Consider the following 57671-nt stretch of genomic DNA (forward strand, 5'->3'; position numbering starts at 1 on the left):
GACACCAGCCCCATCCAGCCGATTTCTTCGGCCAGACTCGGCAGCATCATGTCGGTATGGGCAGCCGGCATGGCGTTGGCGAAGCCTTTGCCTAACCCCTGCCCGGCCCAGCCGCCCGTAGCGAGTGTCCAGTAACTATGCGCCAGATGGTCGCCCCCATATACGTCATTATTCCAGGGGTCGAGCCACATCGCCTTGCGGCCCGCCAGCCGGTCGCCTACCAGCGGCAGCAGGTCTCCAAAGGCAAACGCAGCCATGACCAGCACCAGCAGAATAGGCCCTTCGGCCACCAGCGCCAGCCAGCCCAGCGAGGTTGTAGCACGGGCCTGTCCGCGCCAGATCAACAGACCAATGCCTGCCGCCAGGGCAACCAGCGTAGCGCCCCAGCCGGGTAACAGCCACAAGGCTATGCCATAAATCAGCCCCGTTGCCAACGTAATGCCGAGCGTATTGCGGGCGATGGTATAAAACAGCAGGAACGTAAAACCGATAACCAGGGCGGGCCCCATGTCGCCCAGCAGCAGGTAGAGTCCCATCAGCAGGCCTGTTCCGACGAAGACACCCGCGCTGATTCGCCAGCGCCAGCGCAGGTCGGGCAGCGTACGGATCTGTTCTTCGTGGGCCGCAAAAAAACCCGCCAGAAACAGGAGTACCAGATATTTGGTCAACTCACTCGGCTGAAACAGCAGGCCGCCAATGCGCAGGTTAACCTGAACGCCACTCCCCTCCGGCCCCGTTCCAAACGCTAATGTCAGTAAAGCCAGACCAACAGCCAGAATTAGCCACGTCCAGCCCGTCAACCGGAAGGTGCTGCGGCTGCGCAGATTCACCAGCGGATCGAACCACCAGCGCGTGTAGAAACGGCCGATGTTCAGCTGTGACAGCACCGTAAGCCCCAGCAAGCCCAGCCCGACACCCTGCACCGCCTGTATGCCGTACAACGTATCCTGCAAGGGATCCTGAATGGCCAGCAGTGTCAGCACCGACAGACCGGTGAGCAGCATCAGGACAGGCAACAGCAGGGCGTCGGGGTGAAAGTGCCGAAACGACCAGAAGATATGTACGGCCCAGAATGCCAGCAGAAACGCCCCCACCACCAGCCAGAACGAATACCGGAATTCGGCGGGTGTGCGCACGGTAAACGCATGATCGTCTTTTAACTGGCCATAGACTGTCGAGCCAATGAGCCGCAGCGTATGCGGTCGGGCGGTAAATTCATAGTCGGCCGGGCGGTTTAGCTGGGCCACACCCCGTCGACTCCCGAACTCATAGCCGGGTTTAAGCGGTAAGACGCTGTATCCGGCCCCGGGTTGCAGCCCCGCGAACGTAAACCGGCCATCAGCATCCGTGCGGGCATACGTAAGCTCGTCGGGAATGGAAATATCCTCGTCCGTAGTGGGTCGGTGGCGTTTAAGCTGTACCAGCACATCGGCCATAGGCCGGGGCTCGTCCCCGCCCCGCTGAACCCGACCGGACAAGGTAAGCCCGCCCTGACCGGCATTGGCGGGATACGACCGGGGGCGCTGCAGTTCTCTGATATAAAGAACAGAGTCGTACCCCATCTGCTGCCGCGACAGGCGCAGGCGGCTCTGGAACTCGGGGCCGCCAATCGGGCTTTGCCAGGCCGTCGGGACGGTAATCGCAAACGCCCGTTTATTGATCGTGCCCACATTGTCCGGGGGGCCTCCTCCGGATGGACTGCGTTCAGCCTGTTTTAGTTTGGCCGTCAGGGAGTCGGCCACCAGCGATACATCGTGCGGGTCGGTGAGGTAATTGCCCCGGCTGAGCAGCTGGCGAAGCGTGGCCGGCTTCAGACCGGCCCGCAGGTTAACCGCTGCCCCGGTCGTGTAGGCTCGTTCGACGCGATCAAGAGTGGGCTGAAGGTTACTATACAGTCGGGTAAACAGCACCAGTAATAAGCTCGTAGCGCCAAGCAGATACAGGCGTTCGTGGTGCAGCGAATTCGTTTTCATTCTCCAATAAAGTCAAAAAAAGACTGCAAGATAATCCAAGCCGAAAAAGTCATTGAAGGGCCGTATTGATCACTGGCTGGACGAGGTGGTTTAGGTCCTCAATGATGCCCGTAACCCGAACCATATACGCACAAATAGTTTGGGGATTCCATTGATACAGCCCACCGTCCAGGCAGAGGCTGTGGACGTTCGGTTTTATAGCCGGAAATCAGACTGGGGAACCCGGCTAATCGCTCAAATAAATTCATCCTGACAGCTAAAAATATGAGTAAATTGATAGACTAAACTGACTTTTCCGACCACATGTCAATACTGGATATACCGGCTAAAAGATTTTTTGTTTATGCATCCTTTAAACCGGCATATTCGTGTTGCGCCTTTCCGCAATAATTCATCATCCAATCTCACTTATTAATCAATCTTTCCATGCGCGTCTATCGCAACCTCTTTTTGGGTTCTGCCCTGGTGTCCGGAGCCCTGTTCCTAAACGGCTGTCAGCCTCAGGATCCATCAGCAACTAAACCCGCCACCGATGCCCTTCCGGCAGCTGCTCAGGCCCGCGTAGCGGCTCTGGATGGCCGGTACATCGTTGTGCTGAAAGAAGGTGTTTTATCTAATCTTCAACTGGAAAACCTCGATCAGGTAGCGGCTCAACTGAGCATTAATCCGGTCGAGATTTATCAGCGTTACCGGGAGGTTATTCAGGGATTTGCAGCCAAACTGACGCCTGAGCAGGTACAGTTGCTGGCCAAGAGCCCGCTGGTTGATTATATCGAAGCCGATCAGATCGTTCAGTTGGCCGAGCCCCAGAAAGAAGGTTTCCAGACAGCCGTCAGTACGCAGGAAGTTCCCTGGGGCATTACGGCGGTGGGCGGCTTCGTGAACTACACGGGTACGGCCAAAGCCTACATTATTGACACCGGTATTGATCTGGACAACCCTGAACTGAACGTTGACGCCAGCGCGGGTTTCAACGCCTTCACGACCGGACCGGATGCGGCTTCGCTCGACGATCTGAACAGCCACGGAACCCACGTTTCGGGCACGATTGCGGCCAGAAACAATGACTTTGGCGTTGTGGGTGTTGCCGCCGGGGCAAAGGTTGTTCCCGTGAAAGTACTGGGTGGCGACGGGGGCGGTACAACTTCGGGCGTAATTGCCGGGGTTGATTTCGTGGGCCGGACAGGTAAGCGTGGCGACGTAGCCAACATGAGTCTGGGTGGCGGAGCATCGACCGCTCTGGACAATGCCGTGAAGAATGCCGCCGGCAAAGGCATTTATTTCTCGGTGGCGGCTGGTAACGACGGTCTGCCCGCGAACTGGTTCTCGCCCGCCCGCGCCAACGCAACCAACATCCGGACCGTTTCAGCCCACGACGTAAACGGCGTGTTTGCTTATTTCTCGAACTACGGCAATCCACCGATTGAAGTAGCAGCTCCCGGCGTAGCCGTCAAATCGACGGTTCCGGATGGTTATGCAACCTATAGCGGTACGTCGATGGCGGCTCCGCACTTGGCGGGTATCATGCTGGCCAATGGCAGCGGTAAGTACTACACCAAAGGCACCGTAACCGGCGACTACGACAATACCCCCGATAAGAAAGCCTCACGTGTTCGTTAATCAGGTAGTCTATCCTTTAGAAGCCCCTGGCCGCGAGGTCGGGGGCTTTTTGCGTATAATTCTTCACTCCGGCTTATCTATTCTAAAATCTGTTCGGCAAAAACAATCTGTAAACGACCCGGTTAATTTTCAAAAAAGCTCTTGTCTTATGTTGTTAGACAAACGGATATCCTTTGCCTATATCTTCAATAAGGTTAAGTCTGAATTATTAATCGTCCTGATTGTCGGGTTACTGACGAACCTGATCACCCTTTATTCCCATGCTCACCTGCCCGAAATGCCGCTTACCATTCCTACTTTTCTGGGGACGGCTATTTCAATCCTGCTCTCGTTCAAAATGAACCAGTCGTACGACCGCTGGTGGGAGGCTCGGAAAGTGTGGGGCGCTATTGTTAACGATTCGCGGAGTTTCGTCATTCAGCTGCAAACCTTTCTGGATACTGACGACACCGCCATTATCCGGAAGCTGGCTTACCGTCAGATTGCCTGGTGCTATTGCCTGGGCCAGTCGCTGCGGGGGCTTAACCCGATTGAAGGAATTGAGGGATTAATTCCAGCCAATGATCTGATCGAAATTCAGAAGCATACCAACAAACCGCTGGCTCTCCTGCAACTTCACGCCCAAGACATAAAGGCATTGCGGTTAACCGATACGATCGACGTGTTCAGGCAGGTGCAGCTGGATAATACGCTCGTTCGTTTCTGCGATTCAATGGGCAAAGCGGAGCGCATCAACAGCACCATCTTTCCGTCAACCTATCGGCATTTTCTGTACTTCATTATCTATCTGTTCGTCGTTACGCTTTCTATTTCGCTCAGAAATGTGCAGATGATTTTTGAAATTCCTCTCCTGCTCGTAATTTCAGCCGCCTTTTTTCTGATCGAAAAGAGTGCTTATCATTTGCAGGACCCCTTCCGGAACCGCCCCAGCGACGTATCGGTAACGGCCATTGCCCGCACCATCGACATCAACCTGCGGCAACTCGTGGGTGATCAGGATGTACCGGAACCGGTTAAACCCAACGAGTTTTATCTGTTATAAGCAACCAATTACGACTAACCCCATACGCTATGAACCGACACTCCAACGAGTTCCTGAACAACCTGAAACCTGCCGAAGCGCTCCAGATGCTGCAGGAAGGCAATCAGCGATTTGTCAACAAAGCGGGAACGACTCCAGACCTGCTGCAGCAGGTCAAAGAAACCAGCGGAGGGCAGTATCCGTTCGCCACCATACTGAGCTGCATGGACTCGCGCACGTCGGTCGAGCTTACTTTTAACCTCGGAATCGGGGACGTATTCAGCATCCGGGTGGCCGGTAATGTTCTGAATGAGGATATACTGGGCAGTATGGAATACGCGACCAAAGTCGTTGGCACTAAAATCATCATGGTTCTGGGTCACACCAGCTGCGGAGCGATTAAAGGAGCCTGCGATCATGCTGAACTGGGCCATCTGACCCAACTGGTGAACAAAGTGATTCCTGCCATTGACCAGGAAACCACCACCCAGACCGAACGGAATGGGCATAACCTCACCTTCGTGAATCACGTAGCCGAGCTAAACGTCCGCCTGGTGATGGAACAGATTACCGCCCAAAGCCCTGTGATTGCCGAACTGGTGGAAGCCGGAAGCGTGCAGGTAGTGGGAGGAATATATGATATCGCCACCGGCCAGGTTACCTTCCTGGAAGCGCCGGTACAGGCTTAGCGGCCTGTTTGGCTTACGCTTACAAACAGCCCGGGCTAGCTGGTCCGGGCTGTTTGTATTCTCATCAGTAGCAGCCGTAATCCACAGGTCCGATGTCCGGGTACGGTGGCATTCGCGCGAAAAGCCGCCCTTTCGGCTTAGGGCATACTATCCAAAGGTACTGTCGCGGTTGAATCCGGGGTAATCTCCAGGTTCGCAGCAGAATCGGCAGGCACCTGCTCCAATGGCTCGATGTTCGTAGAAGGCGCAATTTCCTCTTTCGGGATCGTGTCAGTCTCTACCGATGTTTTCTCCTCCGAAAAAGCGGTATCGGGCGCGGCCTGGGCAGTTGTATCGGCGGCAGCGGCTGGCATACGGGCGGGCTGCGCGGGGTTGCGGTTCAGCAGATAGTACGTCAGCAGCCCGCCTACCAGCAGAAGGGCCACCCACCACCACGGACTTACCCGCGCAGATTCTTCTGACGGCTCATAATCAAATTCTTCCGTATTGGCTCGTCTGGGTGAGGGCGCTGAGGACAGATCGAACGGTTGGGTAATGGTCGCCGGTAGGCCAACTGGCCCCACGTGGGTTTGCGGCTGTTGTGCTGACCGGTTGGCTTTCAGCTGCTCGACGTTAGCCTGGCCCAGCAATAATTCAACTTCATCCACATTCTGCATTCGATCGGCAACGCGCTTGACCAGCATGCCCCGAAGCAACTCACCCAGGCTGGGGGGCAAATAAAGCCCCGGCGCCAGCATTGGCTCGGGTGGAGCAGCCGTCAGCACCTGACTCATAAAAGCAGCCAGGCCGGTATCGTCACGTAGCGTAAATGGAACCCGCCCAGTTAGACACTCAAACAGCACAACACCCAGCGAATAATAGTCCGTAGCCGCGCTTACCTGCCGGGGGTTGTCGAACTGCTCGGGTGACGCGTACTCATACGTCATCAATGACTGGCCCGTTCGGGTACGGGTGCTTTCGTCCGCCCGGATCTTCGCGATGCCGAAGTCCGTCAGCAAAAAGTGCAGCTCGCCACTGGCCAGCCGACGATAGAGAATATTCTCCGGCTTGATGTCGCGGTGGATGATGTGGAGCGGGTGAATGGCCCGGAAAGCCTCGGCCATCTGCAGGCCCAGTCGGATGGTTGCCGTTACGTCCAGTTGTCCCTGCGTGCGCAGCAGACTTCTGAGATCGCCACCTTCCACAAACTCCATAACCAGATACGGCAGGGCCGCATCGAGATGAATTTCGCGCACCTTCACGACGTTCGGGTGGGCGATGCGGGTCATGATTTCCGATTCACGCTGAAACCGATGCAGCGTGTCGGGGTCAGCGCTGAAGGCAAACTGCTTGATGGCCACCAGATCGCCCGTTGCCAGATGCCGGGCCTTGACGACGCGGGCGTTGCCGCGTCCCAGTTCGCTCAGGAGTTCGTAGCCTGGAAAATGTGTACTGGCGCTGACAGTTGGCATGAAGCGTTACGGTTGGGGTTGTTCGGCCGGGGCCGGAATGTCGGGCGACTCATAGCTGACAACTTTAGCGCTGACCTGCGTCCCTCGCTGGCTATCCGGCGCCGACCTGACCTCGGTCGAGTAAGGCCCAATGTTCCTGAAATAAACGTTTGCCGACTTAAAGATCTTGCCGTTGTCTTTAATATAGCTCACTTTAACCAGCACGTACCGAAAATTTAGCTCAGTCGGGTTACGTAACCGAAGTTTCAGTTCTTTTATCCCGCCGAAAAGCCCCGTCCGGAAACCTGCCGATTCTACTTTAACCAGTTTAGCCGCTTTCAGCATCTGCTGCCGTCGCTCTTCCAGCAAACGAGCCTCTTCGGCCTTTCTTTTAGCCTCTTCAGCCTGAATCTGCTCCGGGCTTACCTGAGCAGTTTTGGGCCCGGCATTCGGCGCAACCGACACCAGTGGCTTATCGCCGGAATTCCGGGTTACAGCATAATATACGCCCGTGCCCACCAGCAGCACCAGCAAACCAATTAGCACCAGTTTACGCTGCCCCGTTCGGGGACGACTGATTTCAGCCGACTGTTTTGCGGGCCGTCGCGGCTGCGTTTCTTCGACCGGACTTCGATGAGCCTGCGTTGGTTTGGTCTGGCTCCCCGCTCCTAAAACCGACGCTTCTGTGGTAACCGCGCCGGTCAGGGCACTCCCCTGTTCCATCTGCAGTTGTTCCAGTTCAGCCTGTTTCAGGGCCAGCTTGACCACCGTTGGATCGTGGATTCGTTCGGCCGCCTGTTTCATCAGTAATCCGTGCAGCAGATCGGCCAGACTGGGCGGAAGCGGTCGGTCGGGGGTAGGCACAAGCCGGGGCGGTGGCGTCGTCAGCACGGTGTTCATAAACGTAACGATGCCAATGCCCTCCCCCATCGAGAAGGGTACCTGCCCGGTCAGACACTCAAACAGCACAACACCCAGCGAATAATAGTCCGTAGCCGCGCTCACCTGCCGGGGATTGTCGAACTGCTCGGGTGACGCGTATTCATACGTCATTAATGACTGACCCGTCACCGTTACAGCCTGCTCGTTCAGGCGGGCGATGCCGAAATCGGTGAGCAGAAAGTGCAGCTCGCCACTGGCCAGCCGCCGAAACAGAATGTTTTCCGGCTTGATGTCGCGGTGAACAATTCCCTGCGGATGGATTACGCTCAGGGCATCAATGATTTGCAGGCCCAGCCGAATGGTTGTATTGACTGATAAATTCCGGGTTTCGCCACCCTCTCCGGTCAGCAACTGGCGAACGCTGCCCCCTTCCACCAGATCCATGACAATGAACGGCAGTTCGGCATCAAGCCGGACTTCGCGCACATTGACAATATTAGGGTGGTTAATACGAGCCATGATCTCCGACTCGCGGCCGAATCGCCGGAGGGTTTCGGCATCGGTATTGAACGTAAAGTGCTTGATCGCTACCAGATCGCCGGTATCCAGATGCCGGGCCTTGAGCACGCGGGCGTTGCTGCGGCTGATTTCGCCCAAAATCTCATACCCAGGAAACTGCGTATTAAAGCTGACAGTTTGCATCGACATTAGCGTTTCCGGGATGAATCAGGTTTGTGAATGACATTTAGTTGTATCGACGCATTGCGGAAGGTATCCTGCCGGATAACGACCTGAATAGGGGCCTCTACATCCGTAAAGAATACGTTACGCAACTCCAGCTGTTCGCTCGCTCCTGTTTCTATACCCGTTTCAAAACCAGTAATCTGCACGTTTTCCAGCCGCATGGTCTGGGTTCCGGCCACCCGAAACGCAGCATCGGGCTGCGTTGTATCAGCGGCCACGATGACGACCGGTTTCTGGTCGTTACTGCCGACCAGGGCCCGTAAGGAATCGTGCATTACCAGCGACCGGGTCAGCCGGAGGGTATCGGTTGGCCAGGTCAACTCATGGCCGGCACTTTCATAAGCCTGGCGCAGCAACGAATCCAGCAACTGCTCCTGCCCATTGTCGGGCACAGGCACCGCAGCCGCCGGCTGCGGTGCCGCCAGCGAATCCGGTTGAATAACCGAACGCTCTGGCTCCTGATTCTGGTACCAAAGCAAGGCAGCTATCACAATTACCAGTGACAGCACACCGGCCCAGATTCCGGCCCTACCCTTTGGTGCAGGTACACTGGGTTTCGACGCCAGAAGGGCTGTGCCTGGATCATTCGAAGCCACCGGGGTCGGCGGTGTTGCTTTCGCTGGTTTGCTGGCTGCTTTTGTGGATATAACCGGATCGGATTCAGTATTGTTGCGGGCCAGCACCACCGTAATATTATCGTGTCCGCCCTGCTCATTAGCCTGGCGAATCAGCTCCGTTATCTGTTCCTCAACCGGGATGGATTGCGTCAGTACCGCCAGTAACTGCGCCCGCGTCAGCATGTCGGTCAGCCCGTCACTGCACAGCAGCAGCGTATCGCCGGGCAGGAAATCGGTTTCGCCCGACTCCAGAAATTCCGGGTCGTCTATCCGTCGGATGGCCGACCCTACTTCGCGCAGAATCTCGTTCCGGCGCGGGTGCCGCATGGCTTCGGCTTCGGTCAACTGATTGGCATCTTCCCGAACGCCCACCAGCGAGTGGTCGCGGGTGAGTTTTTTGAGCGGGTCGCCCTGAGTCTCGTCCGGCCGAAAGCGGTATAACCGGGTGTCGCCGACGTGAACGAACAGCACCCGACGCGTTTCGGTATCGGCCACGGCAGCCGTGAGCACGCAGCACATCTGGGCCAGTTTCGGGTCCTGCTGCCGCTGCTCGGCAATCTGATTGTTGGCATGCACAACGGCTTCGCGGAGCATCGTCAGCGTATCGCCGGTGGGCGTGGTCATGTAGCGCTCGATAGACGACCGGGCGATGGCGGCTGCCTGCTCACCTCCGGCATAGCCACCGACGCCGTCGATCACGACCAGCAGCGCGCTATGTTCCGTCCAGAGCGATTTGCTGATAAACGTATCCTGGTTGTCGCGTCGGCGCTGACCGACGTCGGTTTGGCCCGCGATAAGCATTGAGGTCATGAACAAACGATAAATTGCGGTTCGTTGATACGCCTACCGGGGCAGGTTCTGAAAATGCCGGACCAGCAGCAATAGAACAAACGCGCCGACCAGCCCGGCAAACAGAAAATCGAACATAACCGGTTACAGATTACTTTGAAATGAAAGGGTAACGATACCATTGAGCAGAATCTGCGCCTGCCGGGGCAGTTCGGTCCACTGCGGACTGGCGGGTTCGCTGCGGGTCATGACCTGCTCATTAACGCGGGTCTCATTCCGACTGAAGGACGCAATCTCAAACCGCTGGGCCGCTTCGTTGTACCGAATGCGGGCGTGCGGATTTGAGACGTAGGGCGAGTCCAGCCGCAGATAATTGGAAAATGCCTGATTGTCGGCTTCCATCCGCGCAACCACTACCTCCCGATCCTGCATCCAGTACGTTTCCTCTTTGTCTTTATCGGCCAGGTAACAGTCGATCCGCGCCAGCGCTGATGGATGCGCAGTTTTATGCGCGATCGTACCCGTTGGCGCTGCAGGAGCAGCCGACTGCGGTTTTTCGGCATTCAGCAGCCGGGTATCCATTTTGATGGCAAAGGCCCCGGCCTCCCGAAAATCAATGTGCTGAAAGGCCCCCACGCTGAGGTCCATTTTATCGTACAGGTTCGTGTTTTTGACCTTACGCGTGGCTTTTACGTTACCCAGTGAGGCATTCTCGGACGCGCGCGGACTATCAAACCCGGCGCCGGAGAGCGAACCAATTACGTCGATATCACCGGGGCCAATCGTTCGGCCGGCGAATTCGGTGCCCGGTCCGAACTTGAAATACCAGTGTGTTGAAACCGGTGGGACTTCATCTTCCGGACGTTTACGCTCCTTCAGCCGTTCCGTAAACGCCTTCACCGCTTCGTTCACAATGACGGGTAGTGCCGCCAGCCGTTCCTTATACGTATCGGGGTGCAGAATAATGATGTAATGTGCGTTGAACAGCAGGCTCGTGCCGAAGCTCTCGCGCTCCAGCGACGTCTCGAAACAGGCAATCAGCTCCTTCAGGATACGTTCGTTAGTGACCGTCTCCGGCTGTTTTGTCCGTTCTTTCGGCACAAGCAGATTGCTTAGCTGATCCAGAAAACGGTTGGGTTGCTTCTCCATTGGAACGAAAACACGTAAGGCTCTATACAAAACAGCCAAGTATACCGCATTTCCGGAACTTTCCGGCGAAATCGGGAAAGAAGCGAGTTTCCGGCCCTAAAACTGACTAACCGTTTCCAGGACCGGAAGCGATACGGTCAGCTATGTAACGCCGAAGCCCGCCTTTGTCGTACGACAAAGGCGGGCTTCTTTGGGGATCACCCGCATGTTTCGCTACTTTTTAAACTGCAGCCAGTCCAGAATCATCAGGTTTTTGTCGTTTACCTGCTCGTTCCGAAAAACCAGAAACAGGTCGCCGGGCGCACTCGTATTGGTAATGGGCGCCGTAACGGTCTGCCACTGCGGCCCCCGCCGACCAGTACCGCCACCGGTACCTGCTTCAGTGGGCGTTCCTACGTTGACACTGCCCAGGAGTTTTCCGGTGGGCGAACCCGCGCGAACCTCGATCCGGCCACCCCGCGACGGCATGGCCGCTACGTTAAACTCCAGGCTGGTAATGCCCGTCAGGTCAATGTCGGGGAAGCCGATATAGGAGCCATCTTTGATGTCACCCACCCACGACTGGTTGCTGCCGTCCTGATGCTTGCGATCAACATTGGCCGACAGCGTATAGGCTTCTGCCTGCACTTTTGGGTTACGCAGAATGATCAGCTTACGGCCCGTCAGCGGCCCCGTAACCGGATTCCCTTTGTCGGTATAGCTGGCTGAAATGACGTAACTGCCTTCTTCGCTGGCACCCGATGGCTGAGTTGGTGTGTACGTGCCGGACAGGGGCAGGCGCTGCGAACCTTCGGCCGCCAGCGAAAGAATATACCGAACCATCTCGCTCGTTTCGGCTTCCGTGTGCTGCGGGTGCGCCGACATCACATTCTTGCCCCAGTTGCCGTTACCGCCCGTAATAACTTTCGTCGCCAGCATCGGCACGGCGCTCTCACCCGCCGGGCTGTAGCGTTTCGATACCTCCATCCAGGTTGGTCCGATTGACTTTGCATTCATGGCATGGCAGGCTTTGCAATCGCTATTGGCCACCAGATTTCTTCCCTGCACGAACCTGGCTCCTACGTCGCCGAGGCTCTGGCTATTGGACGTGAGCAAAGCCAGGTCTTTGCCTTCGGCGAGGTAGTCCACGGCGAATTTGACCTGCCGGGGCAATATGCCTTTGTTCAGGCTGCCGTCCTCTTTGTCGCGCACACTCACGGTATAAACCAGCGGAGTTTTGTCGAAGTAAAATGAGCGGTTGCCTTTCAGCGCAATGTCTATCTGGGGCGTCTCATTGCCCACTTTGATTTCGACCTCAGTGGTGGCGCGTTGGCCTTCGGCGTCGATGACCGTCAGCTTGGGTCGGTAAATACCGGGTTTCGTATACGTAAAGGCTGGATTCACGGCGCTCGACTTCTGCCCGTTACCGGACTCCCACTGGTAAGTAAGTTTATCGCCCCGGTCGTAATCGAACGATTCATTCGCCGAGAGTCTGGCAGTCAGCGGTACTGCACCTACGGTTTTAGACGCGGTAATTTTCGCCACCGGCCGACGGTTGCCTTCCGAATACTCGATGCGCAGGAGCTGCGAATCCGGGTTGCGGGCGAAGTAGTTTGCACCATAGGCCAGCACATACATGGCCCCGTCGCGCCCAAACTTCATGTCGATCGGTTTGGAAATGAAGGTCGTGGGCATGAACGGTTCAATCTGCCGCAAATCCCCGGCCTCGTTAAAGGTCAGGACCTTGATCCAGTTCCGCGCCCATTCGTAGATGAACATTTTCTTGTCATAGTATGTCGGAAAGCGAACATCTGATTTTTTGTAATCATCGAGGTAATAAAACGGTCCGGCCATGGCGCTGCGGGAGCCGGTGCCCAGCATCGGAAACTCCGCCGATTTGTCGTACGGGTACCAGATCATGGCTTTCTGCGCCGGCGGCAGCACCTTCGAACCATTGTTATTCGGCGACTCATTCACCGGGCGGGCCGGGTCGAACAGAGGTCCAACCTTGTTGGTGGCGAAGTCGAAATCAGCGTAAGGCTTGTTGTCGCCCACGAAATACGGCCATCCATAGTTCCCCGGTTTGCGGGCCTGGTTCCACTCATCCTGGCTTTTAGGGCCCCGTTCGTTGGCCACCCCGCCATCGGGTCCTACGTCGCCCCAGTACAGAAACCCGCGCTTATCAACCCAGATCCGGTAGGGATTGCGGGCACCCATGACGTAAATTTCGGGACGCCCCTGCGAACCGTCTTTCGGAAACAGATTCCCATTGGGAATAGTGTAGCTCCCGTCGTTCTCAACCTGAATCCGCAGGATTTTACCGCGCAGATCGTGGGTATTCCCGGACGATTTCTGCGAGTCGAACGGTCCGCGGCCGGGACGCTCGTCGAGGGGCGAAAATCCGTCCGATTCTTTGGAACTGGTGTTGTCGCCTGTAGACAGGTACAGGTAACCATCCGGCCCGAAGTAAACGTTACCGGCCGAGTGACAGCAGGTTTCGCGCTGCACGGGCACCTGCATCACTATTTTCTCGGAGGCCATCTGCAGGCTATCGCCCGTAAACGTAAACCGGGACAGATTCTGCACCGGCTTGCTGCCCACGGGCGAGTAGTACAGATACACAAAATGATTCTTCTCGAATTTGGGGTCCAGTTCTAGCCCCAGCAGGCCGTCTTCGTAGTTGCCAGTCAGGTGAACGGGCAGCTTGTTAATAATCTTCGTTGCCTTGGCGGCCGGGTCATAGAGCTTGATATTCCCCCGGCGCTCAATGAACAGCACGCGCCCATCGTCCATGACCTCCATCTCGATCGGCTCCTCCATGTACGAATCCAGCACCGTAGCCGTAAAGCGGTTCTCTTCCGGCGTCCGGGCGGTGTGGGCTCCCCGGTAATCCAGCGCCTGCCCTTCGAGCGACTGTTTGACACCGTCCAGAATCTGTTTTGCCAGGGCCGCGTCAGCCATGTTACCGGCCGATGCATAGAATACGCGTCCACCGTCGTAGGGTTTTGACCAGAACAGCGATGACCTGTTATCGGCCGGGCGGCTCGGGTCATTGGCCAGCATATCGTTGTACCAGGGCCACTGGTAGGCGGTAAAACCACCGGCGTTGATGATGCCCAGGCCCCCGCCCGCCTGTACAAACCGCTCAACGTCGTTCTGCTGCCAGGCATCCAGCACGTCCGGCGAGGTTTGCAGGAACACAACGGCGCGGTAATTCTTCAGCGAGTCCTCGGCGATATAAGCGCTGCTGGAGGTCGTATCGGCATTGATTCCATTCTGATTCACCAGATTGAGCAGTGCTCCGGCGGCTACGCTGGCGGCCTGCTGGCTGGTGCTGTTCTTCAGGAAGATGAGCAGCTTGTCTTCTTTACGGGTGTGCCAGCCCATCAGGACCAGCAACAGAAGAGAGCTCCCGACGGGACTTAAAAACGAACGTATTCGCCTGTTCATAATCGTTGAGTCAAGTTTGTTCTATATAGGTTAACTACCAATAAGTTAATAGTCGAGTCTGGCCATGTAATCGAAGTCATACTTAGCGCTTTCTATGGCGGTTTTAGGGTATTCCTCCTGCTCCACGAAGAAGTATTTTACGCCCGACTTCTCCATGTTCTGCAGCATCTGCTTTACATTGATGTCTCCCTTGCCAAATTCAGTGCTTTCCTTTTTGGCCTTGTCCATGTCCTTCAGGTGCCAGAGCGGAAACCGGCCGGGGTATTTTTTGAAATAAGCCAGCGGGTCGTTGCCCGTGATGATGGCCCAGCCCAGGTCCATTTCCATTTTCACCAGATTGGGGTCGGTCCGTTCCAGCAGGATGTCGTAGAGTACCTTGCCGTCGGCTTTGTCGAATTCGTACTCATGATTATGATAGGCAAAGACCAGGTTGGCTTTCTGACACTGCTCAGCCGCTTTGTTGAACGTATCGGCGCAGCGCTGGTAGTTGGCAACGGTTTGCCCCTCCGAAGGCAGCGAGGAGCAGACCAGATAGGACTGTCCGGCCTCAACCGCCATGTCAATTGACTTTTGCCAGTCCTTGTCAATGTGGACGTGACCGCTGCGTACCGTCATGCCCAGATCATTGGCGATCGTTTTGATCTCTTTGGGCTGCAGGCCGTAAAAATTACCCTTAGCGCTGCGGGCCGATTCCAGCTCTTTATAGCCAATTTTCGCCAGTTGCTTCAACGTGCCGACAGCATCGTCGAGCATTTCCTTACGCACCGTATAAAGCTGTATACCTACGTTTTTCACTTTAGCGGCTTTTGCCAGATTAGGTGCCAGGATCGCACCGGCTGCCAGACAGCCCGATGCCTTTAAAAATTCACGTCTTGTTTTCATAAACCAGAGAAGTCGTGTTGGTTGTAACGCCTTTTGCCCGTTCTGCACCGGCAAACTTATTTCTTTGAGATTTCGACCGGGCTGATGGTGCTTACGTCGGTATTACTGACAAAGGCAATGCGCTTGCTGTCGGGCGACCACGAGGGGGTGTTGATCGACCCCTGACCACCGTAGAGATAGGCAATCACCTTGGGTTTCCCGCCCGTTGCGGGCATGAGCCGCAGGTACACGTGCTTGTAGGGTGGATGATCGCCGGGGGCCACCTCTTCTTTCAGGAACGACAGGAACACAATCCACTTGCCGTCGGGCGAGATGTGCGCGAACCAGTCGTGAAACTCGCCATCCGTTACGGCTTCCTGCCCGGAGCCATCGGGCTTCATCCGCCAGATCTGCATGGTGCCCGTCCGGTTCGAATTGAAATAAACGTGTTTGCCATCCGGCGAATACTCCGGGCCGTCGTCGAGTCCTTTGGCATCGGTCAGCCGGATTTCGGGGCCGCCCGCAGCCGGAACTTTATAAACGTCATACTCATTGTCGCGCGATCCGCAGAATACCAGGTCTTTCCCGTCGGGCGACCAGCCGTGCAGATACGACGGTCCTTTGGGGGTAATCTGTCTGGGCGTGCCGCCCGTAACGGGAACGGTATAGATAATTGAGCCGCCCAGTTCGCGCACCCCGCTGCTGAGGCCCAGCGTCTTACCGTCGAAGGACAGAACGTGGTCGTTGTTGTTGTTCTTTACATCGCCCGTGTTGAGCACTTTCGGCTGGCGGCTGGCCAGATCAAGGGTATAGATCAGTCCCTCGCTATTGTAGATGAGCGTTTTCCCGTTGGGCGTCCAGTTAGGTGCCTGAATAGAGTTCGGTGCCGTGAAGATGACCTCGCGCCTGCCGCTGGCGATATCCATCAGTTCCAGCCGACTCCCCAGATCCATCCTACCGGACGGAGCGTTCAGCTTTGCCGGTACGGTAATCCGCGCATCCTGAAAGACGCCTTTCTCAACGGCGTCTTTGTTATGCGCACTAACGAACAGCCCCACGTAGACTTCGTCGCCCAGATTCACGTCGGTTACCTCACGAACCTGAAACGGCTCGCCGAACTTAGCGACCCGCAGCGTATAGGTATTGCCCCGCCGTTCGAGCTGAATAATGTCGGCTCCGTTGATTGTCGACTGGTTTTCTTCGGTGTTCCCCCCGGCTGTCCGGCGGAATTGCAGCGAGGTCAGGCCGTCGCCATGCACGGCCGCGCTAACCTGCGGAGCGTTCGCTTCCAGGCTGGCGCGGGCCATCCAGCCGATTTTACGGTGGGGGTCGATGCCTTTCCCGATTAGCTGGCCGCGGGTATAGACAATGAAATCGCCCTTGATGCGCTTCCACAAAAAGTGGAACTCGTCCTCGGTTCCCCAGATGTTCGTGCCGGAACCGCTGAGCTGGTAATCCTGCGTTTTGGGGGTATAAGTCGCTGTGCCAGGGTGCAGCACCCTGCCAATATCGGCCTGTCCGTCGAAAACACCGACTGGTGTTGATTGAGCCAGAGCGAGCTGACTCGCGGTTGCCAGCAAACCCAGCAGAAAGCCTGCCTGTTGTATTCGTTTATACATAAATACCTTGATTATACGTAGATCCTGATTGGAGTATAAGTAAAAGAGATTACCGGATGCGCTCTACTTGATAAACCCGATTTTGCAATCCGGTAAGCCCCAAAACGAACGCGCCAGCCATCTTAAAGACGGCTGGCGCGTAACGCACGATTCAGAAGGGTTAATTAAGCTTGGGTAATTCGTCTATAAACCATCATTCACGGCCGGGGTCAGCGTCGTGTACTTCAGGCTGGATACAGAAATGCCCGAAGCCGATTTGATTGCCAGCCGGGTCATATCCTTTTCCGGAAAAAAGATGTCGGTCATGACCGTCAGGCCATTGTCGGCAAACAACTCGACCGAGGCTACGTCGACCAGCAGCGTCAGCGAAATCTTGTTGTCTGTCGCTAGTCGGGGCGCGGTATGGCGTTTGCCAAACTCTTTCTTGAAATCGGTTTTGCCCGCTTTACTCCGGTCAATGTAATACTCGTTAGCGGCTTTGTCGTAGCCGATAACCAGTTCGTTGCCCTGTTCATTGGCGAGCACGATGGCGAAGTCATTCGCCGGAGCCGCCAGCGTAAGTTTGAACAGCTCGCTCTTGCTGCCGGTTTTAGCCGTCAGGTCGTATTCGCCTTTCACGGCTACGTTGTTGAGCGAGGTCGTTTTGTCGTTCAGAGCGTCCAGTTCCTTTACAGGGGTGGAAGTCAGATAAAGTTCCCTGTTTACTTCTTTCAACCCAAGCTCGCGCGGTACGGTGTTGGCGCTGCGCCAGGGGTCGGTAGGTACAGCTTCTGCGTATTGCCAGTTGCTCATCCAGCCCATCAGAATCGTCCGGTCGCCGGTGTTGGCGAAGGTTACGCCGGCATAATTGTCGGTGCCGTAATCCATCCATTTCGTTTTCGTAGAAAAGGGGGTAAAACTTTTCCCGTCGAAATCGCCCACGAAATACTGGGTAGCCGAACCGCCATTGGGTCCGCCAGGGTTGATGCTGACCAGCAGCACCCAGGCTTTTTTGCCGTTATGTTCCAGCGGAAACAGGTCCGGACATTCCCAGACGCCCCCGTGTGCGCCAACCTCTTTGCCGAACTCGCTTTCTTTCGTCCAGTTTTTCAGATTGGGCGACGAGAAAAACGTAATACGGTCTTTGGTCGCCAGGGTCATGATCCATTTTTTCTGGGGTTCATACCACCGCACCTTCGGGTCCCGAAAATCGGTAATGCCAGGGTTAGGCAGCACCGGGTTACCCGCGTATTTGGTCCAGGTTTTACCTTCGTCGAGGCTGTAAGCAATGCTCTGGTACTGGTACTTATTCGACTGTTTCGTTTTTTCCAGTTGCGCGTTATGGTGCGTAAAAATGGCCACCAACGGCGTCTGTCCGTTTTTGCCGAAGCCGCTGGTATTGTTTACGTCAACGACGGCACTGCCCGAGAAAATTGTTCCCAGGCTATCCGGATACAGCGCAATGGGCTGCTCCTGCCAGTGCACCATGTCCTTGCTGGTTGTATGTCCCCAGTGCATCGGTCCCCAGGTCGTGCCATTGGGGTGATACTGAAAAAACAGGTGGTACGTCCCCTTAAAATACACCATGCCATTGGGGTCGTTCATCCAGTGCGCCTTCGGTGAAAAATGAAACTGGGGCCGGTGCTGGTCCAACTTGGGGCTCGCCGGGTTCGATTGACCAAACGAACTCTGCCCCATAGCGACCAGGGCGGCAAGGGTTATGATGAGTTTATACATGATGAGTTGTTAATTGATTTACCCGAGGCTTACCTACATAACCAATTTGATAAGATAGTGTGAGGAGTCACTCATCGGCTGACCGCTCCCCACACTAAATTGAATTACCAACCTACTTATCGCTGCGTTCAAACGCAGCGAACTCTATTGACACTACGTAAAATCGTTGCTTCTGCCTCTTAGAAGCCGGGGTTCTGCTTGTAAAGTCCCTTCGTAAAATTGATCTCGCGCTGCGGAATGGGCAGGTACTCATCCCGGCCCGCCGTGAACTTAGCCCCGCTCAGGTATGACCGTCTGGTTTTTTCTTTGGCCAGGTACGCGTTCAGCGTAGGTTCGGCAATACCCCAGCGAACGAGATCGAAGAAACGCGGACTCTCGGTGGCGAATTCCAGGCGACGCTCCCACTGCAACGCCCGGCGGGCATAGGCCTGCGTCCAGTTGGCGGCTTCATAGGGTTTGATCAGGTATTTAGATGGGTCCGTGCCGTCGGCTTTTTTCGTGCGGCCGGTGCTGGCGGCTGCCCGCGCCCGAATCTTGTTGATGAGCGGCAGCGCCATTGCCGGCTGGCCTAACTCAATATAGGCTTCGGCCTGGAAGAGCAGCACATCGGCATAGCGGATAATATCGATGTTCTTCGACACGCCCATGAACGGCCCCTGCTTTTTGTAGGACGAGCTGGTCGCGAGCTGCTGCGATTTCATCGACTGGAAGAAACCATACACCCCCGGATCGCGCACCCAGCTGTTGCTGAACGGCAGGGCCGGATTGTACTTGTACGGGTGTCCGTCGATACCGATGGTGTGATCCACCCGCGGGTCGACGGTGGCGGTTTTGAAGTCGATGGTGCCGTCGTTGAACGTATCAAATTTGGGCAGTCCGTTGGCATCCGTACCGAAGGCATTGGCCAGGTTCTGGCTGGGCTGGTGGAAACCGCAGCAACCGTACTGCGGAGCGCCGTGGGGATAGTTCAGACCGTCCTCAAAGTTGAGCCGCCCCAGGGTCGTGCCGTCGTTAATCGAGTACTGAACGGCGAAAACCGATTCAACCCCGTTGTCGTACTCGGGCAGAAAATTCTCGGCAAAATCGGGCTGCAGGTTATACTTGCCCGAGCTGATTACCATCTCGGTCAGCTTGACGACTTCCTGCAGCTTGGACTTGTTGATATTCGTGACCTTGTTATTGTCGTCCTGTTCATAGGCCTGATACAGCCGCAGCTTCGCTAGATAGGCCGCTGCCGACAGCTTGTTGGCCCGTCCTACCTGCGTCTGCGAAACGGGCAGGTTATCAACAGCATACTGAAAATCCTCGCCGATCTTATCCCAGAGCTGGTCGTTGGTGTACTGCCGGTTCGAGGTCGCCAGAATCTGATCGTTCGACAGCGTCTCGTCAACGTAAGGAATATACTTGAACAGCATTTTCAGCATGAAGTGGGCGTGCCCACGCAGGAAGCGCAGCTCGGCCAGCCGGGTCTTCTTCAGCGGAAACTCGGTCTCCGACAAACCGCCGATCGAGCGGATGGCGACGTTGGCCCGCGAGATGGCTTTGTAATAATTCTCCCAGGTATAGGGGTGATAAAAGCCGCCACCCTGCTGAGGCTGCGTCAGGTTGTGCTGCTCGTAGAAGTTGATATCTTCCAGGTCGGCAACGCCCCCCCCGCCCTTGTAGGCATCGTCGGAGCGAACGCTGCCGTACACCCACATGCTGGCCACGGGGCCGATCATCTCGCCGTTGCCGACAGCCGCATAGGCCGCCGTAACCAGCGCATCGGCGTTACCGGCACTCTTGATGTTATCGGACGACAGGGTTCCCTGTGGCTGGTAGTCCAGAAACTCCCTGCAGGACGAAAATAAACTGCCACCCACCAGCAGGAAACATGAAACCAGAACTTTATTTTTCATAGTAGTAAGGTCTTGGGTCGTTAGAAGGAGACGTTTAAGCCGAACGTAAGCGTGCGGGGCACCGGAACCGTATTGACGTCAATCCGCTCGGGATCGGGTCCGAGGAAGCTCTTGCTCTTGAACCAGAACACGTTCTCGGCCATTCCGTACAGACGCAGGCTCGTCAGGCCCAGTTTGCCCATGACAGCTTTGGGGAAGGTGTAGCCAAGCTGGATGTTCCGAATTTTAAAGTAGGACGTGTTTACGTTGAAATAATCCGACGAGCGCGTTTCGTTGTTGCCATCAGCCAGCGTGAGCGCCGGAATCCGCGACGACGTGTTCTGGGGTGTCCAGGCATCGAAGACGCCGGGGCCTACGTTGTCGCGTCCCCGGATAAAGTTGTTGTAAAACGTATAGGGGTCAAATCCTGTCCGACCGGCAACGCCCGAACCAAAGATGGAGAAGTCGAACTGTCGGTACCCCATCTCCACGCGGGCACCGTACTCCAGACCGGGCAGGGTGGTTCCGAAAAACTCCTGATCCAGCGCATCGATTTTATTGTCATTGTTCAGGTCGCGGTAGCGAATCCGGCCCGGTGCGGCCCCTACCTGCGCAGCATGATTCTTTACCTCTTCCTGATTCTGGAAAATGCCGTCGGTGCGGTAGCCGAACAGATCAAACTGCGAATGGCCCAGAATCGTTGTTACGGCGTTGCCGGCAAAGGCCGAGCGGACTTCTTCCGGCAGGACCGTTATTTTATCCCGGAAGCGGGCAAAATTGGCCGATACGTTATAGGTGAAATCGCCCTTGGGCTTGCCAAAATAGGTCAGCAGCAACTCGAAGCCTTTGTTGATCTTGGTTGCGCCGTTTACAAACTTCAGCTGACCTTCGCCCACAGCCGCAGCAACCGGCGGCTTGATGAGAATGTCCTTGGTCTGACGGGTGAAGTAATCGAACGAACCCACCAGACTTCCGTTCAGAAAGCCAAAGTCAAGACCCATGTTCAGTTCGTTGGTGGTTTCCCAGCGGAGGGCCGTGTTCTCGCCCTGCGTCTGCACGAAACCCGAGGGCAGCGTACCGCCGTTCGTGCCGTTCAGGTCATAGGCCGTACCGACGTTCCAGTACTGGTCGAAAAAGCTGTTGTGACCGTTAGGCACCTGCGACGCCAGCGTACCGTAGCGCGGCTCAAACAAACCGAACCGGGCGAGGTCGCCAATGTCCTGATTACCGATCCGGCCCACGCCCGCCCGCAGTTTCAGGTTGGAAATAGCCTTTACGCCACTCATGAAGGCTTCCTTGTCGATACGCCAGCCCACCGATGCGGCCGGGAAGAAACCATACCGGCTGTCCTGCCCAAAGCGCGACGAGCCATCCCGACGTAAGGTCAGGGCCGCCAGGTAGCGGTCCGAGAACCCGTAATCAACCCGGGCAAACTGCGACATCAGCCGGCTGCCGGTCGAGGTTCCATTGCTGCTGGCGTTGCCCGAAGCCGCGCTCAGCACAAAGAAATCTTCGGTCTGCACCGCGAAATTCTCCCGGTACGAGATCACATCATCCAGGTTATCCCGAATAGCTTCAACGCCGGCCAGCAGCTTGAAGTTATGATCGCCGAAGCCGAAGTTATACCGTAACGTATTAGTCCATGCCAGGCTCAGAAACTTGTTCGTATTGAGCGTCAAACTGTTGAGCGTCCGGGAAATAAAGCCGTTCTGGAACGACTGCTCGATGTTCTTATTGGCATAGCTCGCATTGTCCATGCCCAGCGACGAGCGGAAGATCAGCCCCCGGATTGGTTCGATTTCGGTATAGACGTTGCCGAACGCAAAACTCCGGTTGATCTTATCCCAGCGGTTGATATACTGCATGAATACCGGGTTGTTCCGGTCCGAATAGCCCGACCCGATTGGCCCAGCGAAATCGCCCGTTGCGGTGTAGACTGGAATCGTCGGGGCCAGCGTAACGGCCAGACCCGGCGTTGGAGCGCCCCCCAGGTCGGTTGTTACGGGCGTTTCTTTCGAGGTAGTCAGCTGAAGGTTGACGCCGAACTTCACCCGGCCCTCGGCCAGACTGGTTTGTCCGTTGATACGGCCCGTGAGCCGCTGGTAGCCCGTATAGCGCACCATGCCCGTGTTGTTCAGGTAGCTGAGATTGACCAGCAGCGAGGAGGCTTTGGTGCCGCCTGAAATGGTCAGGTCGTTGTTGGTAACGTAACCTGTTTTATAGAGTTCGTTCTGCCAGTCGGTATTGCCGGCCGGTACGCTCTGGTTCCCGCCGACGTAAGGCTGTACCGTTACGTTGTTGAGCACCGGGTTTTTGAAATCCTTGTTCCAGTCAAACTTATAGATTTCGCCATAGGCCGAGGCCGGATCGGCTCCGTCATTGACGGAAGCCCGCCAGAGCGCCCGACCCCGATCCACGGCGTTCAGCATCTTGAACCGCTCGGGTTTCTCCGACTGCGCCGACAGGCTGGTGTTGAACTGAACGTTCAGTTTGCCATCGGTATTCGCACCGTTCTTCGTCGTTACGATGATGACCCCGTTTGATGCCCGCGAGCCGTAAATCGACGCCGACGAAGCATCTTTCAGCACCTGAATCGACTGAATCGCCGTGGGGTTCAGACTCTGAAACACCTGCGACCGCTTGGTGGGCATGCCGTCGATGATATAGAGCGGGTCGTTGTTGCCCAGCGTATTGGCACCCCGGATCAGGATGCGGCTGGCCTCACCTGATGGCGTGCCCGACTTTTCGACGTAAAGCCCCGGCACCCGTCCCTGCAGGGCCTGCATGGGGTTGCCCGAGCTGGTATTCTTGGTGGCTGCCACCTCTACCACGGCAACGGCTCCGGTCAAATCTTCCCGGCGGGCCGTGGTATAGCCCAGCACGACGACTTCGGCCAGTTGCCCGCCTTCGGACAGCAGCACCGTAACGTTGTTCGTGTTCTGCACCGACACTTCCTGGGTAGCGTAGCCAATGAATGACACCGCTACGGCTGTGGCGCTCGGTGGCACCGTAAGGCTGAATTTGCCCGCAGCATCGGCTACGGTGCCCGTCGTTGTGCCCGGAACGATAATGCTGGCGCCGGGGAGCGACTCTCTGGTTTTGGCATCGAGTACGCTTCCCGTAATCAGACGCTGCTGCGCCAGCGCTACTGTCGTCAGGAGCAGCAGGCCGGCCAGGGTTAACAGGTAATTCTTCATGTGCATGGGTTAATGGAGTTTGAGGGTTAACGGGGCAATCAGATCACTTCGGTCCCCAGGACTTTATCCGCGATGGTCTCCGCCGTGAACACGGGCGTAGCGCCCTGCTGGGTAGCAACGTAAGCGCCGGTGGCGCAGGCGAACTCCAGCGTTTTCTTCGCCGATTCGCCCTGTAGGGTTTTATAAAGAAAAGCGGCCAGAAAGGCGTCGCCACTGCCGATGGTATCGGCTACCTCAACCGGAAAACCGACCTGGCTGTAGAGACCGGTTTCGTCCAGCAGCACGGCGCCATCCGCGCCCAGCGTAACAATCAGCGTTTCGAGCCGGAAGCGTTCGCGCAGTTGCTGCATGGCCCGGTGCAGGTCGTTTTCTTCGCCGTGCCAGGCTGCCAGTTCAACCAGTTCGTGCTCGTTCAGCTTGGCGATGTCGGCGAGATAAAGCAGTTCCTCCACCGTTGCCCGGTCGTAATGCGGAGCGCGCAGGTTTACGTCGAATACCTTCCGGGGGGCCACGGCCAGCAGCGCCCGCAGGGTTTCGTAAGTCTGCGGACTGCGCGCGGCCAGACTGCCATACACAAACAAATCGCTCTGGCGAACCACGTCGAGCAGCCCCGGCACCAGTTGGATGTAATCCCAGGCAACGGGCTGGACAATCTTGTAGGTGACTTCGTTGCAGTCGGAGATATTGGCTTTGGCAACGCCCGTCAGGTGCGACTGGCCGACCTGAACCAGCTCGACCGGAATGCCTTTACCGGCCAGAAAATCCAGCAGTTCGCGGCCCAGATCGTCGCTGCCGACGCGGCTGATCAACTGGGCGTTCAGCCCGAAGTTGCGGAGGTCGGCGGCTACGTTCATGGGCGCGCCACCGGGTTGTTTGCTCGTCGGCAGCACATCCCACAGGATTTCGCCGAAACAGGTGATGGTTGGTGTCATTTGCTTCTGGGTAGTCATTAGGCTTGTCAGTCAATGCACGAAAACGGTCTGTTCGATCTTCTCCAGGCTGGTGCCCTTGGTTTCGGGCATGATGCGCAGCACGAACAGGAGCTGTAGCACCATCATAGCGGTGAAAAAGAGGAAGGTGGCGCCCCCGCCGAACTGCTCGGCCAGGTAGGGGAACGTAAAGGTGATGATGGCGGCCATCAGCCAGTGGGTGAAGCTGCCCAGCGCCTGACCACTGGCGCGGACTTCGTTGGGAAAAATCTCGGAGATGAACACCCAGATGACCGCACCCTGCGAGAAGCCGAAGAAGGCGATATAAACAAACAGCAGCAGCGGTACGGTCATGCCGCTGAAGTCCTCGACGAAGAAGGCGCGGGCTACCAGTCCCAGCGTAATGATCAGGCCCACCGAACCGATTTTCATGAGCGTCCGCCGACCGTAGCGGTCAATCAGGTTCATGGAAATCAGGGTGAAGACGAGGTTGATAAGGCCAATGCCCGCCGACGACAGCAGCGACGAGCTTTTGCCCAGACCCGTCATTTCGAAAATGCGGGGGGCGTAATAGATGATGGCGTTGATCCCCGATACCTGGTTGAAGACGGCAAACAGTACCGCCAGCATGATAGGCGTTTTGTGGATGGCCGAGAACAGCCGGGTCGAAGCCGCCGTGTGGTGATTACTCTGCTGAATGGCGACCAGCGTTTCTTCGGCGGTGGCCGGGTCGATCATGTTCAGTACCTCGCGGGCTTCGGCCACCAGCCCTTTCCGAAGCAGCAGCCAGCGCGGACTTTCGGGAATGTTCAGAACGGCGATCAGGAAAATAAGCGAGGGCAGCGCCTGCACGCCCAGCATCCACCGCCACGACTCCTCACCCAGACCCGACAGCAGGAAATTGGACAGGTAGGCGATCAGGATGCCCAGCACGACATTGAACTGAAACATGCCCACCAGCTTGCCGCGCGATTTAGCGGGCGAAATTTCGGTGATATACATCGGAGCCGCCACGGACGATGCGCCGACGCCCAGACCACCCAGAAACCGGAAGACGAGAAAGATGGACCAGGTAGGGGCCAGCGCCGTGCCGAGCGACGCCAGCAGGTACAGAACGGCAATCCAGAACAGCGTTCGCTTACGTCCGAGCGACTCGGCGGGGATGCCGCCCGTCATTGACCCGATGACGGTGCCGATGAGCGCGATGGAAACCGTAAGGCCGTGCTCCCACACGTTGAGCGTCCATAAGGATTGCAGCGACTGCTCGACGCCGGAGATAACGGCCGTGTCGAAGCCGAAGAGAAAACCGCCCAGTGCCGCCGTAATGGACCAAAAGAAAATGCGCTGTTTCTGACTCATGATTGACTGGAATGAACCGGGTTAGCCGTCAGTTCATGGGTCAAACTTAGCAGGTCAGGCAGGGAAGGGCTTTTTATTATTGTTCAAATACTTCCTAAATAAGATCAATAGATAATTAACTGATAATCAGACAATTAACCAAAATACTCATCTCCTCAATTACAATTTCGTTACGTCGATTTTCAGTTTTGATACATGGTCTTTCGACGCAGATACGGCTTCCTGGCTTCGCGTTCCGCCCGACTCGAATAAGCCTGACCGACGTTATTACGAGTGGATTCTGCTGTGAGTCAAATTCACGGTGATTAGTCGATTGCTTCGACGACCAAGAACAGACGGAAGAGACAAGTCATATAAACGCTATATGCGCAACGGCCAACAATGGGTATCTATAAAGTGCTGAATTCATCATAGACATGTACCGAATACTCAAAAGACGGTTCAATGTTGGTCTTGTTGAGCCCCTATATTCCAATAGCCACTAATTTATGTCTCAGCTTCTTAAACCAAACTCTTTCAGAACTATGAAATCTTACCTTAAACATTTCTATGTTATCGGCTTTTGCCTATTTTTTTCCTGTCAGAACGATATTACTGAGCAGGACCGCATGTTTCTTAACATAGCCGGCAGCGCTGGTATTATGGAAGTAGAAATGGGTAAGTTGGCGCAACAGAAAGGCGTCCGTACTGATGTAAAGCGCTATGGCGATCAGATGGTGGATGAGCACACCAATGTTAACAGTGAATTTAGGGAGTTAATAAAACGGCTGAAAGTAGAAGTACCAGAAACGATGAACGAACGCAACCAGCAGATGGTGCAGGAAATGGCGACTTTAGAAGGCCCCCGTTTTGATGAGAAGTATATAGAAACTATGATTAGTGATCATAAGCTGGCGGTCGAGAAGTTTCAGGAAGCGCACGACATTGCCCAAAATAAAGAGTATAAAGATTGGCTGTCCCGAATGATTCCGGTGGTAGATCATCATTTGAAAATGGCACAGGAACTTAAGAATAAAAAGAACCGTAGCGCCCTGCACCTTCCTTAATAGAAAATGGGTGAGGTATACCCTTCATAGGTACCACCTCACCCACTATAAGCTTACTATTAGGTGATAACTTACACCTTCGGCTCCCAGCCTTTTTCGTACTCACGGCTCCAGAGCTTCTGAGCCTCTTTGTCGCCGATGATGTGGCCGTTTTTCGGGTCGATCTGGAGGGTACGTCCCATCCGCCAGGCAATGTTGCCCAACTGCATGGCGACCACGCTCTTGAAGCCCAGTTCTACGTCGCAGTTCGGCCGGCGATTGTTCCGGATGGCGTCGAGGAAGTCCGCGACGTGGAGGTTATCCATGCCCAGGCTGGGACTGGCTGTGTTCCGGCCCTGTACGTCGTCATCGCCCTCGGCCACGGATTTTACCTCCTTCACCAGCTTGCCGTCGAGGTCATAGACTTTGTAGCTGTCGCCACCGGTATCCAGGCTGCCGTTTTCGCCGTAGAAAATAATCCCCCGGTCCTGGCCCTCAATTTTCCGGCCGTTCGAGCTGCGGGATTCCCACATCAGCGACACCCGTCCCGGATAATCCATGATCACCACCTGCGTATCGGGCGTTTCCCAGTCGTCTTTGAACTCATACCGCCCACCCACGGAGCTAACCCGAATCGGGTAATCGACACCCAGACCCCAGCGCGCTACGTCGACCTCGTGGGTGCCGTTGTTGAGGGCTTCGCCGGTGCCCCAGTGCCAGAACCAGTGCCAGTCGTAGTGAATCAGGCCCTCTTTGTACGGTCGCCGGGGAGCCGGACCCTGCCAGAGTTCATAATCGAGCCAGGACGGCACCGTACCGGGTTTCAGGTTGGTGGCCTTCCGTTTGTTGGTGTACCAGGTTTTGGCCATGTACACGCGACCAATGATGCCTTTGTGCAGCTGATCGATACCCTGCGTCAGCACAGGCGCCGACCGACGCTGCGCGCCCATCTGCACCACGCGGTTGTATTTGCGGGCGGCTTCAATGGCCATCTCGCCCTCGCGGGGGTTATGGCTCAGCGGCTTCTCGACGTACACATGCTTACCGGCCTGACAGCCCATGATGGTTAGGGGCGCGTGCCAGTGGTCGGGCGTGGCGGTATAGATGGCGTCGATGGATTTGTCTTCCAGCACCCGGCGCAGGTCGCGCTCCGACTTGGGCGTCTGGGTTTGTTTGGTTTTCAGGATCGTTTTGATTGCCTTCGGAATCGCCCGCTCGTCCACGTCGCAGACTGTTCCAACCTCCGCATTTTTCTGACCGGCAAACGTCCCGCTCATGCTGTTGCCCCGGCTGTTGACCCCAATGGTGGCCACCCGGATCAGCTCATTCGCGCCGATGATCCGGTTGTAGCTCTTGGGACTGAAGCCAAAGGCGGTGCCGCCAATGGCCAGACCGGCTGACCCGGCCGCTACTTTCTTTATAAACTCACGTCTGTTTTCCATGCTCTTGACTTAGAGTTGTTTGACTTTAATATTCCGGAATGAAATTTCACTGCCATGTTCCTGAAGCAGGAAACGGCCCTGCTCAACGGTCCCGAAGGCCGGTACCGCTTTGCTGAATTTACTCTGGGCCACAGCCTCTGTAAACGGCTGGCTCCCCCGGCTGAACGCCAGAATTTTGATGCCGTTCAGCCAGTGTTCAACCTTGTTACCTTTGGCCACAATCCGCAGCGTATTCCACTGCCCCGGCTCATTGACTTTTTTCACGGCGGCATTCGGCGGGATTACGTCGTAGAATGAGCCCGTCAGGTGGTTTTCTTTCTTGTTGTCCTCGGCCAGTTTGTCGTCCAGAATCTGGTACTCCATGCCCAGCTTCCCGCCTTTCTCGTAGTTCGTATAGAAATACTTGACGCCACTGTTGCCGCCAGGTTCGATATTAAAATCGAGCATCAGGTCGAAGTCGCCATACTGGTTTACGCTCACAATATCCCCGCCTTTCGCGCCCTTCCTGGCGGTCAGCGTACCGTTTTTCACCTCCCAGCCAGCCGGAACCGGATTGCCCGATGGGGTTGTCCAGCCGTTGGCGCTGACCCCGTCGAATAAAAGCGTCCACCCCTCCTTTTTCTCCTTAGGCGTCAGCACATTTGCGGTCTGGGCAAGGGCGGCCGGCAGTAGCATACAGCCCAGCAGGCCGCCTACAAGCAGTCGTTTCGCCTGGTTTTTCATCTGTCTTAATAGCCGGGGTTCTGTTTGATTTTTTCGGGGTTCGCCTGGATAGCCTGCAGCGGAATCGGGAACAGCAGCATGTTATCGCTCCAGGCCGACGGGTTAAAGCCGTTCTGTTCTTTCTGTTCCTGCGTCATCACGGCCTTGGCCCGCTCGGTCCGGACCAGATCGAACCAGCGGTGGTTCTCGAACGCCAGTTCCACGCGTCGCTCATTTTCAATGGCCAGCAGCAGGGCCGCATCCGAGCTGAACGGTTTATAGTCGGGCAGCACGTTGGCTCCTCCGCCGGTGCTGTTGCGGGCGCGGGTCCGAATCTTGTTGAGGTACTGAAGCGCTACGTCCTGCTGTTTCTCCTGCCGAACCAGAGCCTCGGCATAGAGCAGATAGATATCGGCCAGCCGCAGTTCAATCCAGTTGTTATCGTTATCCGAGCCGCTGAACGAGACGTCGTAATATTTCTTTACGTATTTCTCGTTGATGGTCTGCCCGCCGGGCACCGTTACGTAGCCATCGCTCATGGAAATGGCCTTGCGCGGATCGCCTTTCTCGTAGGCACTCGACATAGAGGGCGTAGGCGCGTTAAAGCCGCCCTTGTCGCCGATCAGTACGACCTCTTTGTTGGAGAATCGGGGCGCAAAATCATTGTTCCAGGGGCTGCCTGTGCCCGTACCGCCTTTTTTATACTGAATTTCGAACAGCGACTCCGTGCTGTTTTCCTTCGTTACGTCGAACAGCGCCTTATAATCCGGCACCAGCGAATACTGGGGCATATTGATCAATTCGAGCGCTTTGGCTTCGGCCAGGGCGTAGTAGGGCGCACCTTTTTTCAGCGGATAGCCTGCCATGGTCATATACACCTTCGCCAGCAACCCTTTGGCTCCGCCAACAGTTACGCGCCCTTTGTCGACGGCCGAGTAGGAAGCGGGCAGATTCGCTTCGGCAAACTTCAGATCTTCCACAATGAAGTTATAGATTTCCTGCGTAGAAGTCCGGCCGAGCGCATAGGCGTCTTCAACGGATAGCTGACGGTCTACCTTCGGCACGTCGCCGAAGATGCGAACCAGGTAAAAGTAAGATAACGCCCGGATGAAGCGGGCTTCGGCTTTGTACTGCTCCTTCAGTTTGGCATCGGTAAACGGAACAGCGTCGATCTTATCCAGCACGATATTGCACCGCAGGATGGTGTTATAGCTGTTATTCCACATCCCCAGCACGAAGGTGTTCTCCGACAACAGGACGTCCCCGAAGTTATCAATCGAGGTCATATCTTTCGAGTTGCCCGGCACCCACGAAAACGTAGTGTTGTCCGACCGGATTTCACCCGCGTAGATATACAGCTGGTTGTAGAGATTGCGGAGGGATGCGTACGGCGACATCACCGCCTGGTTCATATCCTTCTCGGTCTTGTAGAATATCCCGGCGTTCATGTCCGAGATCGGCTGGAGATCAATAAAGTCCTTTCTACAGGAGAAAGAGCCCGTCATGAGTACGGCCAGTATGAGGAATCGTTTCATTTTCCGGATGATTAAAAAAATTGATCGAGTAGTTGGTTAAAAAGAGACGTTCAGACCCAGAATGATGGTACGCGCCGAGGGGTAACCCAGGTAATCGCCACCCCGCGACAGGCCGTCGCCCTGGCTGCTCGTTTCGGGATCGAAGCCCGGGTATTTCGTGAAGGTGTACAGGTTCTGGCCCGTCAGGTAGGCACGTAATCCTTTCACGTGGATCTTCTGAATCAGGGCGCTGTTGAACGTGTAGCCGAGCGACAGGTTCCGGATGCGCACAAACGAGCCATCTTCCACCCAGTAGCTCGACGGTTCTTTCTGCAGACCTTTCGGGTCGCGGTTGGCCCGCAGGATCATGCCCGAACCCGGATTTTCTTCCGAGCGCCAGCGGTCGTTCAGTTTGGTCAGTCCGTTCCGGTCGCCATGGTAAATACCCACCATCCGGTTAAAGAAGCTGAACAGCTTGGCCCCCTGCGAACCGGTAAGCTGTACGTTCAGGTCAAAGCCTTTATAGGCAAAATCGTTACTGAAGCCAAAGATGAACCGGGGCTGGTTGTTGCCCAGATACGTTTTATCGCTGGCATTGATGACGCCGTCCTTGTTAACATCGATATACCGGGGGTCGCCGGGGCGGTCGTTGGCCAGGTGCGGAGCCGCATCCAGCTCGGCCTGGTTTTTAAAGACGCCGTCGTACAGGTAGCCGTAAAAGGTGGCTACGGGCAGACCGATGGTTGTCACAAAGGTGTTGTTGGCGTTCGGCGCACCCGCATAAATAGGCCGCTGATCGGGGCCCAGAGCCAGCACTTTATTCCGGTTGAACGACATATTGAAATCGGTCGACCATTTCAGTTTGCCCGTCAGGTTACGGGTTCTGAGCAGGTACTCCATGCCCTTGTTTTCTACCTGTCCGATGTTTTGCAGCTGCGAGGCATAGCCCGTCAGCGTTGGCACGGGCACGTTCAGCAGCAGATCGACCGAGCGGCTGTTGTAGAAGTCGGCTTCCAGCCGGATGCGTTCGTTGAGCAGGCCCAGATCAAAGCCCAAATTCCACTGCCGGGTTTTCTCCCAGCCCAGATCCGGGTTCGGATAGTTGATCGGGTCCACCGAATTCACCAGGTTACCATTCAGCACGTAATAGCTGGTGCCGGTGCGGGCAATGGCGTCGTAATTACCAATCCGGTTGTTCCCCACCAGACCCCAGCTCGCCCGCAGTTTCAGATCACTGACGGAGCGAACGTCGCTCATGAATGACTCGCTGTTGACCCGCCAGCCAACCGACACCGAGGGGAACGTTCCCCACTTGTTGTTGGCCCCGAAGCGCGACGAACCGTCGGCCCGGATGCTGGCCGTCAGCAGGTACTTGTCTTCGTAGGAGTAGTTGACCCGGCTCAGGTACGAGATCAGCGAGTTCTCGTATTCGGTATTGGTGCCGCTCACAATCTGACCGGCGCTCAACGTGCGAACGACGTCATTGGGAAAATTCTGTGCGTTGACGCGGGCATACTCGCCGGACGATTTCTGGGCCGTGTAGCCCGCCAGCAGGTTGATCGAGTGCTTGGTGAACAGGGTTTTGCTGTAGTTCAGCGTATGCTCGATCAGCCAGTCCTTATCCATCCAGGTTTCGTTCCGCGCGTCGGCTGTTTTGGGTGCCCGCGACCCGTCGGTATCCACGAACGAAGGCCGGTAATACTTGAGCCGCCGGTTGCCCAGCGTCCCGTTCAGGCTCAGCTTGTAGCGTAATCCAGGAATGATTTCGTACTGCAGGTACGACGAGGCAATCAGCCCGTTGCGGTTGGTGAAGTTGGTAATGTTTTCGGCGATACCCACTGGATTCGCTACGTCGCCCGCCCAAATTTCGGGGTTACGTACCTGCGACCCATAGGTTCCATCGGGGTTGCGGAGCGGATAGATTGGCGGCAGATAGACCGCATACGCCAGCGGGCTGTCCTTTCCGTTATCCACGCTGTTGTTTTCCGAGAAGTACCCGCTGACCGATATCCCCATCTCTACTTTTTTGCTGATGTTGGACGTAATGTTGGTGCGCAGGTTATACCGTTTGTAATCACTGTTGATCTGAATCCCCTGCTGGTCGGTATAGCTTCCCGAAATGGCGTAGCGGGCTTTCTCGACACCCCCGGTCAGCGACAGCTCGTGCCGCTGCGTTGGAGCGACCCTGAAAATCTCGTCCTGCCAGTTGATCTCCCCGAAATTCTTCGGGTCGTTGAAGCTCTCGGGAATGATATAGAAATTGGAGTTGGTGTATTTCTGCCGGATGGCGTTGCCGTCCGTAATGGAGTGCGGAGGATCGCCGGGCATTGGGGTCCGGTCGAGCCACGCCTGGTTATGACCATCCTTGAAGAACTCCAGGTATTCCTGGCTGTTCATCATGTCCATTTTCCGGGCCACCTGCTGAAATCCGTAGAAAGCGTTATAGGCAATAGTCGGCGGACCTACTTTGCCTTTTTTAGTCGTTACGATCACCACCCCGTTGGCCCCACGCGACCCGTAAATGGCCGTCGACGACGCGTCTTTCAGGACCTGAATACTTTCGATATCCGACGGGTTGACCAGCGAGAATGCGCTGCCTTCCATTGGGTAGCCGTCAATGACATAGAGTGGAGAACTACCGGCCGTAATGGAGCCCGTGCCCCGCACCCGGATGCTCAGCCCTTCGCCACCCGGTGCGCCGTCGATCTGCTGCACCTGCACACCGGCCAGCTGACCGACCAGTGCCTCACCGTATGAAACGGCGGCTTTGTTCTTTAGCTTTTCGGCCGATACGGTAGCCACCGCACCCGTCAGGTCGGCTTTCTTCTGCGTACCGTAACCCACAACGACCACTTCATTCAGGGTCTTACTGTCGGTCTTCAGCGTGACCCTGAAATCGGTTCGGTTTTCAACGGCAATTTCCTGGGGTTCGTAGCCCAGGAACGAGAAAACCAGCACCGACTTCGGGTCGGGCACCGCCAGCCTGAACTTGCCATCGACATCCGTCGATGTGCCGCGGCTGGTGCCTTTCACCACCACGTTTACGCCCGGCAGCGACTGACCGGCATCGTCCACCACCGTTCCGGTGACGATCTGTTCAGCCAGCTGCGACGCGGCTTTTCCCGACGGGGCAGCCGCGGCCTTTTCAGTCGGTGCCACCGAACTCAGGACGATCTGCCGCCCTACCACCTCATAACGCAGCCGGAGCGGCCGGACCATTTTGTTGAGCACGTCGCCCAGCGATTCGTTCGACGCAATCAGGGTCAGTTTCTGATCGAAGGGAATTTCACGCGGCCGGAACGCAAACCGAACGTCGGCCTGGCTCTCGATTTCTTTCAGGATCTGGCGCAGGCTCTGATTTTCGAGCCGGAAGCTGACCCGCCTGTTCAGCAGCTCCTGAGCCGACAGATCAAAGGCCAGCGCTACACTCGTAAACAGCACGGCCAGCAGAGTATGGGCCAGCGAGCAGCGCATGAAGTAAGGCAGGGACCAGGTTCGTCTAGTTTTTTTCATCAGCATTACATGGTTAGGGGTTAGGAATGGGCTCCAGCCATTGGCGGAAGACCCGGGATGTTATGAGATTGAGTAGTTTCAGCGCCAACTGCATCGTACCGGATACGTTGGCACGTTTTGTTAGTAGAGGAAGGTTACTTTCTGATTAAGGGTGCGCCCCGCTATTTCGGACACCCTTTACTATAGATGACTACCTGGGCGTCGATGAGCTTGTAGTGCGCGCCCAGCACCTTGCAGATGACATCCAGCTTCTGGAAGAAATCTTCTTCGTTGATGTTCATCGTCACCGAGCAGTGCTGCATGAGTTCTTCATCGAAAATCATCTCCACGCCATAGGCCCGCCCAATGGTACTGAAAACCCGGGGGGCCCTCGCATCGTCGAATTCGAACCGCTGGTTGGGTATTAGCAGACTGGGGATATCGGTCAGGGTTTTCGTAAGCGTACCCTTATCGCGCTCAAAAACGGCTTTCTGGTTAGGGGTCAGCACCATCCCTTTCGATTCGGGATCGCTGGTCGAGTTTTCCTGATTTGGGTACACGGAAACCCGCCCGGTTCGGACATCTACCGTTACGGTCGAGGCTTCAACGGGGGCGTTAATGCGAAAGCTCGTACCCAGGACTTTGGTCACCAGCCCATTGGCATACACCACAAATGGCTTTCCGGGGTTCTTTCTGACGTTGAAAAAGGCGTCGCCCGTCAGGTAAACTTCGCGTTGCGCGCCAATGAGTTCTTCGCGGTATCGGAGCCGCCCCTTTTTCTGCAGCTCCACCCGGCTGCCGTCGGCCAGCTGAACGTGCATAACCTGGCTGGCATCATTGACAACCTCAATCCACTTGCCTTCGGTCTGGCCCAGCCCACCCGCCGGAAACTGAATGATACCCAGTTGCTGAAGGCTGAACCAGCTGGCTCCCAGCACCAGAATTACGGTTGCGGCCACTTTCCAGACCTGCCGTCCCGTCAGCCAGCGCACCACGGGCAGAGGGCGAGCCTCTTCGAGGCTATCCTCAATCCGGCCCCAGAGGGCATCTTCCCGCCCGGCCAGAACGGGCCGCTGCTGAATCTTCTGCAGCCCCATCACCAGCAGCCGGGCTTCCTCAACCTGATAATACCGTTCGGGAAACTCGGATAAGAATGTTCTCCAGAACGCTTCCGTCCCGGCCGTAGGCGAACACACCCACTCTTTAAAGTAGTCGTCGGCCGCCAGGTCCTCGGCCGTAAATTGATAGTAATTCATGGTATTATTCCGGTTGGCCCCCTACGAAATCCTGACGGTTTCGCGGAGCGTTTTAAGACCTGCGTAGATGAACCGACAGGCCGACTGGTAGTTGACGCCCATGATCTGGGCAATCTCCTCGTTGCTGAAGTGCTGGTAAAATCGCAGGTTCAAAGCCTCCTGCTGGCGCGGGGTTAGCAAGGCAAAACTCTTCTGAAGCTGCTGATACACGTCCTGCGTTTCCTCACCCTCGATCAGCTTGTTCTCAATCACCGCGTCGTCAACGGGTGTCTGCACCTGATCGATGTCGGATGCCTGGAAGAAAACGTCACGATTGCGGGTCCGGGTTATCTTGTTACGCAGCGAACGAAACAGATAGAACTTGATCGAATCGGTATCGCTCAGGTTATGACGGCTCTGCCAGAGTTCAATGAACAGATCATGAATGCTGTCTTCGATGAGGGGCAGATCATTCGTTACCTTATAGCCGTAATTCAGCAGATCCCGGACATACAGCCGATAAATCTGCTGAAAAGCGGCCTTATCACCCTGGCGAAAGGAGTACCACAAATCGGTATAGGAACAGTTGTATGGCACAGTGTACACGGATTAGATAACTTGAGCACTCTGTTGCACAATGACCTGAACCGATTGGCTAAAACAGAGGCTGCTATATACTAATGCCGGCGGAAGGCGTTTTTAATCCTTTTTTTTATAAAAATTTTTAAAAAAGCCTCTCACAGGCTCTACGTCATGATAATTATCAGATTAGGCTGCCCATTCCGATTACAGGGACTCGTTTACGCGGATCTGATCCAGTTTAATGGCCGGACCGAACAAGTCATTTATATCGGATATAAACCAGGACGTTAAACAGACCGTTATTCGGGTATCTCTCTCAGGGCTTTATCGTGAAAAAAATCATTTCCGTTGTTCCCGTAGTTACCCGGGCGTTCAGCCATTTGAAATCCAATGATCCGCTACGAATGGCATCCGCGACGGCCTTCTTCTCGTTCTTTGCTCTGCCTCCCATTGTTATTCTGCTGAGTCAACTGTATGGTGGCCTGCTCAATGAACAGCACCAGCAGGTTAGCGGTCAGCTCTTTAAACAACTGGCTCTTCTATTTGGCGATCAGAGCGCACGTCAGCTACAGGACATATCCCAGCACCTCCAGCAACGGCGTTCGAACAGTTTACTCCCTGTGCTGAGCGTACTGATTTTACTGCTGGCGTCCACGACCCTGTTCACCATCATCAAAAATTCGCTGAATCAGCTTTGGCATGTAAAATCCGCGGCCAACCGGCGTTTCTGGCACGTGCTGACCGATAAACTGATTGCGCTGAGCCTGATTATCCTTGCCGGTTTTTTATTCATAATTTCCCTGACTCTCCAGCGCACGATAACCGGAATTCTGCCGACGGAGCCTATCCTATACAATAGCCTGGGGTATGCAGTGCACCACGGACTGTCGATCATCCTGCTGGCGGTGTGGTTCGCCTTCGTATTCAAGTTTCTGCCCGACATCCGCATCCACTGGCAGGCGGTTTGGGTGGGCGCTCTGGTTACGGGCGGGCTGGTAGAAATAGGCGAACAGGTCCTGGATCTTCTGTTGATAAACAACTCGATACGAAGCCTGTACGGCTCCGCCGGGGATATAATTCTGGTGCTGCTGTTCGTCTTTTACTCCGCGCTGATTTTCTATTACGGAGCCAGCTTCACCCGTCAATACGCCCGGTGGATTCATCTGGAGGCCGAACCGGGCGCCCATTCGGTGGCCTATCAGGTTAAGGAAGTAACCGACAGCCCGGAATAGTGGGCTGCGTCAGGCCCCTACCGGCGATTTTCGGTATTCGGAGGGGGTTTTCTGCGTATGTTGCTTGAAGAACGTAGTGAAGTAAGCCGCCGAGTTGAAACCCGTTTCATCGGCAATCTGGGCCATGGGCTTGGTAGTTTCCCGAAGCAGGTATTTGGCTTTTTTGAGCCGAATTTCGGTCAGGTAGTCCATTACGTTCATGTCCAGCAGGGCCTGCACTTTGCGGTACAGCTGCACCCGCGAAAGCCCCATTTCCCGGCTCAGCATTTCGACGCCAAATGCCGGATCACTCAGATGCTGTTCAATCAGGGCCGTCAGTTCGTTGAGGAATTTCTTCTCCTGCCGATTGCCCGACTGCGGCAGCAGATCCGAAGCGAACCGCTGCTGCAGTTTCTGCCGGTTGGCGAGGGTCGTCCGGAGGGTTTCGAGCAGAAAGGTTGTATTGAACGGTTTTGTAATGTAGGCATCAGCCCCGGCGCGGGTTCCTTCAATGCGCTGCTCCATCTGCCCCTTGGCTGTCAGCAGAATCACGGGAATGTGCGACGTACGCAGATCGGCTTTGATCCGCTGGGTCAGTTGCAGGCCGTCCATACCCGGCAGCATGATATCGCTGATGATCAGGTCCGGAATCGTTTCCAGCGCCCGCTCCCAGCCTGCTTCGCCGTTATTTTCAGCCACTATCTCAAACTCGCTGCCTAAACGGGCAGCCAGAAAAGTACGCAGTTCGTCGTTGTCTTCAATAATCAGCAGCGTACCTGTCTGCTTGCCAGGGAGCGTAATGGGGGGAGCAGGCATCTCTTCGTCCCCGGCGTCAACGATCATACGCTGCTGGCTTGGCGTATCGACCATTTCGGTGCTGTCCAGGTGCTGATTACCCAGCGGCAACAGAATCGTGAACGTTGTGCCCTGCCCTTTCTCAGACTGTACACTGATGTCGCCCCGGTGCAGTTGAATAAACTCCAGCGACAGGGCCAGCCCCAGTCCTTTGGCCAGATCAAAGGGGCGGCTCCCGCTAAAGAACAGATCGAAGGCGTGGTCTTTTTCTTCGGGCGTCATCCCTGCGCCATTGTCCTCTACCTGAATCCGGACCTGCTCGCCAACGCGATTCAGCCGTACGTGGATCAGCCCGCCTTTCGGCGTGTATTTAAAGGCGTTCGATAGCAGATTAAACAGAACCTTATCCAGCTTCTCGGCGTCGAACCAGAGCGGCTGCGCGGGCAGATCGGTCAGCAACTGCAGATCAATCCGCTGCTTTTCGGCTTTGCGCCGGAAGTCGTGTACAATGTCCCGTACAAACGCAACCAGGTCCTGTTCGGCCGTCCGCAACCGCAGCTTGCCCGCATCCGTTTTGCGCAAATCCAGCATCTGATCCACCAGGCGCAGCAGCCGATAGGCATTTTTTTGCACCAGACTCAGACTACTTCTCAGGTCGTGCGGGCTTACGTTCTTTTTGCTCAAGAGATCCTCCGTCGGGGTCAGAATCAGGCTCAGGGGTGTGTTGAACTCGTGGGAGATATACGAATAGAACCGCAGTTTCTCTTCTGTCGCCAGCCGGGCCTGCTGCGATACGGTTTCGATCTGGTTTTTCTGGTTCAGAATCTCCTCGTTCTGCTTTTCCAGCGTCTGGTAGGCGGCCTGCTTGGCCCGAATCAGATAGAGCGCCCAGATACCCAGCAGCATGACCACCATCAGACTCGCGAAGGTGATATAGAGCGTGTTCTTCTGCGATGCGTAGGTCTGGGTTAGATAGCTGATTCGCTGGCTTTGTTTAACAATATCGGCCTGCTGTTCAATGACTTTCTCGTTCTGAAACTTCATAATCCGCACGTTCGAGGAGTCGATCAGCGTAATGGGCAGGCGATTCTCGCGTCGGAAGGGTTGCTTCTGCAGGATGGCAACGGCCGTCCGGATAGCCTCTTTGCCGCCCGTCGGGTAAAGCACCGTAGCGCTCAGTATGCCCCGGTCTACCAGGTCGATGCCTTCGTTTTTGCCCGGCAACCCATCCACACCAATAATTTTCACCCGCTGCTCAAGCCCCAGTTTCTGGCATACGGCATGGGCTTTCAGGGCCGTGCGGTCGTTCTGCGCAAAAATGAGCTGAATGGTTGGCTGGTCGCTCAGCAGCCGGGTTAGCTTTTCGGCAAACGAACGCTTATCCCAGTCACCTTCCAGTTTGGCCACCAGCCGGATGCCGGGATGCTGGTGAATAGCTTCGACAAACCCCCGATGCCGGTCGATGTCGGCCGACGACCCCGGCGACTCGCCGATTTCCACCACGTTGCCCCTACCCTTCAGGAGTGCGTTGGCGTAGAGCCCGGCCGTGCGACCTACCTCTACGTTATCGGCGCCGACGTAAGCGGTATACTGGTCGGAAGCTGTGCGTCGGTCGACAACAATGACCGGAATACCCTGCTGGTAGGCTTTTTCAACGATAGGCGTAATGGGCCGGGCCGCATTCGGCGAGACAATCAGCAGGTCGACCTGCTGATTGATCAGCTCCTGAATCTGCTGCACCTGCCGGCTGCTTTGCCCACCGGCATCCTTGACAATGAAATCAATTTCGGGATTAAAGGAAAGTTCCTGGTTCATGCTCTCCAGCATGGTTTTCCGCCAGGTGTCGGCACCGGTGCGCTGCGAAAAACCGATGCGAAAAGATTTATTTTCAGTCGCTGACTGACAGCTGGTTATCAGCAGCCAGCAAACCGCCAGCCATGCGAAGTTGGCTTTCTTTCCCCGACCAGCGCTGCTGTGCAACAAAGAAGAACCAAACGTGATGAACTGGTTGATAAGCGTAGACATGAGGACAATGCAGCAAATCTGCATTGTCCAAAGATAATGTATAAGATATTGAATGCAAAATCAGCCCGGTGACCCTCACTCACTGTGCAGAACCGGGGGTATCGGCCCTGGTACGTTTATTTTACCGAGAATTTATAAACGGTCGTGCTCTGATAGGCCTCACCGGGCCGCAGGGTGGTTGTGGGGAAATTAGGATGATTGGGCGAATCGGGGAAATGCTCCGTTTCCAGGCAAAGGCCAAACCGGCGGGTGAACAGCACACCTTCTTTACCCTGCAATTTTCCATTCAGATGATTGGCCGTATAGAGCTGTACCGCCGGTTCGGTGGTAAACATTTCCATAAACCGACCGCTTTCGGGTTCATAAACGGTAGCGCCTAATTTCAGCTTCTTCGATTGATCGGTGAACACCCAGCAGTGATCGTAGCCGGAACCATACCGGATCTGGGTTTCGGTGGTGTCGTTGATGCGTTTGCCAACTTCGGTGGGGGTTCGGAAATCGAAAACCGTACCCGCCACCGGCCGGATTTCGCCCGTTGGAATCTGAGCCTTGCTGGTCGGCAGGAATTTATCGGCTTTAATCATGACCACATTATTCAGAACATCGCGCTTCATGCCACTCAGGTTGAAGTAAGCATGATTGGTCAGATTCAGAACGGTCGGTTTATCGGTCGTGGCTTTGTAGTCAATCCGCAGCGCGTTGTCTTTCTGCAGTGTGTACACCACATCGACCGACAACGTACCGGGGTAGCCTTCTTCGCCATCTGGTGAGGTATAGTGTAGTTTGAGCGCCGGCTCGGGGCCATTCACGGGGGTAGCGTCCCACAGCTTTTTGTCGAAACCGACCCGGCCGCCGTGAATATGATTCCCATTGCTGTTGGCCGCCAGCGTGTATTCCTTGCCGTCGAGGAGAAATTTGCCCCCGGCGATCCGGTTACCAAAGCGGCCAATGATGGGGCCAAAGCTGGGCGTGCCTTTCAGGTAGTCGGCAAACGTAGGCACGCCCAAAGTTACGTTCTCCTGTTTACCGGCTTTATCAGGGACCGAACACGACACGATATATCCGCCGTAGTTAGTCAGCTTAACCTCCATCCCGGCGGCATTCCGAAGAGTGAACAGGTGGGCGTCGCGGCCGTCCGGCATTTGGCCAAACACTTCTTTTTCGATACCCGCTTTCTGGTTAGGTACTGGTTTTTGCGTGGAGGGAGCGAGCAGACTACCCGCTGCAAACAGAAACAGGCTGATGAGATTCATTGCGACAGAAAAACAGGTTCAGGTGATAATAACGGATCGGATTCACCTGGACTAATGGCTGAACATTTTGTCAGTCAGCCTTCGACCAGCAGAACCGTTACGTTAAAAAGAGAAGCACAGCCGCCGTTTACTCAAACCACTGAGCATCCAATCGCGTCAGTAATCCATTTCTTTTCGTGTTTCGACCGTTTTGCTCCTGCAACTTCTAAAGAATCGCTTGTACAATTCGTCTTTTTGCAGACCAATACAAGGCAGTTATTGTACTATTCCGATAAGACCAAACCATAAGTACCAGAAATCCTGTTATTATATTACGGAAGATAGTATTGAACGCTTTCGCATAATATCTGATTATTAATAAATTAACTCATCGTTATGGTAACTACACAACCAGTAAAACACGAAAATAAGGCTAAAGCCACCTGGATAAGCATTTGCACTTTTACGCGACTATTCGCTATTGGCTTTATTACTGATAACTCAACTGTTTTTGAGTCCCTAACGCGTATGGACGCACCATTTGGCGGCAATCTGCTCGCTCGAAATAGCTAAGACTCAACCCAAACAGATCGAATAACTGCTCTCACCGAGCCACATAAGCTATTAACATCATGACTACTCTCGAAAAACACCTCGCTGCTCTGCAGCAACAACTTCAGCAACTGGCCGCCGACGTGTCCATGCTTGTCGAACTGAGTACATCAAACCAGCACGCTGTTGGTACTATGAACGTTTCTAAAGCTCTTAACCCGCCCGCCGAAAAAGGCGCTACGTCCCCTAAAAACCGGGAGGTTGGCCTTAACCGGTATCGGCAGCTACAGGCCAGTGAGCCGCCCGGCCAGTCTGAAAACCCGGCGGAACGCTATCTGCGACGACGGTCGGTCTGACGTAACGTTCCGATTCTGAAAATCAGTTGGTCAGCCGCTGCTGGTCTTTGAGCAATACCGCCTGGAGCTTTTCGTAAGGCAGGCGCTGGGGCGACACCTTATTGTCGATGGCCAGGACCGCAGCGGTGGCCGCTGACTGCCCCAGAATCATGAACACCGGTTCCATCCGAATTGACCCGTAAGCGATGTGCGAACTCGATACGCAGACCGGCACCAGCAGATTCCGGCACTCGTTCTCTTTCGGCAGAATTGACCCGTAGGCTATGGAATAGGGCCGCTCGGGATGAACGCCGATGTCGCCTTCGTTCTGAACGAAACCGTCTTTCTTGACGAACCGCTGAGCGTTGTGCGCATCCAGCGCATACGACCCCATGCCGATAGGATTGGGCACGGTTGTCTTGCCTAAGGCGTCGGCTTCGGTCATCACAAACTCACCCAGCATCCGGCGGGCTTCGCGGATGTAGAGCTGGTGTGGCCAGCCGCCGTTGTCAGTGAACTCGTCTTTAGGCAGACCCCACTGCTGCATGGTCTCCCGCACGTCGGCCGGGACGCGGGAATCGTTCTGCAGAAAATACATGAGTCCCTTCTGGTAAAGTTCGTGGTCGCGGATGATCTGTTTTCGGCGTTCGTAGGTCGCTTCGGGATAATCGTAGTTTTTGCCGAGATAGTCCGTACTGAACGGGCCGTGGTTGTTGGTGTCGGTTTTGCGGTTTGGGATCGGATCATACTTGTCGAACGTTTCGCGCCAGCCCGACGCAAACACACGGGCCAGCAACTCATACCGATTCGGGTCGTAACCGGCGGGTTTGGAAAAAGGAATCCGATTGTCCGGGTGATTGCTCAGGCACATGCGGAAGCAGTACGCCTGAATTTTATTATCGCCTTCACCGTTCATTCCCGGATCGTCGGGCGACACCCCCGGCAGCAGACCGCTTTTCGGATTGCCCGGCACCACGTAGGGGCTGATGTTTGCTTTGAAGTGGTGCCCGTGTTGAAAAACGCCCACCTGCACGCCGTTGTGCGTTTCGTTATAGACGCGGTTAGCCTCCCGGCCTACATGGTACTTTACGCCCGCAGCCGCCATGAGGTCGCCTTCGTAGGTCGCATCGATGAACATCTTGCCCTCGTAAACCGTGCCCTTCAGCGTCCGGATGGATTTGATAACACCGTTGTTTTTCCGAATTCCTTTCGCCGACCGGTCGAGCCATTCGTCGCGGTAGATGGTCAGATTATATTCTTTCGCGAAATCTTCGAAAACCTGCTCGGCCGCATGGGGCTCAAAAATCCACATCGTGCGGGCATTCCCGTCAATAGCGGGCGTGCCCTGCCCTTTGTTACCGTACTCGTTTTGCTTCTGCCATCGCCAGGCGTCGGGTTTCTGGTAGTGCTGATACAGACGCTGGTAAAACTCGCGCGACAGGCCGCCGATCACTTCTTTGTTGCCCGTATCCGTAAACCCAAGCCCTCCTGCCGACAAACCGCCCAGGTGCTTATCGGGCGATACGACCAGAACGGACTTACCCATTTTTTTGACCTGCACAGCCGCAATGACGGCCGCTGATGTGCCACCATACACAATGACATCGGCTCGTCGGGAAGAACGCTGGCCCCAGAGTGCAGTCGAGAAGAACGTGAGAACGCTTAACGTACAGGCGATGATCTTCATACAGATTGAGGAATAGCGAATGAGAACGTGATAGTTGCGCATGGCTGGCCTTTTCTTTAAATGCCAGCCATGCGCAGATTTACTTGAATCGATTCTTTTCGAAGATGTTATTAAATCACTTTTCTGAGCTACGCCACAAAAAAACGGCTCCCGGATTGACCGATCCGGGAGCCGTTTTTTTGTGGCGTCTGCTTATTTCCGCCAGTCAAACGATACAGTGCTGCCCGCCCCGGGGGCGGTGTTTACCCGAATGCTTCCGCCCTGCTCTTCAACCAGCACTTTAATGATGTTCAGCCCGACGCCCGTGCTGCTTTCATGCTGCGAGTGGCCATTGGCCTGAAAAAGCTGGAAAAGCTTCGTCTGCTGGTCGTCGGTCATGCCGGGGCCGTTGTCGCGGATAGAAAACTCAACAAAGTTACCCTTATCCCGATAGCTGACCTCGATCAGTCCCTTGGGCTTATCGTTGTATTTGATGGCATTGCTCAGCAGATTCTGGAAGACCTGCTGCAGTTTCAGCTTTTTGGTAAAGAGGACGGGCATCGACTCGGCAATCCGGATCTGAATGTGCCGGGGTGGAAACAACAGATGGGCCGTCTGCGCCAGCAGTTCGCCTACATCGACCTTTTCGCTCCGCTGCTGCTCAATGCTCTGGCGGGAATACTCCAGAATTGAGCTGATCATTGAGGAGAGGTGGTACCCCGCGGCTTTGAACTCGCCCAGATACTCAGCCAGTTCGTCCTGCCGAATGGGTCGGCTTTCGTTCGTATATTCCACCATCCACAATAACGTAATCAGGCCCGTCAGGGGTGACTTCAGGTCGTGGGCGACCATATAGACGAAGCGTTCCAGCTGCTTGTTGATACTCTCCAGATCGCCCGCTGTTCGCCTAAGCGCCTGCTGATACGTCCATAACTGCTCGAAAACCCGCACCTTGGCCCGGGTTACGTTTTCATCCAGGGGCTTGGCCAGGTAATCAACGGCTCCTTCTTCAAAGCCTTTGAGTACATATTGTTCTTCCTTACTGATCGCCGTCACGAAAATGATTGAAATATCGCGGGTTTTGGGGTTGGCTTTCAACAACCGGGCGACTTCAAACCCGTCCATGTGGGGCATCTGTACGTCGAGCATGATCAGGCCGATGCGATCGTTTTTCAGCACGCACTTCAGGGCTTCATTTCCCGATGTGGCTTTAATAAACTGTCGGTTGTCGTCAGCCAGTAGTTCTTCCAGCACGATCAGATTTTCCTCCCGGTCATCGACCAGCAGGATCGTGAACAGGGTTGATTTGTCCGTCGAGGCCGGGTAAGCAATAGAAGTAGAAGTTAGCATAGAGACGTTCGTCACATAAATGAGTATGGATGATATTTTAAATCTTTGCTGCTGGCGACATCATCGGGTTCGTCGGAAGATTTTAGCGGTCGAACTCAGCACATCAAACTGCGGCCGGACGTCGGTGAACAGCAGAGACTCTTTCAGCCCGATAGCCAGGTAACCCAGCGGGGCCAGGCTGTCGTGAAACAGCCGGATAACGTGGTTCTGCAGGTCCTTGTTAAAATAAATCAGGACGTTCCGACAGCAAACGAGCTGAAACTCGTTGAATACCCGGTCGGTCACCAGGTTATGCTGCGCGAACAGGATCGAATCGCGCAGATTCCTATGGATGAGTACGTGGTCCTGTCGGACCGTATAATAGCTCGAAAACTCATTGTTGCCGCCAGCCTGCTGATAGTTCTGCGTGTATTCTTTCATGTGCTGCAGCGAGATTAATCCCTGGCGGGCTTTGTCCAGATTCGCCGGGTTGAGGTCGGTGGCGTAGATGCGGCAGCGTTCCAGCAGTCCGGCTTCCTGCAGCAGAATGGCCATCGAATAAACCTCCTCACCGGTGGAACAGCCCGCATGCCAGATTTTGATGATCGGGTATGACGCCAGCTTGGGCAGCACCTTCTCACGAAGGGCTGCGTAGAACGGCGGGTCGCGAAACATGCCGGTTACATTGACCGTAATGAACTGCAGAAACCAGGTAAAAAAGGCGGGGTTGTTGGCCAGTTGGTACCGCAGGTCGCTGCCCGTCTGAATACCCGCCATTGTCATGCAGCGTAGCACCCGACGCTTCAGCGAAGCCCGGGCGTAGTTCGTGAAATCGTATCCGTAGGTTAACCGGATCAGCGTCAGAAGATCGTCCAGTTCGGTCGTGCCGAGGTCGTAGTCCAGGTTCATATCAGGGTTGCATCCAGACGTGCATAACCGACAGCAGCTGATCGATGTCCACGGGTTTGGTGATATAATCCGACGCACCGGCTTCGAGGCATTTTTCCCGGTCGCCGGGCATCGCCTTGGCCGTTAAGGCGATGATGGGTAGCTGCGCGAAGCGCTCGTCTGTCCGGATGCGTCGCGTAGCTTCGTAGCCATCCATGGTCGGCATCATAATATCCATCAGCACCAGATCGACCTGTGGCTGTTCATTAATCGTTTCAAGGGCTTCCAGGCCATCGCTGGCTGTAATGACCGAGAGATTCTGCTCTTCCAGCAAGGTGCTGAGCGAGAATACGTTCCGCATGTCATCATCCACCAGTAGGACGGTTTTGCCTTCCCAGTTCGTTAGAGTCGGTTTGAGGCTCTGCTCCCCGGCGGGTAACGGCCGAACGGCTACGTCGCCCCCGTCACCCTGTACTTTATAAAGAAATAGTTCCAGTTCATCCATCAACCGGTCTTTAGCCTCGATTGAATCGTGGATGACCGTATCCGACACTTTCTTTAACTGCAGCTGGTCGAGGTCGGTAAGCTCCTTGTTCAAATAGATAATGACCGGTATGGGATCGTCCTGGAGGACGGACTGCAGCTGGCGCAGAAACTCCACGCCCTGTACCAGATCTTTTCCAATGTCAGCAATGACGCAGTCGTACGCCCGATCCCTGACTTTTTGCAGAGCAGCCTCGTCCAGCGTCGCATAGTCGCAGGTAATGTCGAAATGGCGTTCGTCAATCAGTCGCGTCAATGAATTGTCGGGCAGGTAGTCGCCCGACAGCACCAGCACGTTCCGGACCCGCTCGGCAATTCGGTTCCGGATTCTGGTAAAGGCCTGCTCCAGATCCTCTTTTTCAACGGGTTTTTTGATGTACGCCAGGGCGCCGGGCAACGTAAGCCGTGGTTCGTCACTGGCCGACATGACGTGCACCGGAATGTGCTTCAGGTCTTTGTCGTCCTTGAGTAGCTTCAGCAGGCTTACGCCATCGAGGACCGGGAGTTGCAGGTCGAGAATAATGGCCGAAGGGCAGTAATGCCGGGCGTAGTGCAACCCTTCGTCGCCCTGCAGCGCCACGACGGTTTTGTAGCCTTTAGCGCGCGCAAAGTCCCGGACAATCGTGGCGAAGCGCGGATCATCCTCAATAATCAGCATGATCCTGTCGCCTTTTTCCAGTTCTTCCCGATCATCCGCAACGGCGGTTTGCACACCAGGCTGTTCCAGTGGCTCAACAGGCTGGCGGACCGCCCAGTGGCTGGTGGCGGGTAACGGCGGCACGACCGCATCGGTCGTCGGCGTCAGGGGCAGATAGATCGTGAACGTACTCCCCTGCCCTTCTTCACTCTGCAGCGTAATCTCTCCCTTCAGGCGCTTGATCAGTTCCCGGCTGATGGACAGGCCCAGGCCCGTTCCGCCGTACCGGCGGCTGGTTGAACCGTCGACCTGCTGAAAAGCCTCAAAAATAAGCTGCTGCTTGTCGAGCGGGATGCCAATGCCGGTGTCCTTTACGGCAATGGCCAGAACCGGACCACCGGTTCGAAGCGCCTTCTGCGTTAGTCCTGCTACATTCGTGGTGACCGAGAAGGATAACGTAACGCTACCCTCGCGCGGGGTGAACTTAAAAGCGTTGGATAAGAGGTTTTTAAGAATCTGCTCCAGCCGAAGCTTATCGGTGGTCAGTTCTGACGGCACGGCCTCATCAACGTGGGTAATCAGGCTGACTTTCTTTTCCTCGGCCACTACTGTAAACAGCTGGGTTAAGTCGCGGAGGATACTTTTGATGGGTATGATCTCTTCGTGTAGCTCGATATGACCGGCTTCGATCTTGGCCAGATCCAGAATATCGTTGATGAGCGTCAGCAGATCGCTGCCCGACCGGTGGATGATATTGGCGTATTCGACCTGTTTGGGCGTCAGGTTTTCGGTTTTGTTATCGGCCAGCAGCTTCGCCAGAATCAGGACGCTGTTCAGCGGGGTCCGCAGTTCATGCGACATATTCGCCAGGAAGGCCGACTTATACTGGCTCGTCACTTCCAGCTCGCGGGCTTTGAGTGACAGAGCCTGCCGGGCCTGTTCAATCGCTTCGTTTTTTTCAACCAGTTCCGCGTTGATCTGCCTGAGTTCCTCTTCCTGGACTTTCAGCTCTTCTTCCGAAACCTGTAAACTTTCGGCCTGCCGGACGAGAGCCTCGTTCGACTGCCGGAGTTCCTCCTGCTGTTCGGCAACCAGCTCGTTCTGCTGCTGTAGCCGCTGCAGCAGAACGGCCATCTGTTCGTGGGTCTGGGCCGAATTTATAGCCACTGCCATTGGCTCCAGCAGACGCTGCAGCAGATTCATCGTCAGCGACTCGAGTACCTGGAACGACACCAGCTCGATTACGCCGATTCGCTCTTTTCGGCACCAGAGCGGCACTAGGATGAGCTGCCCCGGTAAAGATTCACCGGTGCCCGACTGTAGTTTCCAGTAATCATCGGGTACGTGATTCACGACCAGAATGTGCCGCCCCATAGCCGCCTGCCCCACCAATCCGTCGTTCAGGGCATACGAGCGCTGGGCGTCGGGCGGCAGTGCCGTTGACGCTACCATATCCAGCGACCGTTTGTCGTGCTGGTAAAAATAGAATGCCCCAGCCGGCAGGTCGAGGTGCTGCACCAGCGCGTTAATAATTCCCTGCGCCATTTCGTGCGGATGATCTTTACCGTGCAGACTGTTGCTAACCGTCGACATGCCCGTCAGCAGCCAGTTCCGCTCGTTGCTTTCCTGGTTATACGTCTGAACAGTTTCCAGGTTTTTCTTGAGTTCGCGCTCGGCCCGCCGACGCTTCCGAAACTCACCAAAAAAGACCAGAATCAGAATTGCCAGACTGGAGATGGCCACAAAAACGGCGCCCCACATCGCACATTTTTCCCAGTAGTCTGTGTCTGCGTTCGATTGTTTTTGCGCCAGCAACGCCTGCTGAGCCTCCTGCTTAATCTGGTTCAGCAGTTGACGAATCGTGCTTAGCCGAGGGGTTTCCCCAGCCAGCAGCGCATTGGTTACCTGCTCGACCTGCTCCATTCGATTCAGCTGGGCGGGCTCGGGCAATAACTCTTTCAACTCACCGATTGCCCGATCAACCGCGGCTACCTTCATACCCGGCAGCGCCTGTCGCTGACCAGCAGCCGTCAGTTCCATTAACGTCAGTTGCAGCGTAGTCACCTGCTCAACTACCTGTTCGGTACGTTTTGTTTCTTCGGAAAGCAGATCATGCCGACGGAAGGCATCAAAATAAAGCAGAATGATGACCGGCACCGTCATAAACGCGGTGGTTGTACCGAAATAAATCCGTCCTGTTAACGACTTTATCATTAGCTGTTTTTCAATCCAGCAATATTACTCAATTATAATTCCTGTAAAGTATATTTATCTATTTTACATTTAAATAAACTTAAATAAAAAATATAGTTAACAAAAATCATGCTTTCAAATACAAAAAGAGGCTCATCAACGAGTTGGTGAGCCTCTTTTTCAGTTAACCGACCCGGTAGGCGGACGGCCGTTTATTTCTGGTAAACAACCCGGTAAATAACTCCATTATTGTCGTCAGTGAACAGCAGCGACCCGTCTGGGTGGGTGGTTATACCGACTGGCCGACCAAACTGCGCCTGGTTATTATTGACCAGAAACCCGGTTGCAAAATCATCGAAGCGAACGGGCTTACCGTTCTCAAAATGCACCCGTACTACCTTATAGCCCGAGGGCTGCGTGCGATTCCAGGAGCCGCGCATCGTTACAAAGGCATCATTCTGGTAGTCAGCGGGAAACGCACTGCTCGTGTAGAAAACCATTCCGAGCGGGGCACTGTGCGCTTCATACTGCAGAGCCGGCAAAGTGGTTTTAGTTAGGATCTGCGCGTAGGTGGTGTCGCCCATGGGCCGTGGGTGCGGGTTATAGTTGCCGTCACCGTAAATATACGGCCAGCCATAGAAAGCCCCTTGCTTAATCAGATTCAGTTCTTCCTTCTGCTGCTCGTCGCCCAGCCAGTCGATTCCGTGGTCGAGACCGTAGAGTTCTTTGGTCAGCGGATGCCAGCCAAACCCGATGGTGTTACGTAGCCCACTGGCAAAAATTTTTCGGTTCGAACCATCGGGATTTGCCCGCAGGATGGTCGCATTTTCGGCATTAGGTTCGGCGCAGGCGTTACAGGTACTGCCCACCGTAATATACATAAACCCATCCGGGCCGAAGGCAATCGTGCGGTTCGGGTGCTGTCCGGCGTCGGGCAGATCGCTGATGAGCTTCTGGGGTGTGCCGAGCGTACCGTCGGTATTGATGGTTGCCGAATACACTTCTTTTACCGATACCAGATACATCTTACCGGTAAAAATGGTCAGCCCATGCACCCCTTTAATGGTGGCAACAACCTGCTTCTGATCGGCCTTTCCGTCGCCGTTGGTGTCGCGCAGCAGCGTAACCGTACCCGCTTCGCGACTGGTGACGTATACGTTTCCCGATTGGCTGACAGTCAGCATCCGGGGCTTACCCAACTGGTCGGCAAATTTCGCAATGGCAAACCCTGCGGGAACTTTAAGCTGCGCAATTCGCTCGTCGGTAGCAGGCACCAGGGCGGGCTCAAAAACGTTCCCCTGGATCTGAGCCGTCGTCGGCTGGTCATTTTTTTCCGGAATTTTAGCGTCAAACACTTCGTCGTCTTTGTCGCAGGCCGCCAGCAGGGCCATCAGTACCACGCCCCACAGGGCCGTCGGTGTCAAACGTGTTTTCATTGACCGTTTTGTTGAGTGTAACGTTGAGCGGGCAGATCAGTCTCGTGTAGATCCCAGCCCGTTTTCAAAGGCTTTTCCGCCGATGCGCAGGCTTTTCTCTTATCTCCTTTGTCAGAAGCCGCTGTTCTTCGCTCATAACCGCGCCGATGCTGATTGGTTATTAAAAATCCAGTAACTACCCATAGTTAATAGACTAAAAATTGTCTATTAACTCAATTCCAGACTACGTCTTTACGGTCATTTGTCATGATCCTGCACGTGTGATGCGGTAGTTCTGCCGGATTGGTCTCTTTAAGAACTAATCGCGCCGGGCTACCGGACGATGCCGAACCGGATCTGCCTCAGCCATCACTCGGTATCTGACTCCCGGCCGATCCGGGTGTTCCGGCTGGCAAACCCAATGGTTGCTTCGCCCGGAAAGGAGTAGAAATGAAACCAAACCGACTATTTCAGTAGCGAGCAAGAAACAGACTGACCATGCGCCTTCCTTTATTAAGTTGCCTGATTGTGATTTGTCATGGGTTAATCGCTCAACCCAGCCCTGCTCAACCGGCTCGTGGAGCAGCCTGGTCGCAGCGGATGGCTGCTACCGTCATGGGTACGCATCCCGATTCAATCGCCTATACCAAAGAAGGCAAAGATGCGCACTGGGAATATGAGATGGGGGTTGTGCTGCGCGGCATCGAACAGGTCTGGTATCACACCGGCGACGCCCGCTACTTCGATTACATCAAGAAACATATGGATCGGTACGTGCTGCCTGACGGTAGCATCCGAACGTATAAACTCGACGAGTTCAACATTGATTACGTAACCCCCGGCCGGGCGCTCCTACTGCTTGCTCAGCAGTCGCTGCCGGGCAAAGAAAAATACCAGAAAGCCGCCGACCTACTCCGCAAACAGCTCGAACAGCAACCCCGCACCCATGAAGGCGGCTTCTGGCACAAGAAGCGGTACCCGTATCAGATGTGGCTGGATGGCCTTTACATGGCCGAGCCTTTCTACGCCGAATATAGCCTGCTGTATAACCAGCCGAAGAATTTCGACGACATCATCAACCAGTTTGTCTGGATGGAACAGCACGCCCGCGACGAGCGGACGGGTTTGCTCTATCACGGCTGGGACGAAAGCCGTCAGCAGAAATGGGCCGACCCTAAAACCGGCAAATCTCCTAATTTCTGGAGCCGCGCCATGGGTTGGTATGCAATGGCCCTGGTGGACGTCCTGGATTACATTCCGGCAACGCACCCGCGTCGGAGCGAAGCCGTCGCCATCCTGCAGCGCCTGATGCCCGCCGTGGTGAAGTACCAGGACCCGAACGAAGGCGGCTGGTATCAGGTAACCGACAAAGGCGCCCGGAAAGCCGAGAATGGCGCGCAAAACTACCTCGAAGCTTCCGCTACCGGGATGTTCGTTTACGCGCTGGCGAAAGGCGTTCGACTCGGTTACCTGCCTGCTTCCATGATGACGTACGCCCGCAAAGGCTACGACGGGATGCTGAAAAACTTTATTTCGACTGATAACCGGGGCCTGGTTCATCTGGAGAAAACCGTGAGCGTGAGCGGCCTGGGCGGCACGCCCTACCGCGATGGCAGCTTCGCCTATTACCTCAGCGAACCACTCCGTCAGGACGATCTGAAGGGCGTCGGGCCGTTCATCATGGCCAGCGTCGAGATGGAAATTGCCGCCGAGAGCGCTCTGGGCAAAGGCAAAACGGTTGCTGTCGACAATTACTTCAATCACGAATTTCGGAAGGGTGTCACGGGTGAACAGGAACCTTTTCATTATATCTGGGACGACAAACTGCATTCGGGCTTCTGGTGGTGGGGCAACACCTTCCGCGACCTGGGCGCCCGCACGACTCTGATTCCTGGCCCGCCAACCGCAGATTCGCTGAATGGTGTAGACGTCTATATCGTGGTAGACCCCGACACACCCAAAGAAACCGCCCGGCCCAATTACATTGGCGACGCCGACATTCAGGCGATTTCCAACTGGGTGAAAGCAGGAGGAACGCTCGTCTTAATGGCCAACGACACAGCGAACTGCGAACACAAAAACTTTAACCGGCTGGCGGCTCAGTTTGGCATGCAGTTTCTGCCCAAAAACCGGAACATGGTCCTGAAAGACCAGTTCGAACAGGGCACGATCCGGATTCCAGCGGGTACCGCCCTGTTTCCCAATACCCGGACGGTATACATTAAAGAACTGGCTCCGCTCGACGTAAAAGCACCGGCCAAAGCCGTCGTTACCGATTCGGGCGACGTAATTATGGCCGTCGCGAAGGTGGGGAAAGGAACCGTATTTGCCGTGGGCGACCCCTGGCTATACAATGAATACGTGGACAACCGCCGGATTCCGGCGCAGTATGAAAACTTTCAGGCGGGTAAGGAACTGGCCGCGTGGCTGCTGCAGCAGGGGCCGTCCGGTGCATCAGCCTTACGTACCAGCAACCGATAAAGCGTTGATTTATCGAGCCGTCTAAAGAGGTATTTTAATTGATTCCTATTGGTCACAGTGACTATGATGATGCAGAAAGTTTGTTGTTTTGGCGAATTGCTGCTCCGGTTTTCGCCCTTAGGCAACGGTGAGTGGATCCGACAGGCCGCTATGCCAGTGTTTATCGGGGGTGCGGAGCTGAATGTCGCTACGGCCCTGGCAGGCTGGAACGTGCCGACTAAATACAGCACGGTCTTACCGTCCAACGCTCTGGCGGATGAGACGATGGATTACCTGGCCAGTAACCGGATCGATACGTCGGGGATTCTGCGGGGCGGCAGCCGGATTGGCAGTTATTTTTTACCGCAGGGTTCCGATCTGAAGAACGCGGGCGTTATTTACGACCGGGCGCATTCGGCATTTTCAGAACTGGCTCCCGGCTGCATAAATTGGGAAACCGTCCTGAACGAAACCAGCTGGCTGCACATCAGCGCCATTAGCCCGGCGCTGAACGCCAACATAGCGGCTGCCTGCCTAGAACTGCTGGAAGCGGCTTCGGCCAAAGGCATTACGATTTCGCTGGACCTGAACCACCGCGCTAAGCTCTGGCAGTATGGCGTTCAGCCGGTTCAGGTGATGCCCGATCTGGTGCAGCACTGCGACGTAGTCATGGGAAATATCTGGGCTGCCAATGCGCTACTGGGCATTCCGGTCGATGAATACATTCACGATAAAGGTCAGCAAACGGATTATCTCGCCCATGCGGACGAAACGGCAAAAGCCATTCAGGCAGAGTACCCGCGCTGTAAAGTCGTTGCCAATACCTTCCGCTTTGATCATTCGACGGCTGGCTCTGCGGGCGGCATCCGCTATTACGCGACCCTACATACAAACGGGCAAACAGCGGTTTCGCCGGAGTTTGTGGTGGAGCGCGTCGTTGACAAAGTGGGGAGTGGCGACTGTTTCATGGCCGGACTGATCTACGGCCTGTATAATAACCTGCCCGCACAAAACATCATTGATTTTGCCGCTGCGGCTGCCGTTGGCAAGCTGCAGGAGTTTGGTGATGCAACCCGGCAGACCATCGCCGACGTAAACCAGTCGCTAAACTCGGCTCAATCTGCTTTCGAAAAACAAACCTAGTTCATTACTGATCCCGGCCGTAACGCCAGACTGATACCCTAACGATAAGCTAGTACTGACTTCAATTTCACTGTCTCATGAATCTATCAACGGACCGCCCGGCGGGTGGCTATCGCTGGACTATAGTCGCGCTACTGTTCTTCGCCACCACCATCAATTACCTCGACCGGCAGGTTATCGGCCTGCTCAAACCAGCGCTGGAAGACGAGTTCACCTGGACCGAAACCGATTACAGTCGGATTGTGATGGCCTTTTCGGCTTCCTACGCGCTCGGCCTGCTGCTGTTTGGGCGGCTGATTGACCGTATTGGCTCGAAGATGGGGTACGTCATCTCCATTATTGTCTGGAGTATAGCCGCCATTCTGCACGCGACGGCTCGCAGCACCTTTGGTTTTGGAGCCATGCGGGCCTTGCTGGGTCTGGGGGAGGCCGGTAACTTCCCGGCCGCTATCAAATCGGTGGCCGAGTGGTTTCCCAAGAAAGAGCGGGCGCTGGCAACGGGTATCTTCAACTCCGGGGCCAACATTGGTGCCGTCGTGGCCCCTATCATGGTTCCCTGGATTCTGGGCTCATATGGCTGGGAGGAAGCGTTCATCATTACGGGCGCCATTGGTTTTATCTGGCTGGCTTTCTGGTGGTTTATATATGAAGTGCCCGCCCGGCAGAAACGTCTGTCCCAGGCCGAGTTTCAATACATTCACAGTGATAACGAGCCGGAAGTAGCCGCGGGTGAGTCCATTAGCTGGGGACGTCTGTTCAGTATCCGGCAGACCTGGGCGTTCATCCTGGGCAAGTTCCTCACCGACCCAATCTGGTGGTTCTTTCTGTTCTGGTTGCCAAGTTATTTCTCGACAACCTTCAACCTCGACCTGAAAAAGCCGTCGCTTCCCCTGGTGGTTGTGTATACAGCAACAACCATTGGCAGTATTGGCGGGGGGTATCTGTCGGGCTATTTCATCAAACGGGGCTGGCCGGTGTTCCGCGCCCGGAAAATATCCATGCTGATTTTTGCCATCGCTGTCGTACCCATTACGCTGGCTCAGTTTGCCACCGGCATCTGGGAGGCCGTAGCCCTGATTTCTTTGGCGGCTGCGGCTCACCAGGCCTGGAGCGCCAACATCTTCACAACAGCGTCGGATATGTTTCCAAAGCGGGCGGTCAGTTCGGTAGTGGGTATTGGCGGCATGGCCGGCTCAATCGGCGGAATCCTGTTCCCCATTCTTGTCGGTTCGCTCCTGGACAGCTATAAAGAAGCCGGCAACCTGACGGGCGGCTATAACCTGCTCTTTATCATCTGTGGCTGCGCGTATCTGATCGCCTGGGGTATGATGCACCTGTTTGCGCCCCGCATGGAACCTGTACAGCTGGAATCCCACGAGCCGGAACCCGTAGCCTGACCGGCGCGCCATGAGCGTTGTTTAAGATGGCTTGCCGGGAAAAGCAATACCCGGCAAGCCATTTCAATGTATCCTATTGGTTCAATCAAACCCATTCCCCCATGGCCATCAACCGCCCCCACGACGACACCCTGCATCCGCTGGCCCAGCCCGTCGGCACCACCCTGGACCGGTATATCATGCAGCGGCAGAGTGCATTTGCCTATGCTACCGGCGAATTGTCCCAGCTTCTGCGCGACGTTGCCTTAGCCGGAAAAATCATCAACCGGGAGGTTAACCGGGCGGGACTGATCGATTTGACGGGCGGCATGGGCAGCGAGAATGTGCAGGGCGAAAGTCAGCAAAAACTGGATGTCATCGCCAACATTCGGTTCAAGCGCGCGCTGACCAACGGGGGCGAAGTATGCGCCATTATCTCCGAAGAAGAGGAGGACATTATTCTGACAGGCAACAATCAGGGGAAATACGTCGTGGCTATGGACCCGCTGGATGGCTCCTCCAACATCGACGTTAACGTATCGATAGGCACCATTTTCTCGATCTATCGCCGGGTAACGCCCATCGGCAGCCAGCCTACGATCGACGATTTTCTGCAGGGTGGCCATGAACAGGTTGCCGCGGGCTATATCCTCTACGGTTCGTCAACGATCATGGTCTATACGACCGGCCACAGCGTCAATGCGTTTACGTACGATTATTCCATTGGCGAGTATCTGCTCTCGCACGCTGACCTCCGAACACCCGCGACGGGCACAATCTATTCCTGCAACGAAGGCAACCGGAATCAATATGACATTCGGGTGCAGGAATATCTTACCCATTGTCAGCAGCAGCACTACACCGCTCGCTACATTGGTTCGCTGGTCGCCGACTTCCACCGGAACCTGCTGAAAGGCGGCATCTATCTGTATCCGCCAACCACCAAAAACCCGCAGGGCAAACTCCGGCTGCTGTACGAAGCCTATCCCCTGGCGTTTATTGCCGAACGGGCCGGCTGCCGGGCCACCGATGGTCAGCAGTCTGTTCTGGACATTGAACCGCATGACCTGCATCAGCGAACCCCATTATACATTGGCGCTCCGGCCATGGTTCAGAGTCTGATGGACCATTTGCAACCCGGCCTAACCAACAGCGTTTTACCTAAATGACTACCCGCTTCCCCTTAAACCATCTTTTTGGCTTCTGCCTCCTGCTGCTTTCTTCCTGGGCTTTTGCCCAACCGCTGGTGTTGTGGTATAACCGCCCGGCGGCCAACTGGAACGAGGCCCTTCCCATTGGTAACGGACGTATCGGCGCCATGATTTTTGGCCAGCCCGGCCACGAACGATTGCAGCTCAATGAAGAAACGGTTTGGGCAGGCGGCCCCAATAACAACGTAAACCCGAATGCAAAGCCCGTTATTGCCGAAATTCGGAGGCTGCTCTTTGCGGGTAAATATCAGGAAGCGCAGGTCCTGGCCGACCAGCAGATGAAGCCCTACGGCAACAGCGGTATGCCTTACCAGCTCGTTGGTGATCTGCTCATTACGTTACCCGGCCACGAGCGGGCTACCCAATACTACCGCGATCTGGACATTGAGCGGGCCGTCGCGTCGGTGCGGTATCAGGTCGACGGCGTGACGTATAAACGCGAGCTGTTTACGTCCTTTCCCGACCAGCTTCTGGTTATTCGCCTGACGGCCGACAAGCCCGGTAAGATTTCCGGACAGATCAGCCTGAACAGTCCCCTGATGACTGGACTGCAAACGAAAAACGGCCGGTTACTCTTATCTGGACAAGGCAGCAATCACGAAGGTCAGGCCCCCCAGGTTCGCTTTCAGGCGCATGTTCTTGCCCGTAACGAAGGCGGTACGCAGACCACCACCGATAGTACGCTGTCGATCCAGAATGCCAATGCCGCTACGATTTACGTCTCGATGGCGACCAACTTTGTCAATTATCACGACCTGAGCGCAGAC

General features: G+C 55.4%; 37 protein-coding genes (2 of these 37 only partly in view). 11 read left to right on the forward strand and 26 right to left on the reverse strand.

The annotated features are described in order from the left end of the window. A protein-coding gene (locus HNV11_RS13525) for an FtsW/RodA/SpoVE family cell cycle protein (protein WP_171740167.1) crosses the window boundary here: on the reverse strand, window positions 1-1973 show its 5' end (the start). The gene continues 2032 nt to the left of window position 1, outside the view; only the first 1973 of its 4005 coding nucleotides appear in the window; it begins with the start codon at window positions 1971-1973; its stop codon lies off the left edge, out of view. A 426-nt stretch (window positions 1974-2399) separates the two neighbouring features. Here HNV11_RS13525 and HNV11_RS13530 point away from each other — a divergent pair, with 426 nt between their 5' ends. From HNV11_RS13530 to HNV11_RS13540, 3 genes are all read left to right on the forward strand, one after another. Next, window positions 2400-3593 (forward strand): S8 family serine peptidase, encoded by a 1194-nt coding sequence (locus HNV11_RS13530; protein ID WP_171740168.1) that lies wholly within the window; start codon window positions 2400-2402, stop codon window positions 3591-3593. 148 nt (window positions 3594-3741) lie between these two features. Then, window positions 3742-4635: a bestrophin family protein gene (locus HNV11_RS13535; protein ID WP_171740169.1), complete on the forward strand. Its 894-nt coding sequence runs from the start codon at window positions 3742-3744 to the stop codon at window positions 4633-4635. 29 nt (window positions 4636-4664) lie between these two features. Further along, window positions 4665-5303 (forward strand): carbonic anhydrase, encoded by a 639-nt coding sequence (locus HNV11_RS13540; protein ID WP_171740170.1) that lies wholly within the window; start codon window positions 4665-4667, stop codon window positions 5301-5303. A gap of 137 nt (window positions 5304-5440) precedes the next feature. Here HNV11_RS13540 and HNV11_RS13545 read toward each other — a convergent pair whose 3' ends face one another. The 12 genes from HNV11_RS13545 to HNV11_RS13600 all read right to left on the reverse strand — a co-directional run bounded on the left by HNV11_RS13545 (window position 5441) and on the right by HNV11_RS13600 (window position 25901). After that, window positions 5441-6754 carry a serine/threonine-protein kinase gene (locus HNV11_RS13545; RefSeq protein ID WP_171740171.1) on the reverse strand — a complete coding sequence of 438 codons (1314 nt, stop codon included), beginning with the start codon at window positions 6752-6754 and terminating at the stop codon, window positions 5441-5443. A gap of 6 nt (window positions 6755-6760) precedes the next feature. Next, a complete protein-coding gene (locus tag HNV11_RS13550; RefSeq protein WP_171740172.1) occupies window positions 6761-8317 on the reverse strand; it encodes a serine/threonine-protein kinase in 1557 nt (518 codons plus the stop codon). 5 nt (window positions 8318-8322) lie between these two features. Then, a complete protein-coding gene (locus HNV11_RS13555) occupies window positions 8323-9786 on the reverse strand; it encodes a PP2C family protein-serine/threonine phosphatase (RefSeq protein ID WP_171740173.1) in 1464 nt (487 codons plus the stop codon). Window positions 9787-9909: 123 nt separating this feature from the next. Continuing rightward, window positions 9910-10914, reverse strand: coding sequence for an FHA domain-containing protein (locus HNV11_RS13560; RefSeq protein WP_171740174.1), 1005 nt, complete (start codon window positions 10912-10914; stop codon window positions 9910-9912). A 213-nt stretch (window positions 10915-11127) separates the two neighbouring features. After that, on the reverse strand, window positions 11128-14343 hold the full coding sequence (locus tag HNV11_RS13565; RefSeq protein ID WP_171740175.1) for a PQQ-dependent sugar dehydrogenase: 3216 nt from the start codon (window positions 14341-14343) through the stop codon (window positions 11128-11130). Between the two features lie 45 nt (window positions 14344-14388). Next, window positions 14389-15225, reverse strand: coding sequence for a sugar phosphate isomerase/epimerase family protein (locus HNV11_RS13570; protein ID WP_171740176.1), 837 nt, complete (start codon window positions 15223-15225; stop codon window positions 14389-14391). Window positions 15226-15281: 56 nt separating this feature from the next. Continuing rightward, complete coding sequence (locus HNV11_RS13575; RefSeq protein ID WP_171740177.1) at window positions 15282-16823, reverse strand: TolB family protein; 1542 nt, start codon at window positions 16821-16823, stop codon at window positions 15282-15284. A 183-nt stretch (window positions 16824-17006) separates the two neighbouring features. Beyond that, a complete protein-coding gene (locus HNV11_RS13580) occupies window positions 17007-18539 on the reverse strand; it encodes a glycoside hydrolase family 32 protein (protein WP_171740178.1) in 1533 nt (510 codons plus the stop codon). Window positions 18540-18718: 179 nt separating this feature from the next. Further along, window positions 18719-20437, reverse strand: coding sequence for a RagB/SusD family nutrient uptake outer membrane protein (locus tag HNV11_RS13585; RefSeq protein WP_171740179.1), 1719 nt, complete (start codon window positions 20435-20437; stop codon window positions 18719-18721). Between the two features lie 20 nt (window positions 20438-20457). Then, window positions 20458-23613 carry a SusC/RagA family TonB-linked outer membrane protein gene (locus HNV11_RS13590; protein ID WP_171740180.1) on the reverse strand — a complete coding sequence of 1052 codons (3156 nt, stop codon included), beginning with the start codon at window positions 23611-23613 and terminating at the stop codon, window positions 20458-20460. A gap of 38 nt (window positions 23614-23651) precedes the next feature. After that, a complete protein-coding gene (locus HNV11_RS13595; RefSeq protein WP_171742179.1) occupies window positions 23652-24545 on the reverse strand; it encodes a carbohydrate kinase family protein in 894 nt (297 codons plus the stop codon). A 30-nt stretch (window positions 24546-24575) separates the two neighbouring features. Then, a complete protein-coding gene (locus HNV11_RS13600; protein WP_171740181.1) occupies window positions 24576-25901 on the reverse strand; it encodes a sugar porter family MFS transporter in 1326 nt (441 codons plus the stop codon). 524 nt (window positions 25902-26425) lie between these two features. Here HNV11_RS13600 and HNV11_RS13605 point away from each other — a divergent pair. Continuing rightward, entirely contained in the window at window positions 26426-26947 is a 522-nt protein-coding gene (locus HNV11_RS13605; protein ID WP_171740182.1) for a DUF4142 domain-containing protein, read from the forward strand. A 71-nt stretch (window positions 26948-27018) separates the two neighbouring features. Here the strand turns inward: HNV11_RS13605 and HNV11_RS13610 are convergent, their stop codons facing one another. The 6 genes from HNV11_RS13610 to HNV11_RS13635 all read right to left on the reverse strand — a co-directional run bounded on the left by HNV11_RS13610 (window position 27019) and on the right by HNV11_RS13635 (window position 35908). After that, a complete protein-coding gene (locus HNV11_RS13610) occupies window positions 27019-28368 on the reverse strand; it encodes a Gfo/Idh/MocA family protein (protein WP_171740183.1) in 1350 nt (449 codons plus the stop codon). Window positions 28369-28377: 9 nt separating this feature from the next. Beyond that, the gene (locus tag HNV11_RS13615; RefSeq protein ID WP_171740184.1) at window positions 28378-29091 is read right to left on the reverse strand and encodes a 3-keto-disaccharide hydrolase; all 714 of its coding nucleotides are present in this window, start codon (window positions 29089-29091) and stop codon (window positions 28378-28380) included. A 5-nt stretch (window positions 29092-29096) separates the two neighbouring features. Then, on the reverse strand, window positions 29097-30605 hold the full coding sequence (locus HNV11_RS13620; RefSeq protein WP_171740185.1) for a RagB/SusD family nutrient uptake outer membrane protein: 1509 nt from the start codon (window positions 30603-30605) through the stop codon (window positions 29097-29099). A 36-nt stretch (window positions 30606-30641) separates the two neighbouring features. Continuing rightward, complete coding sequence (locus HNV11_RS13625; protein WP_240163432.1) at window positions 30642-34097, reverse strand: SusC/RagA family TonB-linked outer membrane protein; 3456 nt, start codon at window positions 34095-34097, stop codon at window positions 30642-30644. 161 nt (window positions 34098-34258) lie between these two features. After that, window positions 34259-35332 carry a FecR family protein gene (locus tag HNV11_RS13630; protein ID WP_171740186.1) on the reverse strand — a complete coding sequence of 358 codons (1074 nt, stop codon included), beginning with the start codon at window positions 35330-35332 and terminating at the stop codon, window positions 34259-34261. A 21-nt stretch (window positions 35333-35353) separates the two neighbouring features. Continuing rightward, window positions 35354-35908, reverse strand: coding sequence for an RNA polymerase sigma factor (locus tag HNV11_RS13635; RefSeq protein ID WP_171740187.1), 555 nt, complete (start codon window positions 35906-35908; stop codon window positions 35354-35356). A 389-nt stretch (window positions 35909-36297) separates the two neighbouring features. On the opposite strand from HNV11_RS13635, the gene HNV11_RS13640 reads away from it, so the two are divergent. Beyond that, a complete protein-coding gene (locus tag HNV11_RS13640) occupies window positions 36298-37125 on the forward strand; it encodes a YihY/virulence factor BrkB family protein (protein WP_171740188.1) in 828 nt (275 codons plus the stop codon). 9 nt (window positions 37126-37134) lie between these two features. Here the strand turns inward: HNV11_RS13640 and HNV11_RS13645 are convergent, their stop codons facing one another. Together HNV11_RS13645 and HNV11_RS13650 are read right to left on the reverse strand one after the other, a co-directional pair. Continuing rightward, the gene (locus tag HNV11_RS13645) at window positions 37135-39924 is read right to left on the reverse strand and encodes a hybrid sensor histidine kinase/response regulator transcription factor (RefSeq protein WP_171740189.1); all 2790 of its coding nucleotides are present in this window, start codon (window positions 39922-39924) and stop codon (window positions 37135-37137) included. Window positions 39925-40040: 116 nt separating this feature from the next. Continuing rightward, entirely contained in the window at window positions 40041-41177 is a 1137-nt protein-coding gene (locus HNV11_RS13650) for an aldose epimerase family protein (RefSeq protein WP_171740190.1), read from the reverse strand. Between the two features lie 611 nt (window positions 41178-41788). Here HNV11_RS13650 and HNV11_RS13655 point away from each other — a divergent pair. Further along, window positions 41789-42064 carry a hypothetical protein gene (locus tag HNV11_RS13655; protein WP_171740191.1) on the forward strand — a complete coding sequence of 92 codons (276 nt, stop codon included), beginning with the start codon at window positions 41789-41791 and terminating at the stop codon, window positions 42062-42064. A 22-nt stretch (window positions 42065-42086) separates the two neighbouring features. Here the strand turns inward: HNV11_RS13655 and HNV11_RS13660 are convergent, their stop codons facing one another. From HNV11_RS13660 to HNV11_RS13680, 5 genes are all read right to left on the reverse strand, one after another. Further along, window positions 42087-43730: an FAD-dependent oxidoreductase gene (locus HNV11_RS13660; RefSeq protein WP_171740192.1), complete on the reverse strand. Its 1644-nt coding sequence runs from the start codon at window positions 43728-43730 to the stop codon at window positions 42087-42089. A gap of 192 nt (window positions 43731-43922) precedes the next feature. After that, window positions 43923-45059 carry a sensor histidine kinase gene (locus HNV11_RS13665; protein ID WP_171740193.1) on the reverse strand — a complete coding sequence of 379 codons (1137 nt, stop codon included), beginning with the start codon at window positions 45057-45059 and terminating at the stop codon, window positions 43923-43925. A gap of 60 nt (window positions 45060-45119) precedes the next feature. Beyond that, window positions 45120-45947: a CheR family methyltransferase gene (locus tag HNV11_RS13670; RefSeq protein WP_171740194.1), complete on the reverse strand. Its 828-nt coding sequence runs from the start codon at window positions 45945-45947 to the stop codon at window positions 45120-45122. 1 nt (window position 45948) lies between these two features. Beyond that, complete coding sequence (locus HNV11_RS13675; protein ID WP_171740195.1) at window positions 45949-49320, reverse strand: GAF domain-containing hybrid sensor histidine kinase/response regulator; 3372 nt, start codon at window positions 49318-49320, stop codon at window positions 45949-45951. A gap of 191 nt (window positions 49321-49511) precedes the next feature. Further along, complete coding sequence (locus HNV11_RS13680) at window positions 49512-50735, reverse strand: PQQ-dependent sugar dehydrogenase (RefSeq protein ID WP_171740196.1); 1224 nt, start codon at window positions 50733-50735, stop codon at window positions 49512-49514. A 477-nt stretch (window positions 50736-51212) separates the two neighbouring features. On the opposite strand from HNV11_RS13680, the gene HNV11_RS13685 reads away from it, so the two are divergent. The 5 genes from HNV11_RS13685 to HNV11_RS13705 form a co-directional block, all read left to right on the forward strand. Continuing rightward, entirely contained in the window at window positions 51213-53195 is a 1983-nt protein-coding gene (locus HNV11_RS13685; RefSeq protein ID WP_171740197.1) for a DUF4350 domain-containing protein, read from the forward strand. A gap of 69 nt (window positions 53196-53264) precedes the next feature. Next, complete coding sequence (locus HNV11_RS13690; protein ID WP_171742181.1) at window positions 53265-54317, forward strand: sugar kinase; 1053 nt, start codon at window positions 53265-53267, stop codon at window positions 54315-54317. A 77-nt stretch (window positions 54318-54394) separates the two neighbouring features. Then, window positions 54395-55714, forward strand: coding sequence for an MFS transporter (locus HNV11_RS13695; RefSeq protein ID WP_171740198.1), 1320 nt, complete (start codon window positions 54395-54397; stop codon window positions 55712-55714). A gap of 101 nt (window positions 55715-55815) precedes the next feature. Next, window positions 55816-56862 carry a class 1 fructose-bisphosphatase gene (gene fbp, locus HNV11_RS13700; RefSeq protein WP_171740199.1) on the forward strand — a complete coding sequence of 349 codons (1047 nt, stop codon included), beginning with the start codon at window positions 55816-55818 and terminating at the stop codon, window positions 56860-56862. Continuing rightward, window positions 56859-57671, forward strand: partial view of a glycoside hydrolase family 95 protein gene (locus tag HNV11_RS13705; RefSeq protein ID WP_171740200.1) — the start only. The gene runs 1644 nt beyond the window's last position; only the first 813 of its 2457 coding nucleotides appear in the window; it begins with the start codon at window positions 56859-56861; the stop codon falls past the right edge of the window. Before fbp ends, HNV11_RS13705 begins: the two co-directional genes overlap by 4 nt.

Source organism: Spirosoma taeanense, from assembly GCF_013127955.1.
Taxonomy (GTDB): Bacteria; Bacteroidota; Bacteroidia; order Cytophagales; family Spirosomataceae; genus Spirosoma; species Spirosoma taeanense.

What these genes read in the sequence shown, in the direction of transcription:
- HNV11_RS13530 (WP_171740168.1), top strand. Translation starts at nt 2,400, where the DNA reads ATGCGCGTCTATCGCAACCTCTTTTTGGGTTCTGCCCTGGTGTCCGGA.
- HNV11_RS13535 (WP_171740169.1), top strand. Translation starts at nt 3,742, where the DNA reads ATGTTGTTAGACAAACGGATATCCTTTGCCTATATCTTCAATAAGGTT.
- HNV11_RS13540 (WP_171740170.1), top strand. Translation starts at nt 4,665, where the DNA reads ATGAACCGACACTCCAACGAGTTCCTGAACAACCTGAAACCTGCCGAA.
- HNV11_RS13545 (WP_171740171.1), bottom strand. Translation starts at nt 6,754, where the DNA reads ATGCCAACTGTCAGCGCCAGTACACATTTTCCAGGCTACGAACTCCTG.
- HNV11_RS13550 (WP_171740172.1), bottom strand. Translation starts at nt 8,317, where the DNA reads ATGCAAACTGTCAGCTTTAATACGCAGTTTCCTGGGTATGAGATTTTG.
- HNV11_RS13555 (WP_171740173.1), bottom strand. Translation starts at nt 9,786, where the DNA reads ATGACCTCAATGCTTATCGCGGGCCAAACCGACGTCGGTCAGCGCCGA.
- HNV11_RS13560 (WP_171740174.1), bottom strand. Translation starts at nt 10,914, where the DNA reads ATGGAGAAGCAACCCAACCGTTTTCTGGATCAGCTAAGCAATCTGCTT.
- HNV11_RS13565 (WP_171740175.1), bottom strand. Translation starts at nt 14,343, where the DNA reads ATGAACAGGCGAATACGTTCGTTTTTAAGTCCCGTCGGGAGCTCTCTT.
- HNV11_RS13570 (WP_171740176.1), bottom strand. Translation starts at nt 15,225, where the DNA reads ATGAAAACAAGACGTGAATTTTTAAAGGCATCGGGCTGTCTGGCAGCC.
- HNV11_RS13575 (WP_171740177.1), bottom strand. Translation starts at nt 16,823, where the DNA reads ATGTATAAACGAATACAACAGGCAGGCTTTCTGCTGGGTTTGCTGGCA.
- HNV11_RS13580 (WP_171740178.1), bottom strand. Translation starts at nt 18,539, where the DNA reads ATGTATAAACTCATCATAACCCTTGCCGCCCTGGTCGCTATGGGGCAG.
- HNV11_RS13585 (WP_171740179.1), bottom strand. Translation starts at nt 20,437, where the DNA reads ATGAAAAATAAAGTTCTGGTTTCATGTTTCCTGCTGGTGGGTGGCAGT.
- HNV11_RS13590 (WP_171740180.1), bottom strand. Translation starts at nt 23,613, where the DNA reads ATGAAGAATTACCTGTTAACCCTGGCCGGCCTGCTGCTCCTGACGACA.
- HNV11_RS13595 (WP_171742179.1), bottom strand. Translation starts at nt 24,545, where the DNA reads ATGACACCAACCATCACCTGTTTCGGCGAAATCCTGTGGGATGTGCTG.
- HNV11_RS13600 (WP_171740181.1), bottom strand. Translation starts at nt 25,901, where the DNA reads ATGAGTCAGAAACAGCGCATTTTCTTTTGGTCCATTACGGCGGCACTG.
- HNV11_RS13605 (WP_171740182.1), top strand. Translation starts at nt 26,426, where the DNA reads ATGAAATCTTACCTTAAACATTTCTATGTTATCGGCTTTTGCCTATTT.
- HNV11_RS13610 (WP_171740183.1), bottom strand. Translation starts at nt 28,368, where the DNA reads ATGGAAAACAGACGTGAGTTTATAAAGAAAGTAGCGGCCGGGTCAGCC.
- HNV11_RS13615 (WP_171740184.1), bottom strand. Translation starts at nt 29,091, where the DNA reads ATGAAAAACCAGGCGAAACGACTGCTTGTAGGCGGCCTGCTGGGCTGT.
- HNV11_RS13620 (WP_171740185.1), bottom strand. Translation starts at nt 30,605, where the DNA reads ATGAAACGATTCCTCATACTGGCCGTACTCATGACGGGCTCTTTCTCC.
- HNV11_RS13625 (WP_240163432.1), bottom strand. Translation starts at nt 34,097, where the DNA reads ATGAAAAAAACTAGACGAACCTGGTCCCTGCCTTACTTCATGCGCTGC.
- HNV11_RS13630 (WP_171740186.1), bottom strand. Translation starts at nt 35,332, where the DNA reads ATGAATTACTATCAATTTACGGCCGAGGACCTGGCGGCCGACGACTAC.
- HNV11_RS13640 (WP_171740188.1), top strand. Translation starts at nt 36,298, where the DNA reads ATGGCATCCGCGACGGCCTTCTTCTCGTTCTTTGCTCTGCCTCCCATT.
- HNV11_RS13645 (WP_171740189.1), bottom strand. Translation starts at nt 39,924, where the DNA reads ATGTCTACGCTTATCAACCAGTTCATCACGTTTGGTTCTTCTTTGTTG.
- HNV11_RS13650 (WP_171740190.1), bottom strand. Translation starts at nt 41,177, where the DNA reads ATGAATCTCATCAGCCTGTTTCTGTTTGCAGCGGGTAGTCTGCTCGCT.
- HNV11_RS13655 (WP_171740191.1), top strand. Translation starts at nt 41,789, where the DNA reads ATGACTACTCTCGAAAAACACCTCGCTGCTCTGCAGCAACAACTTCAG.
- HNV11_RS13660 (WP_171740192.1), bottom strand. Translation starts at nt 43,730, where the DNA reads ATGAAGATCATCGCCTGTACGTTAAGCGTTCTCACGTTCTTCTCGACT.
- HNV11_RS13665 (WP_171740193.1), bottom strand. Translation starts at nt 45,059, where the DNA reads ATGCTAACTTCTACTTCTATTGCTTACCCGGCCTCGACGGACAAATCA.
- HNV11_RS13670 (WP_171740194.1), bottom strand. Translation starts at nt 45,947, where the DNA reads ATGAACCTGGACTACGACCTCGGCACGACCGAACTGGACGATCTTCTG.
- HNV11_RS13675 (WP_171740195.1), bottom strand. Translation starts at nt 49,320, where the DNA reads ATGATAAAGTCGTTAACAGGACGGATTTATTTCGGTACAACCACCGCG.
- HNV11_RS13680 (WP_171740196.1), bottom strand. Translation starts at nt 50,735, where the DNA reads ATGAAAACACGTTTGACACCGACGGCCCTGTGGGGCGTGGTACTGATG.
- HNV11_RS13685 (WP_171740197.1), top strand. Translation starts at nt 51,213, where the DNA reads ATGCGCCTTCCTTTATTAAGTTGCCTGATTGTGATTTGTCATGGGTTA.
- HNV11_RS13690 (WP_171742181.1), top strand. Translation starts at nt 53,265, where the DNA reads ATGCAGAAAGTTTGTTGTTTTGGCGAATTGCTGCTCCGGTTTTCGCCC.
- HNV11_RS13695 (WP_171740198.1), top strand. Translation starts at nt 54,395, where the DNA reads ATGAATCTATCAACGGACCGCCCGGCGGGTGGCTATCGCTGGACTATA.
- fbp (WP_171740199.1), top strand. Translation starts at nt 55,816, where the DNA reads ATGGCCATCAACCGCCCCCACGACGACACCCTGCATCCGCTGGCCCAG.